The sequence below is a fragment of the Pedobacter sp. GQ55 genome, assembly GCF_059758925.1.
In genome coordinates this window covers 114,681-172,351 of record NZ_JCAXEI010000002.1, presented here as the reverse complement: position 1 = coordinate 172,351, position 57,671 = coordinate 114,681, and the positions used below count along the sequence as shown (strand labels likewise).

The 57,671-nt window shown below is 41.3% G+C and carries 52 protein-coding genes and 2 pseudogenes (1 of these 54 only partly in view); 30 read left to right on the top strand and 24 right to left on the bottom strand.

Annotated elements, in window-relative coordinates:
• Positions 1 to 198 precede the first annotated feature (198 nt).
• The 6 genes from AC6CH7_RS05405 to AC6CH7_RS05380 all read left to right on the top strand — a co-directional run bounded on the left by AC6CH7_RS05405 (position 199) and on the right by AC6CH7_RS05380 (position 4,262).
• Positions 199 to 318, top strand: a complete 120-nt coding sequence (locus AC6CH7_RS05405; RefSeq protein ID WP_498261721.1) for a hypothetical protein — start codon at positions 199 to 201, stop codon at positions 316 to 318.
• Between the two features lie 888 nt (positions 319 to 1,206).
• Complete coding sequence (locus AC6CH7_RS05400; protein ID WP_498261720.1) at positions 1,207 to 2,049, top strand: sigma-70 family RNA polymerase sigma factor; 843 nt, start codon at positions 1,207 to 1,209, stop codon at positions 2,047 to 2,049.
• A gap of 56 nt (positions 2,050 to 2,105) precedes the next feature.
• Complete coding sequence (locus tag AC6CH7_RS05395; protein ID WP_498261719.1) at positions 2,106 to 2,693, top strand: NADPH-dependent FMN reductase; 588 nt, start codon at positions 2,106 to 2,108, stop codon at positions 2,691 to 2,693.
• A gap of 30 nt (positions 2,694 to 2,723) precedes the next feature.
• Positions 2,724 to 3,047: a hypothetical protein gene (locus AC6CH7_RS05390; protein ID WP_498261718.1), complete on the top strand. Its 324-nt coding sequence runs from the start codon at positions 2,724 to 2,726 to the stop codon at positions 3,045 to 3,047.
• Between the two features lie 130 nt (positions 3,048 to 3,177).
• Complete coding sequence (locus AC6CH7_RS05385) at positions 3,178 to 3,711, top strand: NAD(P)H-dependent oxidoreductase (protein WP_498261717.1); 534 nt, start codon at positions 3,178 to 3,180, stop codon at positions 3,709 to 3,711.
• Positions 3,712 to 3,827: 116 nt separating this feature from the next.
• Positions 3,828 to 4,262 (top strand): carboxymuconolactone decarboxylase family protein, encoded by a 435-nt coding sequence (locus AC6CH7_RS05380; RefSeq protein WP_498261716.1) that lies wholly within the window; start codon positions 3,828 to 3,830, stop codon positions 4,260 to 4,262.
• Between the two features lie 436 nt (positions 4,263 to 4,698).
• Here AC6CH7_RS05380 and AC6CH7_RS05375 read toward each other — a convergent pair whose 3' ends face one another.
• The 8 genes and pseudogenes from AC6CH7_RS05375 to AC6CH7_RS05340 form a co-directional block, all read right to left on the bottom strand.
• Positions 4,699 to 4,911: a hypothetical protein gene (locus tag AC6CH7_RS05375; protein ID WP_498262343.1), complete on the bottom strand. Its 213-nt coding sequence runs from the start codon at positions 4,909 to 4,911 to the stop codon at positions 4,699 to 4,701.
• A gap of 45 nt (positions 4,912 to 4,956) precedes the next feature.
• Positions 4,957 to 5,364 (bottom strand): DoxX family protein, encoded by a 408-nt coding sequence (locus tag AC6CH7_RS05370; RefSeq protein WP_498261715.1) that lies wholly within the window; start codon positions 5,362 to 5,364, stop codon positions 4,957 to 4,959.
• Positions 5,365 to 5,370: 6 nt separating this feature from the next.
• Positions 5,371 to 5,940, bottom strand: coding sequence for a dihydrofolate reductase family protein (locus tag AC6CH7_RS05365; RefSeq protein ID WP_498261714.1), 570 nt, complete (start codon positions 5,938 to 5,940; stop codon positions 5,371 to 5,373).
• A gap of 3 nt (positions 5,941 to 5,943) precedes the next feature.
• Positions 5,944 to 6,465, bottom strand: coding sequence for an SRPBCC family protein (locus AC6CH7_RS05360; protein WP_498261713.1), 522 nt, complete (start codon positions 6,463 to 6,465; stop codon positions 5,944 to 5,946).
• Between the two features lie 5 nt (positions 6,466 to 6,470).
• On the bottom strand, positions 6,471 to 6,857 hold the full coding sequence (locus tag AC6CH7_RS05355) for an ArsR/SmtB family transcription factor (RefSeq protein ID WP_498261712.1): 387 nt from the start codon (positions 6,855 to 6,857) through the stop codon (positions 6,471 to 6,473).
• 132 nt (positions 6,858 to 6,989) lie between these two features.
• Positions 6,990 to 7,141 (bottom strand): annotated as a pseudogene (locus AC6CH7_RS05350) (transposase); the annotation flags it as partial.
• 313 nt (positions 7,142 to 7,454) lie between these two features.
• Positions 7,455 to 8,537, bottom strand: coding sequence for an AI-2E family transporter (locus AC6CH7_RS05345; protein ID WP_498261711.1), 1,083 nt, complete (start codon positions 8,535 to 8,537; stop codon positions 7,455 to 7,457).
• Between the two features lie 265 nt (positions 8,538 to 8,802).
• Complete coding sequence (locus AC6CH7_RS05340; protein ID WP_498261710.1) at positions 8,803 to 9,675, bottom strand: alpha/beta fold hydrolase; 873 nt, start codon at positions 9,673 to 9,675, stop codon at positions 8,803 to 8,805.
• Between the two features lie 236 nt (positions 9,676 to 9,911).
• Between AC6CH7_RS05340 and AC6CH7_RS05335 the strand changes: the two genes are divergently transcribed.
• Together AC6CH7_RS05335 and AC6CH7_RS05330 are read left to right on the top strand one after the other, a co-directional pair.
• Positions 9,912 to 10,082 carry a hypothetical protein gene (locus AC6CH7_RS05335; protein WP_498261709.1) on the top strand — a complete coding sequence of 57 codons (171 nt, stop codon included), beginning with the start codon at positions 9,912 to 9,914 and terminating at the stop codon, positions 10,080 to 10,082.
• Between the two features lie 36 nt (positions 10,083 to 10,118).
• On the top strand, positions 10,119 to 10,295 hold the full coding sequence (locus AC6CH7_RS05330) for a hypothetical protein (protein ID WP_498261708.1): 177 nt from the start codon (positions 10,119 to 10,121) through the stop codon (positions 10,293 to 10,295).
• Positions 10,296 to 10,780: 485 nt separating this feature from the next.
• Here AC6CH7_RS05330 and AC6CH7_RS05325 read toward each other — a convergent pair whose 3' ends face one another.
• The gene (locus AC6CH7_RS05325; RefSeq protein WP_498261707.1) at positions 10,781 to 11,194 is read right to left on the bottom strand and encodes a winged helix-turn-helix transcriptional regulator; all 414 of its coding nucleotides are present in this window, start codon (positions 11,192 to 11,194) and stop codon (positions 10,781 to 10,783) included.
• A 125-nt stretch (positions 11,195 to 11,319) separates the two neighbouring features.
• On the opposite strand from AC6CH7_RS05325, the gene AC6CH7_RS05320 reads away from it, so the two are divergent.
• On the top strand, positions 11,320 to 12,282 hold the full coding sequence (locus AC6CH7_RS05320; protein WP_498261706.1) for an NADP-dependent oxidoreductase: 963 nt from the start codon (positions 11,320 to 11,322) through the stop codon (positions 12,280 to 12,282).
• Positions 12,283 to 12,345: 63 nt separating this feature from the next.
• On the opposite strand, the gene AC6CH7_RS05315 is transcribed toward AC6CH7_RS05320, so the two are convergent.
• Positions 12,346 to 13,824: a TlpA family protein disulfide reductase gene (locus AC6CH7_RS05315; RefSeq protein ID WP_498261705.1), complete on the bottom strand. Its 1,479-nt coding sequence runs from the start codon at positions 13,822 to 13,824 to the stop codon at positions 12,346 to 12,348.
• A 538-nt stretch (positions 13,825 to 14,362) separates the two neighbouring features.
• On the opposite strand from AC6CH7_RS05315, the pseudogene AC6CH7_RS05310 reads away from it, so the two are divergent.
• The 14 genes and pseudogenes from AC6CH7_RS05310 (at position 14,363) to AC6CH7_RS05245 (ending at position 36,476) form a co-directional block, all read left to right on the top strand.
• A pseudogene (locus tag AC6CH7_RS05310) lies at positions 14,363 to 14,586 on the top strand (JAB domain-containing protein).
• Between the two features lie 358 nt (positions 14,587 to 14,944).
• Positions 14,945 to 15,160, top strand: a complete 216-nt coding sequence (locus AC6CH7_RS05305; protein WP_498261704.1) for a hypothetical protein — start codon at positions 14,945 to 14,947, stop codon at positions 15,158 to 15,160.
• Positions 15,161 to 15,968: 808 nt separating this feature from the next.
• Entirely contained in the window at positions 15,969 to 16,610 is a 642-nt protein-coding gene (locus AC6CH7_RS05300) for a DNA alkylation repair protein (protein WP_498261703.1), read from the top strand.
• 399 nt (positions 16,611 to 17,009) lie between these two features.
• Entirely contained in the window at positions 17,010 to 17,600 is a 591-nt protein-coding gene (locus AC6CH7_RS05295; RefSeq protein ID WP_498261702.1) for an RNA polymerase sigma factor, read from the top strand.
• 123 nt (positions 17,601 to 17,723) lie between these two features.
• Entirely contained in the window at positions 17,724 to 18,902 is a 1,179-nt protein-coding gene (locus tag AC6CH7_RS05290; protein WP_498261701.1) for a FecR family protein, read from the top strand.
• Positions 18,903 to 19,100: 198 nt separating this feature from the next.
• A complete protein-coding gene (locus tag AC6CH7_RS05285; RefSeq protein ID WP_498261700.1) occupies positions 19,101 to 22,487 on the top strand; it encodes a TonB-dependent receptor in 3,387 nt (1,128 codons plus the stop codon).
• Positions 22,488 to 22,500: 13 nt separating this feature from the next.
• Positions 22,501 to 24,495: a RagB/SusD family nutrient uptake outer membrane protein gene (locus AC6CH7_RS05280; RefSeq protein WP_498261699.1), complete on the top strand. Its 1,995-nt coding sequence runs from the start codon at positions 22,501 to 22,503 to the stop codon at positions 24,493 to 24,495.
• Between the two features lie 40 nt (positions 24,496 to 24,535).
• The gene (locus tag AC6CH7_RS05275) at positions 24,536 to 25,447 is read left to right on the top strand and encodes a DUF5017 domain-containing protein (protein WP_498261698.1); all 912 of its coding nucleotides are present in this window, start codon (positions 24,536 to 24,538) and stop codon (positions 25,445 to 25,447) included.
• Positions 25,448 to 25,472: 25 nt separating this feature from the next.
• The gene (locus tag AC6CH7_RS05270) at positions 25,473 to 26,636 is read left to right on the top strand and encodes a glycoside hydrolase family 88 protein (protein ID WP_498261697.1); all 1,164 of its coding nucleotides are present in this window, start codon (positions 25,473 to 25,475) and stop codon (positions 26,634 to 26,636) included.
• A gap of 35 nt (positions 26,637 to 26,671) precedes the next feature.
• The gene (locus tag AC6CH7_RS05265) at positions 26,672 to 27,964 is read left to right on the top strand and encodes a polysaccharide pyruvyl transferase family protein (protein WP_498261696.1); all 1,293 of its coding nucleotides are present in this window, start codon (positions 26,672 to 26,674) and stop codon (positions 27,962 to 27,964) included.
• A gap of 3 nt (positions 27,965 to 27,967) precedes the next feature.
• Positions 27,968 to 29,881 (top strand): hypothetical protein, encoded by a 1,914-nt coding sequence (locus tag AC6CH7_RS05260; RefSeq protein WP_498261695.1) that lies wholly within the window; start codon positions 27,968 to 27,970, stop codon positions 29,879 to 29,881.
• Positions 29,882 to 29,885: 4 nt separating this feature from the next.
• Positions 29,886 to 33,023 carry a SusC/RagA family TonB-linked outer membrane protein gene (locus tag AC6CH7_RS05255; RefSeq protein WP_498261694.1) on the top strand — a complete coding sequence of 1,046 codons (3,138 nt, stop codon included), beginning with the start codon at positions 29,886 to 29,888 and terminating at the stop codon, positions 33,021 to 33,023.
• A gap of 10 nt (positions 33,024 to 33,033) precedes the next feature.
• Entirely contained in the window at positions 33,034 to 34,488 is a 1,455-nt protein-coding gene (locus AC6CH7_RS05250; protein ID WP_498261693.1) for a RagB/SusD family nutrient uptake outer membrane protein, read from the top strand.
• 146 nt (positions 34,489 to 34,634) lie between these two features.
• The gene (locus tag AC6CH7_RS05245; RefSeq protein WP_498261692.1) at positions 34,635 to 36,476 is read left to right on the top strand and encodes a carbon starvation CstA family protein; all 1,842 of its coding nucleotides are present in this window, start codon (positions 34,635 to 34,637) and stop codon (positions 36,474 to 36,476) included.
• 481 nt (positions 36,477 to 36,957) lie between these two features.
• Here AC6CH7_RS05245 and AC6CH7_RS05240 read toward each other — a convergent pair whose 3' ends face one another.
• From AC6CH7_RS05240 to AC6CH7_RS05205, 8 genes are all read right to left on the bottom strand, one after another.
• Positions 36,958 to 38,523, bottom strand: a complete 1,566-nt coding sequence (locus AC6CH7_RS05240) for an FAD-binding oxidoreductase (RefSeq protein WP_498261691.1) — start codon at positions 38,521 to 38,523, stop codon at positions 36,958 to 36,960.
• A 2-nt stretch (positions 38,524 to 38,525) separates the two neighbouring features.
• Positions 38,526 to 38,882 (bottom strand): hypothetical protein, encoded by a 357-nt coding sequence (locus AC6CH7_RS05235; protein WP_498261690.1) that lies wholly within the window; start codon positions 38,880 to 38,882, stop codon positions 38,526 to 38,528.
• Positions 38,883 to 39,665: 783 nt separating this feature from the next.
• Entirely contained in the window at positions 39,666 to 41,603 is a 1,938-nt protein-coding gene (locus AC6CH7_RS05230; RefSeq protein ID WP_498261689.1) for a tetratricopeptide repeat-containing sensor histidine kinase, read from the bottom strand.
• 502 nt (positions 41,604 to 42,105) lie between these two features.
• The gene (locus AC6CH7_RS05225; RefSeq protein WP_498261688.1) at positions 42,106 to 42,597 is read right to left on the bottom strand and encodes a VOC family protein; all 492 of its coding nucleotides are present in this window, start codon (positions 42,595 to 42,597) and stop codon (positions 42,106 to 42,108) included.
• Positions 42,598 to 42,652: 55 nt separating this feature from the next.
• Positions 42,653 to 43,546 carry a pirin family protein gene (locus AC6CH7_RS05220; protein ID WP_498261687.1) on the bottom strand — a complete coding sequence of 298 codons (894 nt, stop codon included), beginning with the start codon at positions 43,544 to 43,546 and terminating at the stop codon, positions 42,653 to 42,655.
• A gap of 44 nt (positions 43,547 to 43,590) precedes the next feature.
• A complete protein-coding gene (locus AC6CH7_RS05215; protein ID WP_498261686.1) occupies positions 43,591 to 44,625 on the bottom strand; it encodes an Atu2307/SP_0267 family LLM class monooxygenase in 1,035 nt (344 codons plus the stop codon).
• 102 nt (positions 44,626 to 44,727) lie between these two features.
• Positions 44,728 to 45,642 carry a pirin family protein gene (locus AC6CH7_RS05210; RefSeq protein ID WP_498261685.1) on the bottom strand — a complete coding sequence of 305 codons (915 nt, stop codon included), beginning with the start codon at positions 45,640 to 45,642 and terminating at the stop codon, positions 44,728 to 44,730.
• A 99-nt stretch (positions 45,643 to 45,741) separates the two neighbouring features.
• Positions 45,742 to 46,395 (bottom strand): hydrolase, encoded by a 654-nt coding sequence (locus AC6CH7_RS05205; RefSeq protein ID WP_498261684.1) that lies wholly within the window; start codon positions 46,393 to 46,395, stop codon positions 45,742 to 45,744.
• Positions 46,396 to 46,845: 450 nt separating this feature from the next.
• Here AC6CH7_RS05205 and AC6CH7_RS05200 point away from each other — a divergent pair, with 450 nt between their 5' ends.
• From AC6CH7_RS05200 to AC6CH7_RS05185, 4 genes are all read left to right on the top strand, one after another.
• A complete protein-coding gene (locus tag AC6CH7_RS05200) occupies positions 46,846 to 47,430 on the top strand; it encodes a Crp/Fnr family transcriptional regulator (protein WP_498261683.1) in 585 nt (194 codons plus the stop codon).
• A 191-nt stretch (positions 47,431 to 47,621) separates the two neighbouring features.
• Positions 47,622 to 47,855: a (4Fe-4S)-binding protein gene (locus AC6CH7_RS05195; protein ID WP_498261682.1), complete on the top strand. Its 234-nt coding sequence runs from the start codon at positions 47,622 to 47,624 to the stop codon at positions 47,853 to 47,855.
• On the top strand, positions 47,855 to 48,157 hold the full coding sequence (locus tag AC6CH7_RS05190; RefSeq protein WP_498261681.1) for a GNAT family N-acetyltransferase: 303 nt from the start codon (positions 47,855 to 47,857) through the stop codon (positions 48,155 to 48,157). Before AC6CH7_RS05195 ends, AC6CH7_RS05190 begins: the two co-directional genes overlap by 1 nt.
• Positions 48,154 to 48,480 carry an OsmC family protein gene (locus AC6CH7_RS05185; RefSeq protein WP_498261680.1) on the top strand — a complete coding sequence of 109 codons (327 nt, stop codon included), beginning with the start codon at positions 48,154 to 48,156 and terminating at the stop codon, positions 48,478 to 48,480. The genes AC6CH7_RS05190 and AC6CH7_RS05185 overlap by 4 nt, the downstream gene beginning before the upstream one ends.
• 285 nt (positions 48,481 to 48,765) lie before the next feature.
• Here the strand turns inward: AC6CH7_RS05185 and AC6CH7_RS05180 are convergent, their stop codons facing one another.
• The gene (locus tag AC6CH7_RS05180) at positions 48,766 to 48,942 is read right to left on the bottom strand and encodes a hypothetical protein (RefSeq protein WP_498261679.1); all 177 of its coding nucleotides are present in this window, start codon (positions 48,940 to 48,942) and stop codon (positions 48,766 to 48,768) included.
• Between the two features lie 364 nt (positions 48,943 to 49,306).
• Between AC6CH7_RS05180 and AC6CH7_RS05175 the strand changes: the two genes are divergently transcribed.
• Entirely contained in the window at positions 49,307 to 50,563 is a 1,257-nt protein-coding gene (locus AC6CH7_RS05175) for a putative DNA modification/repair radical SAM protein (protein WP_498261678.1), read from the top strand.
• A gap of 13 nt (positions 50,564 to 50,576) precedes the next feature.
• Positions 50,577 to 51,341 (top strand): TIGR03915 family putative DNA repair protein, encoded by a 765-nt coding sequence (locus AC6CH7_RS05170; RefSeq protein WP_498261677.1) that lies wholly within the window; start codon positions 50,577 to 50,579, stop codon positions 51,339 to 51,341.
• 361 nt (positions 51,342 to 51,702) lie between these two features.
• On the opposite strand, the gene AC6CH7_RS05165 is transcribed toward AC6CH7_RS05170, so the two are convergent.
• On the bottom strand, positions 51,703 to 52,107 hold the full coding sequence (locus AC6CH7_RS05165) for a cupin domain-containing protein (protein ID WP_498261676.1): 405 nt from the start codon (positions 52,105 to 52,107) through the stop codon (positions 51,703 to 51,705).
• Positions 52,108 to 52,302: 195 nt separating this feature from the next.
• A complete protein-coding gene (locus AC6CH7_RS05160) occupies positions 52,303 to 52,734 on the bottom strand; it encodes an organic hydroperoxide resistance protein (protein WP_498261675.1) in 432 nt (143 codons plus the stop codon).
• 536 nt (positions 52,735 to 53,270) lie between these two features.
• On the opposite strand from AC6CH7_RS05160, the gene ligD reads away from it, so the two are divergent.
• On the top strand, positions 53,271 to 56,024 hold the full coding sequence (ligD, locus tag AC6CH7_RS05155; RefSeq protein ID WP_498261674.1) for a DNA ligase D: 2,754 nt from the start codon (positions 53,271 to 53,273) through the stop codon (positions 56,022 to 56,024).
• A 263-nt stretch (positions 56,025 to 56,287) separates the two neighbouring features.
• On the opposite strand, the gene AC6CH7_RS05150 is transcribed toward ligD, so the two are convergent.
• The 3 genes from AC6CH7_RS05150 to AC6CH7_RS05140 form a co-directional block, all read right to left on the bottom strand.
• Positions 56,288 to 56,461 (bottom strand): hypothetical protein, encoded by a 174-nt coding sequence (locus AC6CH7_RS05150; protein WP_498261673.1) that lies wholly within the window; start codon positions 56,459 to 56,461, stop codon positions 56,288 to 56,290.
• A gap of 205 nt (positions 56,462 to 56,666) precedes the next feature.
• The gene (locus tag AC6CH7_RS05145) at positions 56,667 to 57,125 is read right to left on the bottom strand and encodes a ferritin-like domain-containing protein (protein WP_498261672.1); all 459 of its coding nucleotides are present in this window, start codon (positions 57,123 to 57,125) and stop codon (positions 56,667 to 56,669) included.
• 201 nt (positions 57,126 to 57,326) lie between these two features.
• Positions 57,327 to 57,671: the 3' portion of a hypothetical protein gene (locus AC6CH7_RS05140; protein ID WP_498261671.1), read on the bottom strand. The gene runs 531 nt beyond the window's last position; 345 of the gene's 876 nt are visible here — the last part of the coding sequence; its start codon lies beyond the right edge, outside the window — the gene reads right to left on this strand; it ends in the stop codon at positions 57,327 to 57,329.

The following is a 57,671-nucleotide window of genomic DNA, read 5'->3' as shown; positions in this document are numbered from 1 at the left end:
TTCTTTTTTAACTGGCTTGGTTTATTGTCAATTTCCCTATATTTTATTTCCGCGAATTACCGCTCTTTCTAAAAATGTACATAGCTTAGCAACATGGATATGCAACCTGAACAAATTGTTATTTATCAAACACCAAGCGGTGAAACTGCAATTGATGTAAAAGTTGAGGAGAATACTGTCTGGCTGGCATAAAGTCAGATGGCTGAACTGTTTGGTAAAAATAAATCAACAATTTCAAGGCACCTTAGTAACATATACAAGGAAGAAGAATTGGATCAAGAAGCAAAACTGTTGCAAAAAAGGCAACAGTTCAAATAGAAGGCCATAACGGGTTTTTTGCAAAAAAATGCTACTAATTAGTGCTGATACTGACTGTTAGGCAAATTTTTAGAAATAACCAATTTCCTCACAATGCAAAAAATTAGCGTTAACCGTAACCAATATTAGATGTCGGACAAATTTTTAGGTGCAAAAACTAGAAATTAGCAAAAATTTAGAAATAAAAAGAGGTGGCCAAGTTTCTATATAACCAAACTTATTGGAATATGCTGCTAGAATAATTGACTTGGTTTATTCTATCTTTAACTAGTCAATCTGGACGTAACCTGGCTTTCAGCGTGGTTTTGCATTTCATGCTCATGGCGTTCGGCGACGGAGAAGGTAAATAGATCCACCAATTTAGCACTAATTCCATTTGATTCGGCTGTAGGAATGTTCGCACTGTTGATCGAAATGATTTGCGCACTTTCCTTGACTAAACTAAGTGTATGCTTTCTGCTCTGCGGTGTATTGTTCAGGTTGATGAAATTTAGTTGTGCGATGATTTTGTTGTTTAAGAATTTTCATAACACAAATTTACTGTGTGGATGAACACACATGATAGGCCTCATTTCCCTATTTGTTAGCGATTATTCCCGAATTCACCTGAGGCCGCTTAACGCGATGTTTATGACCTAACATAGCGGCGGCAGGACATAACATAAGTTGTATCCAAATGTACACCTGTCCTTAAAATGCTTCTTGATCCTCCCTTGATGTCCAACTTGAGACGATTGATCTTGAATATTGTAACTAGACTACACCAAACACGCATTAACCTCAATAGGCTAAAAACTAATTTCAACAATCCCACATCTTGAACCTTAAGATAAATGGCATTGAAAGGTAGCTCAAAATTCAAATTAACCTCTATATTCACGAATAATTATGGACAGCAACGACTATCAAAAAAAATTATTCCCATATGCCTATAACATACTGGGCACATACGATGATGCTAAAGATGCCATTCAAGATGTTATGGCAAAATATTACTCGGCCCAGGAAACAAATATTGATAACGAAAGTAATTATCTTATAAAAAGCGTAATTAACACAGCCATCAATCTTAAAAAAAGGAACAGCAAATCAACATTCTCCAAAATTATTCTTCCTGAACCTATTTCTACCGAAAATGCAGATACTAATATTATCCGAAAAGAGGTTATTTCCTATTCTTTACTCGTATTGCTGGATTCCATTAATGCAAAAGAAAGAGCTGTTTTCATTCTTAAAGAAGCTTTTAACTATTCGCATCAGGAAATTGGTGATATCCTGGATATCTCAATTGAAAGTTCTAGAAAATTGTTAAGCCGGGCAAAAATAAAGTTAGCAAAACTTCAGCCGGATAAAGTAACCGCACCGTTTAACAATACATTGCAATTAGAAGATTATATTAATGCTATAAAAAATGGTGACGTAAAAAGCCTTGAAGCTCTGCTCGTAAAAGACATAGCGGTAATGGTTGACGGCGGAAACATTAATATCGTTTCAGCATTTGAATGCGGAATTGCGGATGTTATTAGATTAATGACCTATGTATATACCACTTACCAGTACAAAATGCACGTCAGAATAACCTCAGTTAACCATCAACCGGCACTGCTCTTTTATCAGGACGGACATCTGATCAATTGCCAGGTTTTTGATATCGACGAACGAACTTCGCTCATTACAAATATATTCTCCATCGTTGATCCTGAGAAATTAAAAAACTTCGACAAAATTTAAAAAACGGTCACGTTTTAATTGAGCTGTTTGTCTTAATACTAAATAAGACAAAAGCAATGAAAGAAAATAAAAAAAATGCTAGAGCAATTATTCCACAGATTGTAAATAATAAAAGCGGCAAATTGCTTTTATTCTCTGGAAGCAACAGTGTTAACTCTATTAACCAACAGTTGGTCTCGGCCTTGGCAGGCATGTCATATAAGAGTACAGTTACGTTAATTGATTTGAAAAATTTTCCAATGCCTTTGTATTCCGATATGGAAGAAGAAAAAGGAATTCCAGTTGAAACCAACAGGTTACTGGATATCATTGGTAATCATGATTTATTGGTTATTTCTGTGCCGGAACATAACCATTCTATGCCAGCATTCTTTAAAAATATAGTTGATTGGATGTCACGGGCTCGTGAAGATTACAGGGTATTTAATGGCAAGAAAATAATCCTGTTAAGCGCATCACCTGGTGATGGTGGTAGCCATTCAGTTGCAAACACACGTATTGTTTTGGGGACTTTGGGAGCTAATATAATTGGCTCCGTAGTATTAAATAAATTTTATAGCCAAACTGCGAATGAAAACGATCAAATTCATATTACAGATCAGATCTTCTTAAAGCAGTTTAATAAGCTTGTTTCATTAGCATGATGGGAGTAGAATATCCGTCTGAAAATAAAGATGAAAGTAAATAGGCAATTTAGAATTATAACAGTAAAAGTAACCTACGGAGTAAGAATAGAATTTGTGCCAAAGAACAAAGAAAATATTGAAGTTTTTATAGCTGATTTCAAAATAATGGATGATAAGAATTTCCAATATAATGTGTATACACTTCATGACGAAAGAACATTCGTTCACATATTGCGCTATGTCAATAAAGACATTCAGCAAAATGCGTTGGCTATACCGTCATTTATTGAATTTCAAAAGCAAAGGGACGAAAGCGGGTTAATAAAACCTCATAGTATTGAGGTGCTTCATAGCTTTGCCGCATCATATTAGCAATCGATCTTTATTATTTTTTCCTGACTAGTGGAGGCTTCTTTGATCTTCCCATATATATTATCCTAGGCAATTTATATTCTATGTAATTTGCTTAACCTGAACATTTTTGCAATCGAATAATATAAAAATGACAAAAACATTAGTAATCATAATTCATCCCGATGTTAAAAATTCGGGTATCAATAAAAGATGGGTAGAAGAACTGAACAAATATCCCGAAAAGTATCATGTTCATCAGTTGTACAATGCTTACCCTGACGGAAGGATAGATGTAGTGTCAGAACAAAAACTGATAGAACAGTATGGTAAGATTGTGTTTCAGTTTCCCTTATATTGGTTCAATTGTCCTCCATTCTTTAAAACGTGGTTGGATGACGTTCTTACTTATGGATGGGCTTATGGCAGCAAAAGCGGATACAAAGTTTCGGGAAAGAAGATTGCTTTGGCGATGTCTGTGGGAATTGATGAACGTGAATATAGTCCTACCGGAAAATACAAGTATAACCTAGCTGAACTGACCAGGCCCTTTGAACTAACCTTCAAATATGTAAAGGCCGATTACATGCCATTTTTCGCATACTATGGAATTGAGATAAACAGTGAAGCGGAATGGATAGAAAGAAGCGTCCCTTTGTATATAAATTTTTTGAACGGTTTCTAATGGCTGCCAATTATATAGTTGTGGGCCGAATAAATATTTTGTCATATGTCTTGAATGCACTTTTCAATGAAATATTGATGATTATCCAATGCTAAAAAAGTATATATTATATAAACATGGACAGATTAAAAATGAACAAAGCCTTTCCTGAAGGCTATAAGCTATTGAAGGAAATTGATAACTTGATCAAAAACGCAGGCATACCTCCTCTGTATTTGGAACTTATCAAACTCAGGACATCCCAGATGAACGGGTGCGCTTATTGTTTAAACTCGCATAGCAATGATGCGATTAAACTTGGAGAAGACCCTAAACGAATTTATGTACTAAGCGCCTGGCGTGAAGCAAAGGATTGGTTTTCGGAAGAGGAACAGCTTGTCCTGCAGCTTACTGAGGAAATCACGTTTATCGGGAACCACGGTATCAGTGAGGAGGTATATCATAACGCCATTTCATTATTTGGCGAGCAAAAAACGGCCTACTTGATAATGGCTGCAATTAGTATCAATTCTTGGAACAGGATTGGAGTTGGTTTAAGAATGCATCCATAGAATACTCAGTTCCCTGGGTGAGATAACTTATGGGGTCAAGTATATGAAACTCAATCTCGTCGATCGCCTTCGCTCGCAAACTAAAGTTTCGCGCTTCGTAAATCCTGTTGTCTTTAGAAAAGGCCATAAGGATAGCGAACATTTCTCTGATCCTACGGAATTTTACATCTGCAAGATTGTGGAATAAACTGGGTTTGTTCATTGATGTTAGATGACCGGCAATAATTGTCCGGAGTAGGCTAATCATTATGAAGTTCGTAGCAAGTTTGGATTATAGCCTTGCTGCCTCGCTTTTTTGGTATTTTTTGCAGGACAGCTTCGGGGAAGTGGTTTGGACACGATGAAATGTTTTGATATAACTCTTGGATAGTTTGCAGTACATTATTCCTGCCCCAATGTTCAATGTATTTTCCATCGTGCAAGCACACAAAATCCATTACACTGAACTGAACCTGCTTGCCCATGGTTTACCCATTACTTCACCTGTGTGAATGGCATGGATAGTTTTCTGGGTGGCTGCCAGATCGTCCTCGGAAATTTGGTCATGGCTTTCAATGTTGAAATCTGAAGATCCGGTATGGAGCACTCCTATGAACTGCTTTAGTCCTTCTGTATCCTTTGGAATTAGGGTAACCGCAGTATGGTTTATAAAACCTTTAGCTACGAGTTCTGAAAGGACCTCTATATTTCCTGCCTAATCTTCATACGCGCTGTCGACGGCCATTTTCTTATCTGTATCAAGCTTGTGATAGAAAATATAGGAAATAAAAATTGCCGAAAGAAGTATTAAAGGAAAAATCAGATCCGGTCCAAAACCTTTTACAGCCCAATAGCTTATGATCGCGAATATGGTATTCAATGTTATACCGGCATATGCCCATTCCTTTACCCTTGCCGGAACCACCGGAATGGTAATGGCGAAAACACCAATCAACTTGAAGATTAACAGCGCAACCCTGAAATATTCGGGATATCCAAGGTTATAAACAATTTCCTTTGCATACTGGGCATTTGCTGTCGCAATATTTCCAATTCCCTCTACAAAAATGATAAAGCTCGCCGCTATCCAAAAGACTATTTTATTTGTACTAACTGTCTTCATCGCACTTTAGGATTTAGGTTGGTAATGGACCATGATGATACCGCTCGGAAACACAACAGACTCTTTAAGCGATAGCTGTTGGTAGCTAGCAAGCCCACGGAAAACCGGCTCGCCGCGGCCGAGGGCAACCGGGTTGATGAAAAAATGAAATTCATCAATCAGCCCTTCTTTTATCAGGTCTGTAACAAATGAGCTACCCCCATAGACAATAATATCTTTGCCTTCTTGCTGTTTCAATTTGTTTACTTCTTCTGCCAGATCGCCAGTTGCAAGCGTTGTATTGTTCCAAACCGATTCGGTAAGTGTCTTAGTGAAAACGACCTTTTTAGCGCCGGAAATAAGCTTGCCTCCCTCGTGCATAAGTTCTTCTGGTTTAGTCGCAACATCATCCCAATAGGGGATATAATCAATTGCAAGTTTACGTCCGATCAGTATGGTATCACTTGACTCCAGCAGGCCGAGCACATTGCCTTTAATTTCTTCCCATGCCCAGGTCACCCAGTGCTGCTCGTCGTTTGGCCCGGTTGATACAAAACCATCAATGGAGATCTGCATCTGTAATTTTAATTTTCTCATAAGCTATTGTAGATTTTTAGTTGAATTTTGAATGTCATCAAGGTAATTTGCCAGGCGGTCAAATGTCCCTCCAAATCCCTGCTGCATACTTTCGTTGATGGCCTGAAATCCTTCTATTTCTTCTTTGCTCGCCTCTACCGGTTTACCAGTGAGGGTAATGATGGTTTTATCTCTGAGATCGGTAAAAGTAAGTGAATAAAAAATGGCCTTTGGTAAGCTGATATTGAAAGGGGCTGCTATGACATTGGCATTTTCATCCGCAAAGGAATTGGTAAATTCAAGAAGGTGGTGCGGCAGTATCCGGCCAAACAGAAAACGGCCATAATTGGTCTGCCCATCTTTCTCCATTCTATAATGAAAAATGCCACCCTGTGTAAAATCAAGTGAGATTACCGAGTTGCTGGTTTCCGTGGGCCCCCACCATTCATTCAGTGCCTCCGCTTTAGCGAAAGCATTAAATACATCTTCGCGGGGCGCATTAAATTCCCTGACGATTTTAAAATCTTTTGTTGCTGAACTTTTCATAGGATTCATTTTTTTTCTTTTTTATTGGCTTGAACTTTCGCAAGATATTTATCAAGTGAACTGAATTTCTCCTCCCAGAACTGTTTATACTGTTCTACCCAAGCTGCCACCTCACCGAGCTGGTCGAATTTTGCTTCACAGTATCGTTCCCTCCCATACTTCTTTATGCTAATCAGTCCACATTCGTTGAGAATCTTCACATGCAGGGACACCGCCTGACGGGTAACATCAAATTTCTCTGCTATCGAATTAAGGTTAAGGGGGTTTTCTGCGAGCAGCCCGATGATCTCTCTTCTGGTAGGGTCGGCAATTGCCTGAAATACATCTCTTCTGATTTCCATTATTTGCAAGTATATGCTTGCAAATATATATGCAAGTATTTGCTTGCGCAAATGTTTTGTGATTTATTTTTCGTAACCCTGGTTGATATTCATTGGAACGATCCCGGCAATCTCTATTTTAATAGCAGAAACGACATGAAATTGTGTATTTCAGTGAAAGTGGTTCTTCCCCAGCTTTGGTGGTTAATTTGTTGTCAATATTAGTCTTTTGCGGAGTAATTCAAAGCTTGCTCTCCCGTACATTTGACGCTTATAGTTTTGAGTTTGTTTACATTTCCCTCCACAGGCCCGTTGCTCCAAGGTAAGGTAATCGCATTTTGCACTGCCTTAAGATCCGTCAATAATACTTTAGCAAAAGTCTTTCTTTTAATGTATCACTTTTGTTTATTGTATAATAACTACAATGCCGATTAGGGAATGTTTTTACATTTTTTATTTTCGAAACGGGTCCGAACATGTTCCGTCCTATGATCCAGGCGCCAATGTTCTCGAACGACTTGTCCACGAATTCATTATCTATACCTTCAGTTCCGCCATGTTTATTTTCGATCTTCCGAAAAAAAGGTCTATAGATCTATTAGAGGAAAAGCAATGACTTCTTCTTTTAATTATTCAATTGTCGACCAACTTTATATCCGATTAACTGACTTATTTATTAAAAATAGCTTTAATTTTATCCAGAACACCTGTTTTTCTACTTCTTTGTTTTTCAGTACCTATCAAAAAACCATATGGCTGCAAACCCGGTATATGGTCGCAAAAAATTTTTACCATTCCCAGTAAGGGGATCGCAAGAATCATTCCCGCTACTCCCCAAATCATCTCCCCCAATACGATCGCAAGTATCGTAAATAAGGGGTTAATGTTTACCTGTTCTCCCACAATAAGGGGTTCGAGTATATAGGTTTGAATAAACTGTACCAGGGCATAAGTGACCAACACACCGATAACCATGCGGCTATCCCCACCTTGTGCAAGTACCGAAAGTAGGGTGATTAAAGTTCCGGTTAAATTTCCGATAAATGGAATGATCTCCAGGACGCCGCACAAGACCGCGAAAAAGATAGCACTTTTCACGCCCACAATACTGAAACCTATGCTATACATGATCCACAGAACCCCAATCATCGCGGCGAGGCCACTTAAATACCGCTGAACTACTTTACCGGCCTGGTGTACCACTCCATCGGCTTTATTCTTTTCGCCTCCGGGCACAAGCTTAAGAATAAACTTTTTAATGTGGGAACGATAAAGTAAGAAGAGGAACATATAGACCAATACAAGCACAGCATTAAACAGAATGGACATAATTTTCCCAGCAAAGCCAGCCAGCATATTTCCGGATTTGCCACTCCCAGACTGTCCCTTGATCATTTCTTCTTGTTGTTTTAAGTCTATTCCGGCCTTTTCATATATCCAATGCTGAAAGTTAGAGAAAAGACCAATGACACGCTGTTTCATTTCGTCGATATTCTCTACCAGACCATTGAGCTGCCAGATCAGAAGGAAAACAATCAGAGAAATGGTTAAAACGAAACTAAATATGCAAAAAAGTGAGGCTACAGATCTGCTCATCCCTTTATGCTCGAGCCAATTACAAAACCGAATAAATAGCATGGAAAATACAGATGCCAATGTCACAGGAATAAGAAAAGGTGCTGCAAAATACAACCCGGCAAGAGATAAAATAAAAAAAAGCAATACATAGATGCAGCGTTGAAGTCTTGCCATATGTACTGTAACAAATCCCGATAAAAACTGTTTTACTGATTAATAATCTCCTCTGTTTCTATTGTGCCGGGCAATTAACAATTATGATCAATAGCACAATTCCCAGATCCGGTCTTTGGTCGCTTTTAAACTAACGGCTTCCTTGTCGGGAAGCAACAAGGGGCACTCTTAGATTTCCCCCACCGCATTTCCCGAAATCTATAGGTTCAGGGTTCGTTTTTAAGAACGTCTTGTCTTGCTTGTATCTAAGTCAATTGGCTGTGTGTCAGAAGTTTTTTGCCTGTATGAAATTTCTTATGAGCATCAACACCTCATCAAAATGAGTGTCCAGAACATCGTGCCCCCCGTCTAACACATGGATTTGTGCTTCGGGTAAGTCACGCTTAAAACAAGGAACCTCTTTCACAGAAAAAAATATTTCATGTTCCCCCCAAATGACAAGGGCTGGTGGTTGGTGGTTGCGGAAATACTCCTGGTAAACAGGAAACATTTCCAGGTGAGTTTTGAAGTCACAATTTAGTTCGAACTGCTTTTCAATATTACCCGGTCTCTTCAAAAACGCCCAATCCAGCATCCACAATTCCGGGCTTACCCTGGATAATACTTCATCGGGAAGTCCGCCGAAGTATTGATTTTTTATACCTTCTGCGCTTAAAAATTTAATCAGCTCTTTCTTTTTTTCGGTTGTCGGGTGGTACCAGTACTCAATATACTCGTCCCATTCTGGGCCCATACCTTCACGATGCGCATTGCCACTCTGAACAATTATACCGGCAATCTTTTCAGGGTAATTTATGCACAATTGAAGCCCAATGGGGGCACCATAGTCATGGAGATAGATAAAGAACTTATGTAACGTTATTGCATCAGTGAATTTGTTTATTAAAGCTGATATACCCCCAAATGTATAGTCAAAATCATCTGGTACGGGAAATTCACTGAAGCCAAAACCTGGATAGTCTGGAGCAACGAGGTGATACTCGGTGGACATCGCAATCATCAAATTCTTGAAAGCTATCGAGGAGGTTGGGAATCCATGTAAAAGCAATAGCGAGGGATTCTTTTCATCTCCGGCCTCCCGGTAGAAAACATCAATTCCATCAATTTTGATGGTTCTATTGTAGATTTGCCTAGACATGCTCTTCAAATTTACTTAAAAGTATTACAGATTCAATCGAAGTAAGTTCTTGTTATTCAGAACGATAATTCTCTTGTGAAATTATTCTGAAATGGTTTCTTTTGATTTCACAACGTTGGTCTCCTCCGTTTATGGCCTAGTGACTATTGATTTACCCAAGCTTGGAAGATTCGCAAGGAATCGCAAAAACTAAACAACTTCAGCATTTGCCGAGAACATCCTTGAGGTGACTCACCTTGGCATCTTCTAATGCAGATCAGAAATGGCTTTCGAGCTACTCGATTTTTACCATTACTTCTTTTTTCCCTTCTACTGACAATTATGAGCGCCGCCTGGGATCTGCGGTAGGTGCCGACTTGTTTATTAAAACAATTCCAAAATACGATGGTTATATAATTGAAGGCTAATGTGCTAGCTTGATTTATTAACCTAAATTCAGAACAATGAAGAACAGACAAGACGCAAGGCATACCAGTTCAGAACAGGGAAAGCCTACTTCAGATCGTATGCACCACAATGCCAAAGACGATAAAAAACAACAGGGAATTACCAATGGCGGAGGTCAGCGGTCAGACCAAACTTCAAATAAAGATAACCAGCGGAAACGTGAAGATCATTAAGGAATCTTAGTGTGATTGTGGATAATACTCTTACTTATAAAGAGGATATAACCATAATGCTGCGAAGCAAATTTATTTCAGGATGACGAAAGTACAATACCGGAACAATCAGGAAGGAATATTGAAATTAACTGATACTCCGCCATTTGGGTCAACGAATACCTGCAATGTCCCTCCAAATTGGGTTTCTATACGTCTTGCAGTATTTGGCCTTTTCCATGAAACATCGCCTCAACGGTTCCTCTGTAAGGCAGTCCGCTGTTTGTTATGAGAAGCTCGTCTTTCTTTTCAGTGTCCGACAGGTAATGGTGACATTACCGCCAGCAATCGCAGGTTCGATCGCATGCTTGATCGCGTTCTCTACTAAAGCTGTAACAACATTGGAGGAATATGCACCTGAATGGCACAGTTATCGACATCAGCTTCTTTCACGGCCAATGGGAGCAAAGAAAATGAAGCTTATGCCGAACTGGAGAAATTACGAACTAAACCTTAGCCAGGAGAGCAATGGAATGCTGCGATTCAGGAAGCAATTCCATTCTTCCTGACCTTTCCTGATGCGGTTTTAGTTTCTCTTTCAAAATTTGTTTGTCTCCCCATTTCTTCAGATGGTCAAGAAAAGGGATAAGCTCTTTTCCCACTTCGGTTAGCGAATACTCCACTTTCGGTGGTACTTCGAGATACACCTGCCTATGAATGAGTACGTCTTCTTCCAGTTCACGTAAAGATTGTGTCAGCATTTTTGGGGTAATGTCGCATAGTATTTTCCGAAGTTCCCCATAGCGCAGCACATTACGGTTATGTAGGTACCATAAAATACGTCCTTTATATTTCCCACCAATGCGCCGAAAGGCATAGTCTAATGCACAAGTTGGTTCGTTTCGATATTTCTTTTCCATTTAACAGATTTTTTATCATTGATAATCAGGTTGCTATCTTTTTGGTGCGTGGGGTACTAAAAAGTGCATACTTGTCTCGAAGATAGTAATGAAATAGATTTGTCATTCAGTAAAAATAAAATTTTATGAAAGCAATCATTTTAAAAGAAGCGGGTACCGCTGCAAACCTGGAACTTACAGAACTGCCTTTACCAAAAATCAAAGAAAACGAAGTGCTGGTAAAAGTAAGGGCCATCAGTATCAATCCCGTGGATGTAAAAGCAAGGGGAAATGAAGGTGTGCTGACCTGGCTTTTCGCTGAAGAGCGGCCGGTCATCCTGGGCTGGGATATTTCCGGTGAAGTTACGGAAACGGGCGGGGAGGTATCTGCCTTTAAAATTGGTGATGAGGTATTTGGGATGGTGAATTTTGTTGGACAGGGAAAAGCTTATGCTGAATATGTTGCTGCCCCTGCCGATCAGCTTGCTTTGAAGCCGGCTACGATCTCACACCAGGAAGCTGCAGCGGCCACCTTAGCGGCTTTGACCGCCTGGCAGGCATTGGTCAACCATGAGAAGGTAAGCAGTGGCCAGAAAGTTTTGATTCATGCTGCATCCGGTGGCGTAGGGCATTATGCGGTGCAAATCGCCAAATATCTAGGTGCATTTGTGATCGGTACTTCATCTGCTGCTAACCGTGATTTTGTGCTCAGTTTGGGTGCAGATGAACACATTGACTACACCTTGCCGCTTTTTGAAAAGGCGGTGACCGATGCAGACTTTGTACTGGATACCATTGCCGGGGATACACTGACCCGTTCGATTGACATGGTGAAACCTGGGGGCAGGCTCATCACTATTCCTTCCCCTGACTTCCCTCAGGCGGATAAGGAAAAAGCCCGTAGCAGGAACATCAATTTATCCGCCATGATGGTACAGTCAAGTGGAACAGATCTGAACTTCCTTGCTGATTTACTGGAGAAGGGCATCCTGAAATCTCATATTGCTCGAAATTTTGATTTCAAGGACATGGACAAAGCGCACCAGGCAATTGAGACCGGTAGAACAAGAGGCAAGATTGTCTTGACATTAGCGGCGGATTCAAATTAAGGTCATACAGGGATTAAACCTTTCCTGTATATCGGGAAAGGTTTTTTTAGGAAGTTGATTCTGCTATTTCAATAAGGTTTGGAGTTGCTTTTGTAGCTCCGGATTAGAGGGGCGTTTTGCGTCGTTGTCAATGACGATGCCATCAGGACCGATCAGCAAGAATCTCGGAATAGAATTTACGCCGAATTTCTGTACGAATTCTGACTTAAAATCGTTGTCTGCAATGAGCTGGATCCCATGTAAATCGTTATCCTTTACATAGGTTAACCACTTATTCTTCTCTGCAGGTGCATCCAGTGAGATACTGACGAATTTAATGTTTTTGTCCTTCAGCTTGAGTTCAAGTTTTTTGAGGTCTGGAATTTCTGCAATGCATGGTGCGCACCACGTTGCCCAGAGGTCAATGTAAACATAACTGCCCCGCATACTTTTAAGGCTTACCAGCTGGTTATCAGTATTGGTATAACTGAAATCAGGAACAATGGCGTTTTTTTCCGTTGCTTTTAAGTTTTTAAAAGCCTGTTCAATGTCTTGAAGACGGCTCGAAACTTTAGTGCTGCTTAGGTAGTCCTTATAAAAGGATTCCACTTTTGCGCTGCTTTTCGACTTCCTGATCAGCGATAGGGTAGTGGTGTACAGAAAATAGTCTTTGATATAGTCGTTGTCGATTTCTTTCCTGATGAACATGAGTTTGGCCTGATCGGGGCTTTTCAAAGAATCACTCAGCTTCTTATATTCGCCTGATCTGGTTCCGAAATTAATCCGGTTACTGATCGCATAGCTATAGGAAGAAGAGTTTTTAAACAGCAGCTCGTTGTTCATGTCCCATCCGGAAAATAACAGTTCATCCACCTGTTTCTTTTCCTCCGCTGTCATTTTCTTGCTGAATTGATACAGATAGGCGTTTTGCAGCTGCTGGGTATGGTCTTTTTTGCGTGCAGCCAAGGGGATTGAAAGCGTTTTCTTTAGCGAATCCATTCTGGTGCTGTCCAGTCCATAAAAGAGTTTCCAGTTATAGATTTTATTGAGGCGAATGTAATTGATCTCTTCCCGCATCAATGTTTTAAAGAATTTATTGTTGGATTTGTCAATCGTTTGCAATGCCAGTTCTTTGTATTTGTCCATGGTCGGGATAAATTTTTCCGGCTCGGTGAGCAGGACTGAAAATTTTACACCGTATCCACTATTCGAATTCATCCGGTTTAAGGGAGTCTGGATTTGTTGGATCAGGTTGTTTTCCAGGCTTCCGTTCCCGCTAAATTCATACCCTTCACCGGCTTTTTTAATGATTAAACTATAACTGGGTTCCAGGTAGATCTCTCCAACCTCCCCGAGATTGTACATTCCCTTTTTAAGTGCCTTGATAGGGAGTTTATAGTTTCCGTTCTGATCGGTAGTTACCGGCGTGCTCCAGCCGTCGCTGTTGCTAAGAGACCACTTTGACTTGTCTGTTCCCGGTATGACACCGGTCACCTGGGCATTTGTAATTTTTGCGCTGCCTGTAATCAGGAAGACTAACAGTAGATAGGCTGAGGTTTTCATATTTATAACTAATTATTTAGTTTAATTTACTACTAAGTTTTTAGTTATGCAAATCTTATTTGCGATTTATCCATGCGACCTCTGTTTCAGGGCGAGCGCTGATCGCATGATTTTTAAAGAATCAAATATTCAGGCGAAGGTCGCCTGCCGGACATGGGGGTAGGCTTCGCCAAAGTATTATGCAAAAAATGGCTATCCCTTCGGGAGCCTACGCATTTTTTGTATCTCCAGTTTGCCATTTATTTCCAGGTCTGTCGAATGGGACGCCATAATTAGTTTTCACTAAAATCAGCAATCATGGAGCCCTGAAAAATCAAAATGACCTGTCTATTGTATCCGAAATTAAAATTAGTTATCATCCTCAGTTTAAAGCGATGGAAAGACCTAAGTGAGTTGTTCCTAGCAAGATATCGTATCATGCTCCGTCAATGGAATAGGGATGCCATTTCTTTTCAGGAGGAATTCAAGATCTTGTTGTTAAACCGGAACAACCGGCTGCTGGGTTTTTTACCCTACTGCTACCGGTGGTCTGGCTGGAGTGATTGCGGATGCTAAACTGATCTTTGCTGCGGATTTAAAGGCTTGTGCCAGTGCGATTATGCTGTTTCATAATTATCCTTCTGGAATCCTGCTCCAAGTACAGAGGATCTGAAGATCAATAAAAGCTTGGTGGAAGTGGGGAGGTTGTTGGATTTACTGGTCTTTGATCATTTGATCCCAACTGCGGAAAATGGATACTTCTCTTTTGCGGATGAGGTGTGATGTGATCGTTTATTAGTGAATTAACTGTATATTTCAGAATAGAACCAAATAGATCAAGAATTAAAATCCCAACTTTCTCTAGCAAGTTATATACCTGCATTTTCTGACTTCTAAACCATATCTTTTTTAATCCATTGAGCCAGGAGCGGGCCGTTTAGTATTTGGGATGAGGCAAGGACTGGTTTACCTTTATGGTTCAGGTAAAGGTAAGTGGTATACCAACAACTGACGGTCCAAGGTAGCGGCCATATTTTATGAACTTAGTTTCCTGTCTATTGAAACGACAGCAGATTTAGAAGTGCCATTTTTTTCGCCATCAGACCATACACCATAATAGAAATATTTTGGATGATGCCACATGAAAAAGTTATTATTACTATCGAAATCTGATATGCTTTTTGACTCTTCCCACACTATTCCCTTTGTACAAAAGGTATATGGACAATGGCAGCAGCAGCATAACCAGCAGGCACGCCAAAGCAGGCAAAAATATAATTTTTACAGCAGCGATAACTTTATCCAGATCTACAATAGCCCTCAACATAAGAACAGCATAAAGGCAGATCAGAAATAAAAGCAAAGAGATTAGATAGTACCTTGTTCTAAGCATAGGTTTTAAGATTTTTCTGTTAGGCAATGTTTGTATCAGAGTAGGCCAAACCAGCAATACCATGAATATAACATGTATTTTAATTTCATTATGATTTCGGTCTGTTGGTATTTATACGAGTTGAGAATGCAAAACGCTACAGATGATAATACTATTAAAATAAGTGGAAAATGGACCTGCGCCTGTTGTATATATTTGCTCAGAGGAGAAGCGACACGATAAGCTTCATACCCATTTTTGTTGGTAAAGTAATTTCATGTGATAGTTTTCTCTCATAAAGATTTTCAATAACCGCTTGAGAGCCCATTTTGTTAGATTGATTAGGCAAGGATTTCAGTTCGCCCTCAAAAATGGGGAAGAACCATTTTTATTGTTTTAAATTTATACGTAATTTGATATGGAGTTTGATGCATCCTGCATTCCTTATGTGTTTAATTGGTTTATATATTGTGGTTGGCAGGTATACTACTCCGCTCTTGATCCAAAACTCCGCCACTGAATTTATTAAGAAAAATGGAAGAACTTAGCAACATTAATTTAGTATTCGTGATTAAAGATTGTAATACACTGTCTTGATGACAAGTAAAATCACAAGAGAACAAGCTATTGTTCAAATTAGAGGAGGTCTCAGAGGGCGAAACGCCTTATTCACGCTTGGCATTTCTATGGGCAAGCCGGTTGGTATGATTGCAAAAGCTTGTCAATGTCAATAACATTGCCGAACAGACAACAACAAAGTAGCAGATATTTATTTATTCCGAAAAAGATTGATATGAAACTATTTTCACAAGCAGAAAACATCCTGGCTCAAATCGATACTAAAACGAAGCTGGGAGATTTAAGGAAGATTGCTAAGGGCATCAAAAAGGATCATGAGCTGGCTATGGAACTATGGTCAACCAAGATGTTTTTGCCCAGGCAATTGGCCCTATTGATTATGGATAATAAGCTTCTTTCCCAAGATTTGATTAATAAGCTTGATAAGGATATGCAGACTCATACATTTGAGGAGAGAAATCAGCTAATGGACTGGCTAATGGCCAATCAGCTTACTAAGGACAAAAAGACAATTACACTAATTCAATCTTGGGAAAACAGTCCTTTTACTCTTCAGAGACGGGTATTCTGGTATTACCAAGGTCGTTTACGTTGGATGGGACAAACTCCTCCTTCAAACAATGACGAGTTATTACATAAAATTGAAAACCAAATCCAAAAAGAAGAACCTGAAGTTCAATGGGCAATGAATTTTACAGCAGGCTGGATTGGGGTTTATGATAAAAAGTATCGCGATCGTTGTATTTCACTTGGAGAAACAATAGGTCTTTACAAAGGTAAGATGGTATCAAAAGGATGTACTCCAGAATATTTACCCGAGTTCATTACGATTGAAAGCAACAAGCGAAATTTATAATCCAGCAAGCAACTTCAAATCTTCTATAAACTGGTTCGAGAATTGTACTGGCAGGGTCACATGCAACAATGTCAAAACACAACAAAATTCTACAAATCAAATGATTGCAGAGTTTTTCGTTTTTAGGGTACAGTTGGGTATTCTGGGGGAAATGGCCGCGGATTCCGCGTTTACTGGTCCCAATTAACAAGTTTTTACTTGGTTCGTTAGAGGAACTTGCCGAACAAACTATGTCTTGCATTTTCAATCCAACATTCTTCTATTTTTAACCGGATTAGGTTCAATCAAATCATCTCTTATTTTTAAAACTAATGAAATAGATAATTGCAGATGCTTAAATTTACACTATACTTGCTGTTTAAATAACCAATATGAAGGTATCACCCAAGGGTACAACCGATGGAGAACAGGCAACTTAAAAATGAAGAAGAACTATTGGCCAGGATTGCTATGGGCGATCAGTGTGCATTTAAGGAAATCTTTGATTTTTATCAACGGTATGTATATGATTATGGTCGAAAGCTGACTAAATCCGAAGATCAGGCCAGTGAAATCGTACAAGATGTATTCTTAAAAATATGGCTCAACAGAGAAAAACTCAATGAAGTGAAAAATTTCGGGGGATATCTAAATCGGGTAGTAAGAAACCATTCAATAAATGTGATACGCAAACTGGCACAAGATGCCAGATCGGCAACACAGCTTAAAATTAATACTCAGGAATCTGACAATTCCACAGATAAAATACTAGATTACAATGAAAGCAATAGGATACTAACCCAGGCTATCGAAAACTTAAGCACCCAGCAACGGACAGCATACACCCTTTGCCATATCGAGGGATTGAAATATGAAGAAGTTGCAAAAAAAATGAATGTTTCAAGCCGTACCGTACAGGCACATATGCATCAAGCTTTAAAACATATACGTGAGCACTTCAACAAACATGCACTTAGCTATCCGGCATTATTTGCTGTACTGTTCAAATAAATATCATTGTAAATCAGCTTGTTAGATATTTATCAGTTATTTTTTGATAAATCACTAAGCATTTTTTCCGCGTCACGTGTCAATGTAGTTAAAAGGTATTAAAACTGCCTAAATCAACAAACGATGCAAAAACCAAACGCGAGGCTTCAAGTCCTGCTACGAAACTATTTCAATAACCTGAATACCGAAACGGAAAATGAAGAGCTATGGTCGCTGATCACTGCTTCTCACAACGATGAGGAATTGATGCAGCTTTTACCCGATGCATTTAGTAACGAAATGGCCGTTCCCGAAAATGCATTGGATGCTGCAAAAAAACAGACTATCTTAAATTACATCTACAATTATCAGTTATTACAAGGAAGCCATCAGCCTAAAAAGACGAGGTTGCTGCCAAAATTAATGGCAATAGCAGCAGCTGTAGCTTTAATTATCTCAGGCGTTTGGTTTTATACCGGCAACCCAGTCGTAAATCGTAACTCAGAAATCGCTACTCAAAACGATATTAAACCCGGTAAAAACACAGCCACAATCACCTTACCTGACGGCAGTAGCGTGCAACTAAGCGATGCGAAAAGCGGAGTAGTAATTGATGCAAGTAAGATAACATATAGTGATGGAAGTACTTTGGGTTCAGAAGGTGAGTCGGATTTAGAGGATAATTCTTCGCTGCGCTTGCCGAATGGAATGACAACCATCACCACACCCCGTGGTGGAACGTATCAGGTTGTGCTTCCTGATGGTACCAAAGTGTTTTTAAATGCCGATAGTAAGCTTGAATTCCCGAGTAAGTTTTTTGGCGGCGAACGGCGGGTTAAGCTGACCGGTGAAGCTTATTTCGTTGTTGTGCATAATTCAAAAAAGCCTTTTAAAGTGGAAAGCACTGGTCAGATCGTTGAGGACATTGGCACTGAGTTTAATATCAATGCGTATGCGGACGAGCGCAGCACGAAAACTACATTGGTTGAGGGCAGTGCAAGGGTAAATGAGGTAATCCTCAAACCAAACCAGCAATCCTCCCTTATCGGCACTCGCATAAAAGTAAAAGATGTTGATACAGAATTAGTTATAGCCTGGAAAAACAATCAATTTATTTTTGAACACGATGACATCCGTTACATCATGCGCATGATCTCACGCTGGTATAATGTAGAAATAGTATATCAGGGTGAATTGCCTATCACCACATTTAGTGGCGCGGTGTCCCGTTTTGCTAATGTGTCTGAAGTATTGCGGCCACTTGAATCAACCGGACAGGTAAAATTTAAAATTGAAGGAATGAAGATTTTGGTAAGCAGATAGTACCGATATAAGAAAAACCAAATCCCTGCTGAAACCAGGGACTTGGTCAATGCTTAGTGCTTAATTTAATAAAACTAAACCCGCAGTGGCCTGACGCTTCAGAACAAAAGGCTCCTGCACAACCAAATATAATAAATGTATAGAAAAATAACCACAAACCTGGGTATAAATTCGTGTATCCGTAAAATTTGGCTAATTATGCGATTAACCACCGTAATACTAATAGCTGCCCTGATGCAGGTAAGTGCTGCCGGCCTTGCACAGAAGATTACTATTTCAAAAAAACAAGCAGACTTACGGGCCGTACTAAAAGCGTTAAGGACCCAGAGTGGCTATAATTTTGTGTATGCGGATAATGTGCTCGCTCAAGCTAAGCCCGTTGACATCTCTGTGAAAGCTGCCGACTTTAAAGATGTTTTAGCGCAAATATTTGCCAATCAGCCATTAACTTATAAGATCGATAATAACGTTATCGTTGTTCAAATAAAGCCAACTGTGGTGACGCAATCTGGTAGAAAAAATATTAGGGTTTCAGGTGCGATCACTGATGAAGAGGGGAGTCCATTGCAGGGCGCAGGCATAAGCGTGAAAGGGGGCGATAAAAAAGCTGTTGCTGATAAGGACGGGCGCTATAGTATAGAGGTTCCGGATAATGCAATACTGGTATTTACCTATCTGGGTTTTGATGATCAGGAGGTACGGGTGGAAGGAAGGCAAACCATTAATGTTACATTAAAACCGCAGATCAGCAAACTGGATGAGGTTTTAGTGGTTGGATATGGATCCGTGCGAAAAGTTGATCTTACAGGCTCTGTTGCTCAGGTAAATATTCGTGATATGACTAAAGCCCCGGTGTCTTCTATAGAACAAGCATTGGCTGGGCGTGTGGCTGGTTTAAATGTTTCTGCCAGTCAGGGACAGCCGGGAGAAGAAGGAATAAATATACGTATCAGAGGAGTGGGGTCTATCACACAGGATGCGTCTCCTTTGTATGTCATTGATGGCTTCGCAACAGAGAACTTTGATCTTTCTATGTTGAACCCTGACGATATAGAATCCATAAACGTGCTCAAAGATGCTTCCGGAACTGCGATCTACGGATCCAGGGGTGCAAATGGTGTCATTGTTGTGGAAACAAAAAAGGGGAAAGTGAGCAAACCCAACTTGAATTATTCAGGATCCTACGGTTTTCAGGATGTGACTAAAAGAGTTGAGGTATTAAGTCCTTATGAGTTTGTTAAATTGGAATTTGAGCGGGATTCGGTAACTGCCAGGACGCTGTATCTCCCAGATGGTGTAACCTATGATTCCTATAAAAATCTGGAAGGGATCAACTGGCAAGATCAGTTCTTCAGACAAGGCATAACCAATATTCACAATTTATCATTGCGGGGTGGAAATAAAGATACCAGATACGCCATTTCAGGATCCTTGTTTGAAACTGGTTCTGTGGTAGTGAATACGGGTTTGAAGAAACAGCAGGGACGTATAACTATAGATCAGAACGTGAGCAAAAAATTGAAAGCTGGTGTGAATACAAATTATACACATACGCAGACATATGGGCAGATTGCTTCTTCTATAAAAGATGGCTATGCATCGAGTGCGCTTCTTTATTCAGTATGGGGGTACAGACCAGTTAACGTCAGGTATTTAACAGGCGACATAGACCTGGAAGAAGAACTTTTTGATGAAGATGTAACCAGCACTACAGATTATCGCTTCAACCCGGTGCAGTCTGCAAAGAATGTTTACAGAAATAAAAATAACAGTAACCTGGTTGCTAATGGATATTTTACTTATGACATCACTAAAAACCTGGTCTTCAAATCTACGGGTGCCATTAACCTTAATGCCATTCAATTGGGGGCGTTCTATAATTCCGGTACGAGCGAAGGTAGCCCCGTAAGCCCTAGAAACAACTATGGGCAGTGGGGTTCAATGGCCTATAGCAGTCGCACCACCTGGTCTAACGAAAATACCCTTACCTATAGCAAGGTGAACAAGACCAATTCATTAAACGTATTGGGTGGTTTTAGTTTCCAGAAGGAGAGCAACAAAGGAAATAACTATACTGCAATTAAAGTTCCCAATGAGACTTTGGGCATAGACGGATTAGGGCAAGGTACACCGCTGGCGGTAGGCTCTTTCGGTACCTATAACACCCTGCAATCTTATTTCAGCAGAGTGAATTATGGGTATCAATCCAGATACCTGTTCACAGCAACATTCCGGGCAGACGGGTCGTCTAAATTTCCGAATAGCAAATGGGGTTACTTTCCATCAGGAGCTTTCGCCTGGAAAATGAAGGAAGAATCCTTTCTTAAGGGAATTGAAACCATCACAGAAGCCAAATTACGTTTGAGTTACGGCCTGACGGGCAACAACAGGGTAGGGGATTTTTCTGCGCTTTCACCGATCAGCGTAGAGAACTCTACTGGTTATTCTTTCGGGAATGAGGTGCCAACACCAGCAGCCATCCCTAACATTGGCAATCCCAAATTAAGATGGGAAACTACTGCACAGCTCAATTTAGGATACGATTTAGCTTTATTGAAGAATAGAATTGAGTTGGTGGTTGATGCCTATCGAAAGAAAACAGACAATTTGTTGCTGTTGGCCAATATGTCGCCCAGCACAGGTTATGCCCGGGCCTACAAAAACGTAGGTAAATTAAAGAATGAGGGATTGGAATTTACCTTGAACACGGTGAATATCGATAAGCGTGACTTTACCTGGCGGAGTAATTTCAACATCAGCTTCAACCGGAATACCATTTTACAGTTGGCTGATGAAGAAGAACGCTTATTGAATAGTATCTCACCCAGATGGCAATCCGGTTATGCTGACCCGGTATTGTATAGCGCCGCGATAGGTCATTCAGTAGGCAATTTTGTTGGGTACATCTTTGATGGGATTTATCAGTATGATGATTTTTATCAATTGCCAAATGGCGGCTATCGCCTCAAAAATGCTGTGCCGACAAACGGCATGGCCAGAGAGGTCATCAAACCAGGATATATCCGCTATAAAGATCTGAACAATGACGGAGTCATCACAGCGGCCGATCAAACCATTATCGGAAGGGGGTTACCTATTCATTCTGGTGGTTTTTCTAACAATTTTACTTATAAAAACTTAAGTCTGAACGTCTTCTTGCAATGGTCTTATGGCAATGATGTATACAATGCAAACAAACTCATTTTTGAAGCAAAAGCATACAGCATGCTGAATCAATATGCGAGCTATGTGAATCGTTGGTCGCCTACAAATCCGAGTACGACCATACCTGTTGTGGGCGGGGTCCCGGAGGGCTATTATTCGACCAGAGAATTGGAAGATGCTTCCTATTTAAGGTTGAAAACTGTGGAGCTAGCTTACAGCATACCAGCGAATTACCTGAAAAAATTAGGGCTTAAAGAGCTCATGTTGACAGCTTCCGCACAGAATCTGCTTACATGGACCAACTACTCGGGTATGGATCCGGAAGTGTCCACACGCAACTCCATCTTAACTCCAGGATTTGACTATTCCGCATTCCCTATTGCGAAAACGTTAGTTTTTGGACTAAAGGCTTCATTATAAACTAAAATATATTATGGAAAAGAAATTATATATCTGTATTGTTGTAGCCCTGGTTTGTATGGCTACATCCTGCTCTAAATTTTTAGATACCGTACCAAAGGATACGGTCACCAATTTAAATTATTACGAGACAGAACAACAGCTCAATTCAGCATTGGCTGGGGTGTTCCAGACATTAACCAAAATTTATGCACACAGCTTTCAAGGGGTGATGTCTTTGGATGGAGATGAGGGTTTTTATAACCGTTCTGCACAGAATACGGGTATTACTGTCAACCTGGTTACCACTTCTGAAAGTAACGTTACTACCGTATGGACCGCACTTTATAATGGAATAGAAAGAGCGAATCTATTGCTCGCCAACATCAATAAGCCTACAATGAGTGAAGCAAATCGGACGGTCATTAAGGGAGAAGCTTTGTTTTTAAGATCGTACTTTTACTTTTTACTGGTCAGTTACTGGGGAGATGTGCCTTTGCTGCTGGAACCTACCTCTTCTGTTACACAAACCAATAATCCCAGAACACCTTCAAAAGAAGTATACGAGCAGATCATCAAAGATATGACCGAAGCGGAAAGTTTGGTCCCTGACGTAAGGCAGCTCACCAACGCAGGTCACATCAATAAATCTGCAGTACGTGGTTTATTAGCCAGAGTATGTTTATATATGGCAGGAGATCCTGTAAAGGATGTATCTAAATACGAAATGACCAAAATTTGGGCGAAAAAGGTGATTGATGATGGATTTCATAGCCTTAATCCGGATTACAGGCAAGTATTTATCAATATGAGCCAGGATAAATATGACCTTAAAGAAAGTATTTGGGAGGTTGAGTTTTACGGTTATAGCTCAGACGGTTTCAATGCTACCGGGAAAGTTGGCATTCATTATGGCGTTTCTCACGGTGGTCAGGATCCAAACTATGGTTACTGCTACGGATATGTAGCGGCCACACCAAAGTTATATTTTTCGTATTCAAAAGGTGATCTGAGAAGGGACTGGAACATCGCTCCATACACTTTGTCTTCAACCAATCCCGCCACTAAAACGTATCTACCTACCTATCCTACAGCGATGCAGGCAAGTCAACGAAACTCAGCTAAATGGAAAAGGGAGTATGAAACCGTTTATCCAAAGGAGCAAGGAGGTAATTCGGTCAATTATCCACTGCTGCGATATGCAGATGTGTTGCTGATGTATGCAGAAGCAGTAGCAAGCCAAAATGGAACCGTACCAGATCAAGATGTACTGGACCAGACTGTGAATCAAGTGAGAAGAAGAGCTTTTGGAAACCTATTGCCAAATAGAGAACTGATTGATACCATTACGATTTCGACTGCAGGTTCAGGGTATACCTCAGCGCCGGCGGTTACAATTTCTGGTGGTGGCGGTGCAGGTGGCGCTGCTGTAGCAGCAGTTGCAACGAGCGAAGCCAGAGCGCTAACCGCGATTTATCTGGAGAATAGGGGTGGTAATTATAATTCAACACCAACCATTACTATTGGTGAATCCTGGATGCCAACGGTCTTTTATGCTGCAGGTAAACAAGTTTATAATGACAATAAGCTGTATACCGTCACTACGGGAGGTACGACAACCACCACGCCACCTACACAAACCTCCGGAGCATCTGCAGCAGCGACTACCGGTGCTGTGTTTGCCTATGCAGGGGTACAGGCAAAGGCCTCCATAACCCTAACCAATTTGTCTGAATTTAAGGGTGACGTAAAAACTACCGACTTTGCCGGCTATGCCAAATTTATGGAGTTCCTGAAAGCGGAGCGTTCAAGAGAATTGGCATTTGAGACCATGAGAAAGAGAGACTTGGTGCGCTGGGGTGATTACTACCGTGTGATGAAACAAGTCGCTCTGGATTTTGCTCCTCTGGGATCAAGGGCCTTCGGTGGGAAAGCAGGAGTAAATACCTCAGAGAGAGACGTTTTATGGCCTATTCCGGATGCTGAAACTACAGTCAATAAGGCAATCGGCCAGAATCCGGGTTGGTAATTGTTATTCATTTTTACTATTTATTGATAATCTAATGAACATGTATTTCAAATATTATTTAATGCTGATGTCTGTTGTTTTATTTTCTTGTGAGAAATATCAGCTTGATGATCCGGCATTAGAAGTTACGGCTGACAAAACCACTATTAAGGCTGGCGAGTCTGTCACTTTCAAATTGGAAGGGAACCCTCAAATGCTGTCCTTTTATTCAGGAGAATTCCTGAAGAACTATAGCTATGTCACAAGTTCCAGAGCATTAAAAAATTGCTATTTGTCCTTCTCAAGTGCTACGGTAGCCGCTATACAACAGGCCGATCAATTGGCTGTGTTGGTGTCTGCTGATTTTGATGGTAAATATACGATTGCCAACATCAAGGCTGCTACCTGGGTGGACATCACCAACCGGTTTGCCCTTGCAAAGAACGCCACAGTAACGGCCTCGACAGAAGTTGATATCATGGATCTTGCCGTTGCAGGAAAACCATTATATCTGGCCTTTAGATATATTACCAAGCCTCAGACAGAATTTTTAGCCGCCAATGATTGGAATATCACTGCTGTATTGGTGGAAACTAAATTTGACGATGCAGAGGTCACGCTAATGGACTATGGTTCAGGCAGTAATTTTTCTGTATTTTCTTATGGAAACAAACAAGCAGGCAGATCACTTGTAAACGCGACCACGATTCAGTTCAAAGGAAATGCAACTGCGGCAACTAAGGAAGAATATACCGAAGACTGGGGAATTAGCCGGGCCATCTATATCAACCCTAACGACCTGGGGAAAGATAAAGCAACCGCGCTTAAGTTGTTTAGAGAAGCAAAAAAGGAAAGTTACACCTATAGCTATAGTGAAGCCGGCACCTATACCGCCACTTTCATAGGTGAAACAAATAATGTCTATGGAAACAAAAAGGTAGTTAGGCAAATAGAAATTACCGTTACCAATTAGGATGCTTTCACAACTGACCAAAAGAATGATGAAAACTATTTTTTTAGCTATTACGCTTTTAACAACGACACTCAGTTTACAGGCCCAACGTAAGGTTGATGTACATAAAGAAATCGAATTTGCCAAAGCACAATATGAATTGATGCTGAAAGCGAATACAGACCTCACTAGATTCCCTCAATCTGTAAAGAAAGAGGGAATACTGGATACCCGAACATCAGATTGGTGGTGTAGTGGTTTCTTCGGCGGATCCTTGTGGTATCTCTATGAATATACTAAGGACGATAAATGGAAAGAAGCTGCGGACAAATGGACCATGGCTGTAGAAAAAGAAAAGTACAATAAGACCACCCACGATTTAGGGTTTATGCTGTATTGTCCTTTCGGAAATGGTTATCGTTTAACCAAAAATGAGAAATATAAGGACATTATGCTTACTGGAGCAGAATCGCTGGCTACCCGTTTCAATCCTAAAATTGGGTTGATTAAGTCCTGGGAGGAGTTTAATGGGTTTGACTATCCTGTGATTATAGATAATATGATGAATCTCGAGTTCTTATTATGGGCAGCGAAAGCATCAGGAAACGACAAATTTTATGATCTGAGTATTACACATGCTGACAATACCCTTAAAAACCATTTTAGAAAAGATTATAGCAGCTATCATGTAGTTTGTTATGATACTACAGGAAAAGTACTTGCCAGGAAAACCAATCAGGGAGCTGCGGATGAGTCTGCATGGGCCAGAGGGCAGGCATGGGCTGTTTATGGTTATACCATGATGTATAGGGAAACCGGAAATAAGAAATATCTTAACCAGGCTATAAATATTGCAAAGTTTATAGTCAATCATCCGAACCTTCCATCGGATAAAATTCCATATTGGGATTTTAACGCGCCGAATATACCGGATGAAGAAAGAGACGCCTCCGCGGCAGCGATTACTGCTTCTGCTTTATTGGAACTATACACCTATACAAAAGACAAGACACACTTCAAGTCGGCTGAGGACATGTTGAGGAGTCTTTCGGGCAAAGTATATACTGCAAATCTGGGCGAAAACAACAATTTCCTACTAAAACATTCGGTAGGTTCAAAGCCCTACAAATCAGAGGTAAATACGCCGATTATTTACGCAGATTACTATTACCTGGAGGCATTATTAAGGTATAGCCGGATTAAACTATAATTAGCGCACGCTTTTCAATAAAATAAAAATTTGATATGACACACATTTCTAGAAAGGATTTCCTTAAGCATACCCTCCTGTTTGCAGGATATTTAGCCGCTGCCCCAGCATTGGCACACGATGGCAAGACCAAAAAAAGCTTACTCTTACGTTCTTCCTGGCAAGTTGAGAATATTGGAGATATCGGTCATACACCCGGAGTTTTGGCTTTGATTGAAAAATACTTGCCGCATGTACAAGTTCGCCTTTGGCCAGATTCTGTTAAATCAGGCGTTGAAGAAATGCTTATGGCCAGGTTTCCCAAATTGAAGATCTTAAAATCAGAGGATGACAAACAAAAAGCCATATTGGAATGCGATTTCTTTCTCCACGGATCGGGACCTTCATTGGTAGGCAGAAATGAGATGCTCCGGTGGAAAAAAGAAACAGGTAAACCATACGGAGTATACGGAATTACTTTCCCAGGCAATTATGGATTTCAAGCGCAAGATGAAAATTACAATCCGTTGGATGTTGAACTGTTCAATAGTGCTGCTTTTACCTGGTTCAGGGATTCTGTATCTCTTCAGTTCGCAAAAAAAATAGGAATAAAGTGCCCCATTATGGATTTTTGTCCGGATGGTGCATTTGCCGTCGACGTTAGGAATGATCAGGCCGCAGATGTGTTTTTAAAGTCACATGCACTCGAAACTGGAAAGTTTGTATGCGTTATTCCGCAACTCCGGTTTTCTCCATGGTGGGAGATCCCATCAAAGCAATTGCCCGTCAACGAAAAGAAACATGCATGGAATGAAAAGATGAAGGAGCATGACAATCGGCCGATTCGAAATGCGATCATTGAAGTAGTGAGGCAAACGGATCTTAAAGTCCTGATTGTTCCGGAAAATGAAACCCAAATTCGTATCGGTAAAGAAATGCTATATGATCCACTCCCGGAAGATGTTAAATCGAGGGTGGTCTGGCGCGATCAATATTGGTTAACCGATGAGGCTGTGAGTACCTACGCGCGCTCCGCTGGCTTATTCGGATTGGAGATGCATTCGCCAATTATGTGTATTGCCCTGGGCGTACCCGCTATTGTTTGCCGGTTTAATGAGCAAACTTCTAAAGGGTACATGTGGGATGATATTGGCCTGGGCGAGTGGTTGTTCGATATGGATACACCTGCTGATGTGGAGCGAATCATCCCTACTGTACTGGATATGCTCAAAAATCCTGAAGCTTCAAAATCAAAAGTCAATACTGCATTAGAATTGGTCAGGAAATATCAGAACGATACGATGAAAATACTGGGGCAGTGTATGGATAATCAATTTATAAAAAAATAAAAGATGAAGAAGAATTTCGTAATCGCTATCATCGCATTGTGCGTGGTCAGCGGAGGCCTGGAACTTAGTGCGCAGACCGTTCCTTATCCAATACAACCAATTGATATGACGAGGGTTAAGGAAATTGAAAAAAGCCTTGCCAATGCACCGGCTGGTTTCGGGCATCCTTGCAACAACCGGAAGGTTTGGGACCAGTTGCTTTTATCCGGGCAGTATAATTCTTTTTTAAGGTCGATGCGCGGTTATAAAATGCCTGCATTCAGTAAGGAAGACTATTTCTCTCTATCTAAAGGAACAGAATCCTCATCGGGCAAGGGCTTGGCGATGATGCGCAAAAGGGCAGAGGGCTTGTCCAAGTTGACCTGGGCAGAATGTCTTGAAAACAAAAATCAGTACACGAAGCGTATTGAAGAGGCCCTTCGGGATTTAATTCAGCAAAAATCATGGACTTCACCACGTAGTGACCATGGTTTTAAGAATTATAACGGCATTGCCTATTCAGTTGAACTGACTTCTTCTTTATATGGGCATACGATTGCACAAACATTGTATTTGATGGGTGATAAGATTCCCCCTGATTTGAGGAAACTGGCATTGGATGCCTTATACATCAGGATCTTTAATCCGATACTGGAAAAATTCAAATCAAATAATACAGAAAGTGAGAAAGGTTTTTTGACGGATATGAACAATTGGAACCACGTGTGTTTAGCCGGACTGGTTGGGGCTGCGCTGACTACCATACAAAGTAAGGAAGAGCGGGCCAAATTTATTGCTATCGGTGAATACTATTCAAGAAATGGCTTGCTGGGTTTTGGTGATGACGGCTATTGTGGAGAAGGAGTCGTGTATTTCAGCTACGGATTTGGACATTATATCCTTTTGCGTGAGAGTATTTGGCAAGCTACAGGAGGTAAGGTAGATTTGTTTAAGGATCCCAAAGTACAGAAAATCGCACGTTACCCGGCCAATATTGAAGTCATCAATGAGGTGTATCCAGCCATATCCGATTGTAAAGAAGGTGCCAAACCCGATGCGAATGTAATGACTTATTTAAATAAGAGCCTGGGGCTTGGATTGGCAAAATACGACACACTAGGGCAACAAGCGCGTACGGGCGATAATAGAATGAGTGTGATGATGGCTTTTCCAAATTCTTTGACCAAAAGTAATTTATCTCATAGCCGCATTCAATCGGATCAATCGGACATTCGGTCTTATTTCGAACACACGGGTGTATTGGTGTGCAGGCCGATCCCTGGCTCTTCTTCCAATATAGGGGTTGCATTTAAAGGCGGCAATAATGCAGAATCTCATAATCATAATGATGTAGGATCGTTTACCATTGTGCAGGGAAACCAAATAATGGTTGGTGATCCGGGAGTAATTCCCTATGCAGCCAATATCTTCAATCCTAAATATCGTTATACTTATAAAACAATAGGATCATTTGGTCACCCGGTTCCGTTGGTTGCGGATAGTTGTCAACAACCAGGTGCCCAGGCCAGGTCAAAAACTATTCATACGGACTTTACCCGCGAAAAAGATGACCTCACATTGGACATTGCTTCAGCATACCAGGTGGCAGGGCTAAAGAAACTTAACCGTACCATGGCTTACGACAGACAAGACAATGGAGCCGTTACTTTTACAGATCTTTTTGAATATACTCAGCCAGGTAATTTTGAAACAGCTATTTCTACACGGGCTGTTTGGAAACAGGTTTCCGATAGTACATTATTGCTCACAAGACATAATGAAAAAATGTTGGTTACCTTTTCTTCTCCAGGCAATCAGTTATTGCTAAAATCCGAAAAAATATCAGAAGGTGACACGCCTTATACACGTATTGGTATTTCTGTCTCTAAGCCGGTAACCGCCGGTCAGATTATAATTATCTATAAACCGCAAAACTAACTTTATGAAAAAAACGATAGAAAAATTTCGGCTGTTTCACTCCGGAATGGTTTGTTTACTAATTCTGACTTTTTGCTGTCAGGCTATGGCAGTTTCTGGGAGAGCAATCGTTTCTCTAAATTATGAGTTTCAGAAAAGTCCGGGAACTGTTAAAGGAACAGTTACAGATAGTAAAGGTGAAGCTTTACCCGGGGTAACCGTAAGACTGGAAGGTGTAACTACTAAAAGTCAAATTACAGATATTAAAGGTGCTTTTATATTTAACAATGTTGAAGCCGGTACTTATAACCTGGTATTTAACTATGTAGGTTATAAAGCAGTAAGTAAAAAAGTTAGCCTTGCAGATGGAGCTGAAAGCTTACAAAATGTTGTTCTAACAGAAGAAAGCAGTGGCCTTAACGAAGTGGTTGTAATCGGTTATGGAACTGTAAAAAAAGCAGATCTTACCGGTTCTGTTTCACGAATATCTACTGAAGATATCAATGCTACACCGATTGTTGCACTTGATCGTGCCTTACAGGGCAGAGTAACTGGTGTAAATGTTACTACTAATTCTGGTAAGCCGGGGAGTGGAACCACTATTCGTATTCGTGGAGCCGGATCTATAAATGCCGGAAATAACCCATTATATGTAGTGGATGGTCTTCCGATTTCGGATTTGAACTCCATCAACCCAGGAGACATCGAAACAATTGATATTTTAAAAGATGCTTCTTCTACAGCTATTTATGGCTCGAGGGGGAATAACGGTGTGGTAATAGTAACCACCAAAAGAGGTAAATCAGGAAAGGCCACTTTAAGTTATGATGGATATTATGGTAGCCAAAGTGCTCTTCGAACAGTACCTATGCTCAATGCAGTGCAATTTGCAGAGATGGTAAATGAAGCAAGGGTCAATGCCAACCAACCCATTTATTTCGATGGCTCTGCTGAAGATAGGCCATTAGTATCATCGCTTTCTGAAGGAACCAACTGGCAAAACGAAGTTTTCCAAAAGGCTGCACCTATGCAAAACCATCAGTTAAGTGTTACAGGAGGCAGCGATCAGGTTCGTTATGCCATTTCAGGTGGATATTATGCTCAGGATGGAATAATAAAAGGTTCTGATTTTAATCGGTACTCATTGAAAGCGAATGTAGATGGCAACGTAAACAGCTGGTTAAAAGCAGGGGGTAATCTATACAGTGCTTATACGAATGGTAATAATGCCAGAACAGAAGTTAACGGAAATGCCGGTGGAGGTGTAGTTAGTGCAGCTTTAAATTATTCACCAACATTCCCTGTATACAATTCCGCAGGCACTTATTATACAAATATGGGATCAATAAATGGTTATGCGGTAGATAATCCTGTAGCGCTGGTAAATGAATGGACTGACAGGGATAGAGGTGTGCGTGTTTTGGCGAATACATTTTTAGAGTTTAAAATATTAAACGGCTTAACCTTTAAAACCACTTTAGGGTTGGATATTAGTTCAGTAAAATCAAACGGGTATGCTACCCGCTTCTTAACAGCTGGTACCGGAAATGGCTCCGCATCAGTGAGTAACAATCAGGTAGTTAGCTGGCTGAATGAAAATACCTTAAATTATAGCAAAACTTTTGCAGCTAAACATAGCTTCAATGTGCTTGCCGGATATACCAGTCAGGCATGGGAGCGTGAAAATTTTACGGCTAATGCCAAAGGTTTCGTTAATGATTTTGCCTTATACAACAACTTAGGGGCAGGTACAACACTAACGGCTCCAACTTCCGGTGCCTCTCAAACATCTCTGCAATCTTTTTTAGGAAGAGTGAACTATACTTACGATAACAAATATTTGCTTACTGTTTCGGCTAGAGCAGATGGATCATCCCGGTTCGGGCCTGATAGCAGATGGGGCTATTTCCCTTCTGCAGCTTTTGCCTGGAAAATAGTTGAGGAAAACTTTATGAAAGCGCAAAAAGTGCTTTCTGATGCAAAACTTCGGGTAAGCTACGGACTTGGCGGTAACCAGGATATTGGTGATTACCAATATATTGCAACGCTTACTTCTGGTGGATATATCTTAGGAAATACATTATACAGCGGTACTACGAATGCCGTTCTAACTAATTCAGATTTAAGGTGGGAAAAGAGCGCTCAGTTTGACCTTGGTGTAGACTTAGGCTTTTTCAAGAATCGGGTAAGGCTTACGGCAGATTATTATAGAAAAAAAACTTCTGATCTGTTGTTTGATGTTGGAATTAATCCAAGCTCTGGTTTTTCAACAGTATTTAAAAATATAGGTGGAGTTGAAAATAAAGGTTTTGAACTGGAGCTTAGTACCAATCTACAGAAAAGGGATTTTAATTGGGAGTCTCAATTATCTTTTTCAACAAACAAAAGCAAAGTATTGGCACTAAATAACTTAAATGAAATAGTAGTAGGCGGTGATATCAGAGATGTTGGTAATGGGCAACTAAATGCGGCCTTATTAAAGGTGGGTGAACCAATGGGCCAGTTCTATGGGCTGGTATTTGATGGAATTTTTCAAACTGCAGAGGAGATTGCAGTCTCTGCGCAGAAATCAGCTAAACCAGGAGACGTACGTTATCGTGATTTGAACGGTGATGGCCAGATAACAACTGATACCAAAGACAGAGAGGTAATTGGAAATGCAAATCCCAAATTTTTTGGCGGATTTAATAATACTTTTACCTGGAAAAATATAGATCTTAATGTATTTCTACAGGGTTCTTATGGTAATGATATCTTGAATGTTGCCCGCTTTGATTTATTCGGACTGAATGGTTTAAGTAATAATAGCGCGGAAGTATTGAATCGTTGGACACCTACAAATCCAAGTAATACCATTCCAAGAGCTAATGCATTAGGTACAAACAGAACAGTATCATCCTTCTTGGTTGAAGACGGCAGCTATTTGAGATTGAAAAATGTATCTCTTGGATATAAATTTACGTCGGATGTATTAAAAAGAGCTGGTATAGGTTTGGTAAGGGTTTATGTGTCTGCACAAAACCTAGCTACTATAACCAATTACTCAGGGTTTGATCCCGATGTAAATCGCTTAGGTAGTGGAAGTGGCTCCACACCGGGGGTGGACTATGGAGTCTATCCTTCATCCAAAACCTTCTTACTGGGTTTAAACTTTAACTTTTAAACGTGAAAAAATGAAAACTAAAATAGTTGTATACTTCTCATTGATAATAATGTTGACCAGTTGTAAAAAACTGGATCTTGTTCCTGTCAATAACTTGACACGAAATACCTATTATAAAACACCAGAGGATGCGAAGGCTGCTATAGGATCCGCTTATGCACAAATAAGTGCTATTTATAGAGGTGCCGATCTTATGTTTATAGATTTGGCAACTACGGACGATGGTGCAACTTTTGCAGGTATTGGAGACCGCGTGCCGCTTTGGAATTATAAAATTACTCCTGAAAATCAATTTATCAATCAATATAATAATTCATACCAAGCTATTCAAAGAAGTAATATTGTGATTGAGCATATTCCGCTTATTCCTTTGAGTGATGCACTAAAGGCACAATATATAGCTGAAGCAAAATTTATTCGCGCACTTAGTTATTTTAATTTGGTTCGCCTGTATGGAGGTGTCCCATTGGTAACAACAGAAACTAAATCACTGGATATAGATGTACCAAGAGTAAGTGTTGATGAGGTATATGCCCTTATTGAACAAGACCTTAAGGATGCAGAGGTAGTATTGCCGGTTTCTTTTCCTGCTGCAGACCAGGGTCGTGCTACAAGAGGTGCCGCCAAAGGCTTGCTAGCCAAGGTCTATTTAACTCGCGCAGGAACAACTGCCGGTTCACCTTATTGGGCATTGGCAGCTTCGAAAGCTAAAGAAGTGATGGATTTAAATATCTATGATCTCTGGGCAAATTATGCGGATGCATTTTCTTTAACCAATAAGGGTGGCAAAGAATTTGTTTTTGAGATTCAAAGTAAAACGGACGTATTAGGTTCTGCTATGGGGAGATTATACGGAGTTCGCTCACTTCCCTACGCAGGTGGCGCCGGAGCTGGAACTTGCCGGGTGACTCCTAGTTTGTTTAATTCATATGAAAGTGCTGATACAAGAAGGGCTGTAAATGCCCCAACTACTTATACTTACGGCGGCACTACATATACTCTTTCAGCTACAACTACTGATGTAACTAGAGCAGTTCCTTTTGCTAAATACTTGGATCTAACATCAACTACAGGAGTAGGGGGCAAAAGTTTTCCGTATATGCGATATTCGGAAATTTTGCTGATCTATGCAGAAGCGTTGAATGAAGTAAATACAGGTCCAAATACAGAAGCATATAATGTTTATAAAAAAGTGCATGACCGTGCGGGTCTAACTACACCTTTACTGAACACTTTTGCTTATCAAACTTTTAAAAATGCTGTTTGGCTGGAAAGAAGGCTTGAATTTCCTGCCGAGATTCAAAGAAGGTTTGACCTTGTAAGAACAGGTCGCCTGATTAGTGCCGTGCAATCCGAGATTTCATTCGGTCGTGTTCTCGAGATTCAGCCTTTTCACTATCTATTACCAATACCACAAGCTGTAATTAATTCAAGCCCTTCTGTAACACAGAATCCTGGATATTAATTAATAAATTATAATAAATATATTAGAGCGTTAAGCGGGAAGCACTTTACAGAGCAAAATATCTAAAGGATATATGTGGCAGGACATTGGGTTTAACAACTGCCAATAATATTTAGCAGCAGATCAATTATAAAAAAAATTAAGACATGGATTTTTTAAATGGGGTTAACGCCCTCACTTTAGTTTTTATCGCCTTATTGGTATTTGCTATTGCTTATAGATTTTACGGGATTTTTCTGGCCAATAAAGTATTAAAGCTCAATGCTGCAAACGTAACCCCTGCAATAGAATTTTCAGATGGAAAAGATTATGTGGCCACCAACAGGAATGTACTGTTTGGCCATCATTTTGCAGCCATTGCAGCCGCCGGACCTTTGGTTGGCCCGGTGCTGGCAGCCCAGTTTGGTTACCTGCCGGGAACATTATGGATTTTGATAGGCTGCGTATTGGGAGGCGGGGTGCATGATATGGTGGTACTCTTTGCATCAGTAAGACATAAGGGAGAAAGCCTGGCTACCATAGCAGGAAAAGAGATCGGTACAGGTACCGGTTTAATCGCAGGAATAGCCATCCTTTTTATCCTTATCCTTACCCTGGCGGGCCTTTCTTTAGCTTGTATCAGCGCGATGCATGAAGCTTCCTGGTCTTTGTTTACCGTAATTGCAACCATGCCCATCGCCGTGATCATGGGATTGATCATGCGCTACCGGAAAGACAGCATTACCCTGGCAAGTATTTTCGGGGGGATCATGCTGATCGCCTCTATAGTGGGAGGTCATGAGCTGATGCAGATCCCTGCCATTAGCAATATTTTTCACTGGAAGATAGAAACCATATCCATAGCGATAACAGCATATGGCTTTTTAGCATCTGTATTGCCTGTTTGGTTATTATTAGTTCCAAGAGATTACCTGTCTACCTATTTAAAGATAGGAACTATCCTTATGCTGACCATAGGGGTAATATGTGTACATCCAACACTGCAAATGCCTGCACTTACCCAATTCGTGGGCGGTGGCGGTCCGGTTATTGGCGGTCCTGTATTGCCTTTTATTTTTATCGTAATTGCCTGCGGGGCGATCTCTGGTTTTCATGCCATTATTGCCACAGGAACGACTCCAAAAATGCTGACCAACGAAAAGGAAATCCTATTTGTAGGCTACGGAGCCATGCTGGTGGAAGGCTTTGTAGCATTGATGGCCTTGATAGCTGCCTGTACTTTGGTTCCTGGAGATTATTTCGCCATCAATACCCCAAAAGAAATGTACGAAAGCTTTATAGCGCAAAATCCACATTTAAAGGCAGTAGACTTAGCCTATTTTAGTGAAAAGATCGGGGTAGAGCTACAGGGAAGGACCGGAGGGGCGGTATCCCTTGCAGTGGGTATGGCGCATATATTTAATAAAATACCTTATATGGATGATGTGATGGCCTATTGGTATAATTTCGCCATCATGTTTGAAGCGGTATTTATATTGACAGCAATTGATGCAGGCACACGGGTAGGCAGGTTCTTCTTACAGGAGATGATAGGAAGAGTAATTCCCAGATTCAAAGACAAGAACTGGATACCGGGGATCATCATCAGCAGTTTGCTGTTCACCTTTTCCTGGGGCTACCTGGTGTATACAGGGAACGTAAGCAGTATCTGGCCATTGTTTGGGATCAGCAATCAATTGCTGGCAGCCTGCGGCCTGATTGTTTGCACCACCATGCTCATCCGTATGAATAGGAAGAAGTACGCCCTTTGTGCCGCTATACCCGGGGTGTTCATGGCGCTCATTACATTCTGGGCAGGTTACGAGCAGGTGGTGAATATGTACATGCCCAAAGGCCAATATTTACTGGCTTTCCTGGCCTGCATAGCCATGGTGCTGATGTTTATCGTGTTTGTGAACACTTTTAAAAGATGGTATCAATTGTCGAAAATGAAAGCAGATAAGGTGGATTATTATGGAGATACGGTAAAGGAATTGGTGGAAAGGTAAAGCTCGCTAATAATAGCTAAAATCACTTCCAAATATTCTAACGGATTTCCAGATACCCGCCAGAGGGGACGCCTAAGGAAAAATCAAAGGATTGCTTCAAAAAGGGTAATTATTTTTATTTGAGTATCAGTAAGTCGGGCTCGAGTACCGTGTCTTTTCGGCTCCCCTATAGTGATTTCTTATCGTTAAAGTGCTAAGAAATATCTTTCTACACCATCAAGCGGTTTTACAGATATTCCTTCCGCTTTACAAAAGTAGCTCCATATGGTATTGTTGTAGGCAGAATGATATTTGGGGAATATAAGTTTCCTGCTTCGTTTATGGAAAAATACAACCCTGAAACGTCATCTGCAATTAACAGTGATAACTACTGGGAGTTTCTATAAACGAACCTGATGGAATCCTGAATACTACGTGATTTCGGCCTAGCGCCGGAGGCGGTACTGGCTGAAACCATGGGCGGGGCGCCGAGAGGAGTACTTCATTGATCAAGACCCGTAAGGTGTAGAAAATCATTGGAAAAAAGTACCTTGGTCTGCGGGCTTAACAACTGATTTCTATAGGTTTTCCATTCCTTTATGCGGTCTCCATACATATATGCTGTCAATCCGGGAAAGGACCAGTCTGCATTTTTCCCCCAGTGCAATGTAAAATCGATATTGTTTTCCTGCAATACTTCTATAATCCGGGTACAGAATTTTTCTAAAGTGATCATGCCGTGTGGTTTCCCATCCCAGGTAATGCCGTCTATTTCCAGCATGCATGTAACCGGGAACCTGGTAAAGGCCAAAGTTGCTTCAGATTGCTTCACAAAGCGCATTGCATAAATGCCTGGGACTGGGCCTTCCTGTTTTGCCAGGTTAACCAGCAGTTGCAGTGCTTTTGAAGAATCTCGATGATCAACCCCCACAGAACAAGCAAAAGCGGGACCTTGGTAGCCCGCATCATAAAACATCTCGCTAAGCATACCAGTTGTTTCTATATCAACAGGTGGCAGGATAGAACTTTCCAGTATGTGGATCAGTTTAGGGATGCTGTTTTGCCATGCCTGAGCGATTTGAATGAACAGGTAGATGAGATCTTTATACAATGCTGTTTTAATTGCAGGAATAGGATCAGGGTAGCCACCTTGATAGGCTTTTTTGTACATGAGCTCTATCACATATTCGTTATCATTTACATATGGATTGATAAATATTTTGTAGTGATACGGGCGAAGTGCTTTCCCCGATGCATCTGTTTCGGATGGGATTTTAACAGGGGAGTTCTCAAAATCCAGCGAAGTGGCAAGATCGAGTGCAAGTGCTTTGCTGATCTTTTTTACATACCTTTTGAGCAGGAACCGGTCTTCAGCTTCAATGACTACACCATGAATAAAGCCGAATGAGCCCAAGGATACCAGTGCGGCATTGAACATCCCGTCGTCGCGGATAACCCTGGACAGGATGGTTTCGGCAAAGGCATCTGATAGGCCGGGTTTTGAAGCCCGTTCCAGGTATATACGATCCTGGGGATCTGGCCCGGTAATGAGGTTCAGCCCGACCACGCAATCCTGGACGGAGCCGGTATCTAGCGCCGAGCCATGTACACCTGTGGAAATGCAGCCAGCTATGGTTTGTCCGTTACTGGCCCCTGTGGTTTTCATGGACTTGCCTGTGGCATTTAAAAAGTTATGAACTTCCTTGATCACATTTCCACATTGGATAAAAAAGAGATTTTCGGCAAGGAAAACTGTATCAGGATGAAGTTGACCAGTTTCGGTCTTCATTTTCAAGTTCATCATTGCGTTGACCTGGATGTTGTCTTTTTGATGTGCTACCTGGGACATAGACCATCTGGATCCTATAGCACGGAAGCCTTCTCCCTTGCTGATGGCATCAGCAAGCAGTTGCTGCATCTCTGTAGCCACATCATTGTAGCGTTCGATCTGTGAAGGCATATCTGCTTTTTTGGCAAGTTCGGTACTGTGCAGAAAGCGGGTAGGCCAGGGGCCATTTTCATGCAGTGTATTCCAGGAACTGATTGCGGATGTAGTGGTTTTGGCCATAACTAATTGTCTTCTTTTAAACGAACATATGTTACTTTAACTTTTCTTACCCGGCCCAAAGTGATGCCACTCAGCAGAACATGCCCCAGGGTAACTCTGTATTCAAGGGCATAAAAACCGGTTTGCCCACAATCCCTTCTCAGCTCAAAAGAGCCCTGACTGAGCTTGAGGTTAATTGTGGTGTCGATTGTATTTACTTTCTGGTTTTTGTAGAAGTCCTGTGAATCGTTACTGTAGTCAGGTTCAGGTACACCAGCCCTGCTAACCAGGCGTACCGAATAACAGGAGCTTAAGACTATTGTGATTGTACTGATAAGCAATAGCGACCTTAAATGGCAGGAGCGATCTGTAGTTTTCATAGCGTTATGTTATATATCAGCGTCGTATATTTAATTTGAATAAAATTTCAGTAAGAAAAAACTTTTAAAACCAGAGAAACTTAAATCCTATCGATAAGCTTATCTTTTACCCGTGGAATTACTGATGAACTATATTATGTCTTTTCTTGGTTGACTTTTATAAACTGGGCATTTGAATAAATAAACAAATAAGGGTTACCGCCAATGTTCGAATATGAGGTTAACTTATTGAAGTTAAATATTTAAGAGACTTGTCACAATAGTTATTTATCGCTATTGTGACAGCGTAAACAAAAAGGTAGAACTTACATCGATTTCTACCGAATGCATTAGATTCTCACCTTAAGACAATTAATAACGACTCCCAGTCTTTGCTTGACATCGCGTTTCGCATCAGCCTGATTACCTTATTTCGGTGAGAAATGATCGTTTTTTATATCGCAGATAAATACAGGATTTGTTAATAGGTGTGACTGGCTTAGAATGTCTTGGCCTGGTATAGCTTGTCATTTGGTTAAAGTTAAGTGGCTAGTGTTGGTCCTTTCACTGTTTACCATTAAGCGCTCTAATGATAGCTAAAATCACTTCTAAATGTTCTAATGGACTCCCTATTCCCCCGCTCAGGGAAATAATCATAATTGGTTATTTCCTTTTTTTTTGCCATTAAAATGCTGATTTGCAGGTATTTATACACGAGTTTAGGTCCGGAAAAGCAAAAATTTGTTCAAAGGAATAGATTTTCACTTTGAAGGTACATGATATTTCAATGATATATTGGGTCAATTATTTTGTAACATTCAGTTCGATATTCACCGCACTCCCTTTTTCTTGCTTGTTAGATACAATTTCCATTTTGCCATTTAAGTAATTTACCCTGCTTTGTATGTTCTTTAAACCCATACCATTTTTAGCAACTAAAGAATTCTGCGCAAACCCTATTCCATCATCTTCTACAGTTATAAAAAAAGACCCTTCGTTTTGGCTGCATTGGACGATAATATTCTGTGCGTTAGCGTGACGCTTGGCATTATATAACAATTCTTGCACAATACGGTAAATTGTCGGTTGTATCTTTGTCGGAATATCTGCATCGCTGAGAAAAGACTGAAATACTACATAATTATTGTTTACAGACATCGAATCACATAAATCTTTTAGTGCGGTTTCTAAACCAAATTTCACCAAACTTTCAGGCATCATATTATGCGCTATATAGCGGAGTTCATTTAGTGAATCGTCAAGCTGACAAATAATCTGGTCTAATTCCACATCAGTCTTTAAGTTATGCTTATTTGCCGCCCAACTGGATAGTTTAATTTTAACGCCAGCAAGCATTCCACCTAATCCATCATGAAGATCTCTCGCTATTCTTTTCCGCTCTTGCTCTTCTCCTTCAAGCATGGCAGTTGTGCTATCCAATTTACTCTTACCCCGGTAATAATTTAAGGTAAAAATAGTAACTGCCAGGAACAGTACCGCGGCCGTCCCAAACAGCCAGATCATTAATCTGCTATTTTTTGATGATAAGACTACCTTCTCTTTTTCCGCTTCCAGAGTAGCAATCTTTTTCTGATTCTCTAAATTCCTGAATTTAATTTCAAGTTTATTAATGTCATTCTTAAGCTGGCTATCATTTATACTATCGTTTAATAGGCTGTACCGTCTTAGCCAGGTATAAGCCAAGGCATCATTGCCAAGATGATTGTAGGTTTTTGCCAATTCATTAAAAATGGATTTTCTATTGTTCGTTGTACTCATATAGGCCGTATCTCGGGCCACCTTTACAATTAATGGAAGGGCCTCGCTGTATCTCTTTAACTTTGTCAATACAGAATATTTCTGCATCTCAAGCGCCTGTACAATATAATCCTGGCCCTGTTCGGTTGCCATTGCCATTCCAATATTATAGCTTTTCAAAGCCTGCGAATATTGCCCAATTTCTTCATAATAATTGCCTTCGGCCCAATAATAATCAGACTGTGAAATGGATTTAGGAAATTTAGACAGCATATTTTTCGCCTTGTCAAGCATTATTTTTGCTTTTGAATGTTTTTTTAAAAAAATGTAGTTTGATGAAGCAATAATGTATGTATTAAGTAGTATGGTGGATTTTGTTGGTTTATTTTTTATGAGGTCAATTGTTCTATTATAATATTCTTCCGCCTTTTCGAGTTGATCATTGTTCATGAATATTTTTCCGGCTTGTGAATAATATTTGGCCAGCATTAATGTATCCTGACTTTTTTTTGCAAATGGTATAACCTTATTTAAAATAATGTCTAAGGTGGCTTTTTGGTCGTCTTTTCCTTGCGCCAGGATCGCTAAATTATACCATAATTTGGACCTAAATGTATAGGATTCTTTAGTTTTAAATTTCAAAAGCTGACGTTCGCCTTCTAAAATTGCATTGGTACTTTTCTTCGGATCTTCATACAAGTACAGATTTGATTCGAAAAAATAATATATCGCCTGTAGATAAGGATATCTCTTTGAATATGCCTTTCCACGTTGCAGATATTGATTGCCTTTTCGTGTGTCGTGATGTATGCTCCAGTAATGTGATAATTGATAATTTGCTCTGGCTTTTAAGCTGTCCGATTTCTTACCAGTAAGAACCTTTTCCAAACTGTCGGCATATTCCTTTTCATTTAAAGGTAATTGTGCATTACACCATAAGACAGAAAATGTCAAAACCGCAAAAATTAATAAGAATCTATTCATAATATTTAAAGTCTAAACCAGCAATAGGCAAGATAAAGTGAGCATGCTTATTTATTGAAATATCGTTGTAAAAATACTGGCATCCCCATAGAAAAGTACAACTTTTCATGGATTGTTTGAAACGATAGGATGTATATTTCAAAGATGTGCTTGGTAGCCAATTCGATGGCCACTTTGTCCCGAAACGAAGGAGGATACTACCTTGCCCTGGTATTGCCATTGATTAAAGTTAAGTGATTGGTGTTGGTTCTTTCACTTTTACCATACATCTCTCTAATAATAGCCAAAATCACTACTAAATGTTCTAACGGACTCCCAGATACCCCGCTGGAACTGATATCAAAACTAAAATCCTGCAGTCATTTGATCTGCAGGATTTTAGTTTTTAGGTCAATCGACCATTTTATGCGCCAACTCACCGAATTTGATACTCCTAATTGATTATCACTCAGTTCAATCACGAAACATCTTGACCATTATTAATTGCAAGCCTAATTTTGTTTCACTTTTTAACACCGTTGGTATAAAAACTTTCTATGTCCAATCGTTTGTTGTACATGGTTAGTTTGCCGTCGTTATCGAACCATTCCTCCCGGGGGCGGTCCCAGTATAGTTCAACTCCGTTCTTGTCGGGGTCGTCAAGGTAAATGGCTTCTGATACACCGTGGTCTGAAGCCCCTGTTATGGGATATTTAGCCTGTATCAATCTGCTTAAAATGGCTGCGAGATCTTTTCTCTCGGGATAAAGAATGGCTGTGTGGTACAACCCCGGAGCGCGTTCGGGCGCCGGGCCGCTATCTTTACTGTGCCAGGTATTTAATCCTATATGATGATGATATCCTCCTGCTGATATGAATGCAGCCTGGTCGCCATATGTGTTTGTGAGTTCAAAGCCTAATAAACCGCAGTAAAAGTCAAGTGAGCGTTGCAAATTGCTTACTTTTAAATGTACGTGGCCTATGCGGGTTTGAGCGGGTATGGTGTAGTTGTCCATAAGTCAGAATATAAGTAGTGAATTGATTGCCGGTTTGATCAAATTGATGGACGGATCATCCTTGCCTTGCTGTTTTCGACCTTTGTTTTTCGTAATCGATCTTTCCGTAATCACCATTATAAAAATCCCGGTAGGCATTGGCAATATCCAGCTTGGAATTCATGACGAAAGGGCCCTCCGCAAATATTGGTTCCCGGTAAGTTTCGCCACCGAATAATATAAAATCACAAGCTTCCTGGTTCTCATTGCTCAGTTCAATTGTTCCGGCATTCCTGTCATATTCGATAAAATCGCCGGCATTGAACCTTTCATCATTGATGATGGCCCGCAGTTCAGGCAAATAGACAGCTATTTCCAGTTTATCGGCAAAATCGATAGTGAAAACTGTACCCGGCTCTAAATGGATATGATACAGAAACTGTTCCGAATAATTTGGTATCGGAGAGGTCAGATTTTCAAACGCACCGGCGATCACTTTAATCCATCCTTTTGCATCCGGTAAGGTTTTGTATGGCACTTCATTGCCTTCAATAGCTAAATATTCAGGCGTTTCGGCTTTGATCTTTGCCGGCAGATTGATCCAGAACTGGAATGCGTGGACGAGTTTGGAATCTGTTTGGGAGTCATAATTCAGCGTTTCATCATGGATGATACCGTCACCTGCCTTCATCCATTGGACCCCTCCCGAATGTACCATGGCGTAGTTTCCGGCACTGTCGAAGTGTTCGTCCTCGCCATTCATAATGTAAGTTAACGTGGCGATGCCCCGGTGCGGATGAGCACCGGTTCCTTCCTTGCTGATCTTAGTTTGAATAGTAGGAACGACATGATCCAGGAATACGAACGGGCCGACTGCGTCGGCATATCTGTTAGCCAATAAACGGTATATTTTCAGCTCACCTATATCTGCCCTCTGTCCCTGGGTAGAAAAACTGCTTTTCTTTTTCATAATAAATATTGATCGTGAAAGGTTTAAATTTCTGTTGTATTAAATTAGTAGGTGGCTATCACTCTTTTTTTGATCTGTGGGATAACCTTCGAACCGATCAGTTCAATAGCCCGCATTGACTGCTGGTGAGTAAGACCGGCAATATCCATCTGGAACATAAAACGGTCTACACCGCCAAGAGCTTCGCCATGTCGCAGTAGCTTTTCAGTGACCGTTTCCGGCCCACCAACGACAAGGGCACCTTTTTCAGATACCAGATCGTTGAACTGGTTTCTTGTAACAGGTGGCCAGCCGCGTTCGCGGCCTATTTTAGTCCATGATTCTTTATAGCCCGGATAATAATCATCGATCGCTGTCTGATCGTCAACACCGACATAGCCCGGTGAATGCAGTCCTACCTTCAATTCCTCCGGTTTAAAACCAGCCTCTTCACCAGACTTTCTGTAAAGGTCGACCAGCGGCCGGAACCGCTCTGTCTCGCCACCAATGACCGCCACCATTAAAGGAAGCCCCAGCATACCGGCACGAACAAATGATTGAGATGTACCACCCACGCCAACCCAGACAGGTAACTGCTCCTGAAGCGGTCGCGGGTAAACGGGCTGATCTTTAAGCTCCGGTCTGAATTTACCCTTCCAGGTGACGAACTCCTCGTCTCTGATCTGCAAAAGCAGTTTTAATTTTTCTTTGAACAAGGCGTCATAATCATTCAGGTTATACCCAAACAGTGGAAACGCTTCTATCGAGGAACCCCGGCCGGCCACGATCTCCGCACGTCCTTTGGAAATGATATCCAGTGTGGCGAATTGCTGAAACACGTGCACAGGATCAGAAGCGCTCAGTACCGTCACCGCACTCATCAACCGGATCCTTTTGGTGCGGGCAGCAGCAGCTGCCAGTATTACCGCAGGAGCAGAGTCCAGAAACTCTTTTTTATGATGTTCGCCGATGCCAAAAACATCCAGTCCGGCGACATCTGCTGCAACTATCCTGTCCAGCAACTGCTCCATCGTATCAACACTGCTCAGCTCATTGCTGCTGTACATTGCCGAGGCAAAACTATCTATACCTATTTCCATGCTATTCTCTTTTCATCTTTTAATTACTGATTTTCGGTGTTCGTTTTTATTGCCGCGTTATTAGGGTCTTTTTTACCGTATTGCTGATCCGTCATGAGTGACTCAGGACAAGGTATTAGGTGGTGGTCCTCCCGCAGGCTTTGAATGGTCCGCTGGTAAAGGGATAAATGCCTCATTATCTGTTGGCGGTAAGAGTATCCGTCCCTGCATCCAGTCTTCTTTCGCCTGTTCAATTCTTTCCTTGCGGCTTGATACGAAGTTCCACCAGATATACCTTTCACCGAGATGTTCGCCGCCCAGCATCATTAATGTCGTATGTTCAGCAGCGATAATCACTGGGTCCACGCCGGAGCTGAACACCAGCAACTGACCTTCCTGGTACCGTGTTCCATTCACCATAATACTCCCGTGCACAATATAAACCCCTCTTTCACTATAACCTCCGGGTATGCCGAACCGGGCACCTTCATCAAGTACCACGTGCAGATAAAACAATGGTGAGGTGGTTTGCACCTCGCTTTTCAGGCCGAACGCATCCCCGGCAATCAGCCGCATCCAGACGCCGGTATCCGTAAATACCGGCAACCGATCTGGTTTATAGTTTTTGAAGGTCGGATCCGCTTCTTCATCCTTTTCGGGTAAAGCGACCCATGTCTGTATCATTTCCAGTTTCCCGCCGGATCTTAATGACGGATCTTCGAAACGTTCGCTATGGGCTATTCCTTTTCCCGCGGTCATCCAGTTCACCTCGCCAGGTTTGATCGCCTGCTCGATACCAAGAGAATCCCTGTGCATGATCTCTCCGCTGAACAGATAGCTTACTGTGGACAAGCCGATATGGGGATGCGGCAGAACATCCAGGTCACTGTGGATGGCGGTCGGTATACTGATAGGTCCCCCATGGTCCATAAAAATAAAAGGCCCGACCATCCGCCGGAGCTGGTAGGGTAAAAGCCGTTTGACAGCAAAACCCGGAATGATCTCCGCCATACGTGATGAAATAACAATGTCCAGCATAATTAGAATTTTATGTTAATATAGTAGAGGTGATCTTGGTGGCAGGATAAACGAAAGCAACATCCTGATCGGTCAGGATGTTGCCTTGTCAGAGAATCGTTATTGTGCCGGTACTTGCGTATCCAACAACTGTTGTTCCCAAAGAAATGCTACGCCGCTGGCGCCGCCATGTTCTACAAGAATATTTGCAAATCCAAGTCCCGTTTCGGTGCGGGCATGGTCACGCTGCCATTCAGAAGCTACAGCTATCCAGTTAATCGGTGTAATACCATGTGCTTCCATACGACGTACGGCCATATCATGTGCTTCCACAGAAACCGCTCCGCATGCATCTGTGACAACATATACATCATATCCTTCTCCTGCAGCCTGGATCGCCGGCATAGCCACACAGATCTCTGTGTAGAGGCCCGCTATGATCAGTTGCTTGCGGCCGGTTTTGGCTACTACATCGGTAACGTTCGGGTCCTGCCAGGTGTTGATAAAGGTACGGTTAATTGGCTTTTGCTCCGGGAATACATCCTGGATCTGCTTAAGGAGTAATCCTCCGCGTTCTTCGATAACCGTAGTAAGAATGGTTGGTACATTGAACAATTTAGCCGCTTTAGAAAGTCCGGCGGCGGCATTGATGATTGCCTGCGGATCATGGCTGTTTAGGTTCGTGAACTGGAAAGGCTGGTGATCGATCAGCACGACGATACTGTCTTCCGGACGAAGGAGGGCCTCAAGGCCTGTTTTTACATTTTTTGACATTTTTTGATGGTTGTATAATTAATGAATTGGAAAATTGCGATGTGCTTGAGTGGCAGGTCCTTCAAACCGGCGCTGTTGTTTCGAATGTCTTTTGCCTGTCCTTCTTTTGCAGCTGGCCATGTGTCATGGCCAAAAGGATTTTTTTGGTTTGGATCATGGAAAGAAAAGCTAAGCATGGATCTCATGATAATTTTTATTTGCTTGTGATAATGCAAATTTCATGATCCTGACAGATCAGAACGATGATGTATGTAGTAAAAGTCCGTAGATAATTGTCTACGAAATTCTTAGGAAAACCTTGGCGAACGCGAGTATTCCATCTGATAAAAATCAAGTTATCAGTTAGTTAAATCGGCTCTATAGCGCCCCTGCCGGAAAGAATATGCATTTAATCGTATATTTGTCTGACAACAAATAGTAATTAATATTTAAAAGATACGAGGGGCTTATATGTACGACGCTTTTTTTGACTATCTGAAGAAATTCAGTCCTAAACCGCTTTCAGACGAGGAAAAGGCATTGATCAGACGGACATTTACGCCGTTCAGATTAAGGAAAAGACAATTTTTGCTCCAGGCCGGGGACCAGTGTAAGTATTTTGCATTTATCGTAAAAGGTGCGATGAGAATGTATTCAGTGGATGACAGAGGCATTGAACACATCGTACGGCTGGGTGTTGAACAATGGTGGATGGGTGATCGGGAAAGTTTTGCGGAGTTCACGCCAAGCCGCTATCATATCGATGCCTGGGAGCACTGCGAACTGCTTTATGTCACCAGGGAAGGTACAATAGAACTGCAGAATAAGGTGCCTGCATTCTGTGAAATGAAAATGAAACTGGACGAGCGCAATATGATGGCCAACAACAGGCGTCTCACTTCCACCATAAGTTCTTTGGCAGATAAGCGTTATACAGATTTTGTAGAATGCTATCCTGAACTTACTCAACGTTTTCCGCAACATATCATTGCATCCTATCTAGGTATCAATAAGGATACGCTAAGTCGTGTCAAACGCCAGCACAATCTGAAATAAATCCTTTTCTTTTTACGCCCCTGGGGGAAGTAGACTTTTATCTACTATTTTTTGCGATAAATATCATCTTTCTTTTTAGCCCGGTTACAGAGATTTGCGTGTCAGCTTATATCGATTGTCACGCATGGCGAGCCAGGTTCGCTATCTGTGCAATTTCATAGGTTTCAACATCGATCTGTAAAAAGCACGCTATGGAAACACTTAAATATCAGAACGGGGAAATAACGATCCTCTGGAAACCAAAAACATGTATTCATGCCGGCATCTGTGTCAGGATGCTGCCTCAGGTCTATGACCCGAAGGCACGCCCCTGGGTACGGCCGGAAAATGCGACGACCCAGGAACTGGTCAACCAGGTCGCCAGCTGCCCTTCCGGGGCATTGACCATTAAAATTGATGATACCGAAAACGAAACTAAAGCATAATGGAAAGTACAACAGTAGTTTTTAAAGGCCGTGCTTATGGCGAGGTACAACTCTTCACAGATGAGATCAAAGCCGGCAAAATGGACATTGCCATCACTGATGGAAGGCTGACAGTATTCCACACAGAAGTGGCTCCTGAGTTCGAAGGGCGGGGTTTCGCAAAATTGCTGCTCGAAAAGCTTGTCAGCTATGCAAAGGAGAAAGATCTGAAGATCGTGCCACTTTGCCCGTATGTGAATATACAGTTCAGACGCCACCCCGCGGAATATGAGGAGGTGTGGGAAAAAGACGGGCATCGATGAAATATATCTTGGAAACGCCAGTCAGAGGCGAGATCGGGAGCGAAAAATTCAAAACAGCTATTCACCGGAGGAATGGCATACTGATCACGCACGATCCTGAAAAACTAGGTGGTAAAGATGTCGGTCCGGACCCCTATACGCTCTTATTATCATCTCTTGTTTCCTGCACACTAGCGACACTCCGGTTGTATATCGATCATAAAGGTCTGGAGATCCCGGAGATCAAGGTCGAGGCCAATATGTTCCACCGGATCGAGAAAAACGATGCGTTCCTGCACATCGATCGCAAGATCGTTTTTAAACATGTAGCTGATCCAGAGTGACAGCAAAGGCTGATCTGGGTTGCGGAGAACTGTCCGGTTTCCAAGATCCTGAGAGGGAACATCAACATCCAAACAGAATTTAAGTGAGAGCAAGGTAAATGAACTTAAAGATATTGGTATGGGCAGGCCTGTTGTCCTCCGTACAGTATTCCCGCGCACAGCAATTCGATGTTTCCGCAAAAATTGTCCTTGACATCACTGGGGTGCTCAAAAATCACTATTATTTCAAGGTGAATAACGGCCCAATCCGCTGAAGATAGCGTTTCTATAAAATTACATTTGAACCTATTGTTCCTTCATTATCGATAAATATTTCTTCCTGATCATTGCCCATTTCTCCTCATCGTCTTCGTAAGTTTTCAATAATGCCCTAATTTCCCTATCATCCAAAGATTCTACTATTTTTTGCTGAATATCAAGCACTACCAAAAGGTGCTTTGCTTTGTCCAGGTCACACAGCAAACTTATATTTATACCATTTCGGTAAATTCCTAGCCGCCATCGCGGGATCTTCCTTTGAATTCACTATATCGTACAACGCCGTGAAGAGTTTTGCATATTGCTCATGCTCCAGGCACCGGAGAAAAACAACTGTATAATTAATTCAGACCAGCGTGCTGTTTGAAATCAGCCGCCGCTATATAGCGTTTAAAGTTTGGATGTCTTCACGGATCATGCGTTCAAAGGGTCCATCGAATATTGTGGTGATCTCCCTGCCCAGATCCTGAATACATAGAAGAAAGTCGGCGGGATTTACTCTAAATACTATTAAAATAACTAATATTATTAGTAATTTTAACTACTTTTGTTAGTAAACTATAGAGAGATGTCTGAGCGAATTAGAGAAAAACTAAATATCCTGGCTGACGCAGCGAAATATGACGTTTCCTGCTCTTCCAGCGGGGGAACGAGAAAAAACGACAATAAAGGACTCGGTGATAGCCATGCTTCCGGAATTTGTCATACTTATACAGAAGATGGACGCTGTGTTTCTCTTTTAAAAATTCTCCTGACCAATCATTGCATTTATGATTGTGCTTTCTGTGTTTCAAGAAAAAGTAACGATATTGAACGTGCCGCTTTTACTGTAGAGGAAGTTGTTTCCCTAACCATCAATTTTTACAGACGAAACTTTATTGAAGGACTTTTTTTAAGCTCTGGAATTTTTAAAAACGCCGATTTTACGATGGAGCGCTTACTGAAAGTCGTCAAAAAATTAAGATTGGAAGAACGCTTCAATGGATATATTCATTTGAAAACGATTCCCGGTGCAAGCGAAGAGCTGATCCGGGAGGCCGGTCTTTATGCAGACAGAATGAGTATCAATCTGGAGATGCCAACGGAAAAGGGCCTAAAATTACTTGCCCCAGAAAAGAGCCATGACGATGTAAAGCGTCCACTTGGATTTGTACAAAATCAAATCGTACAATTCAACGACGAAAAAAAGCTGATTAAAAGTACTCCTAAATTTGTACCTGCTGGGCAAAGCACCCAAATGGTAATCGGTGCAACACCGGAAACAGATAAAGACATTATGCATACCGCAGACGCATTTTATAAAAGCTTCTCTCTGAAAAGGGTTTATTATTCAGGTTATATTCCGATTAGCCATGACAATCGTCTGCCGCTTATTGGTACTCAACCCCCGCTAATTCGCGAGAACAGATTATACCAGACGGACTGGCTCATGCGCTTTTATGGTTTTCACGTGAACGAACTACTAAATGATGCTAACCCTCACCTTGATGTTGATATAGATCCAAAACTGAGCTGGGCACTCAGAAATCTTCAGTTTTTCCCTATAGACATCAATGTGGCCGCCTATAAAATGATTCTGCGCGTCCCTGGAGTTGGGCTGGGTTCAGCAAAAAAAATTATACAGGCCAGAAAATTTGGGAAATTACGGATCGACCAGCTTAAGAAAATAGGGATTGCCTATAACAGGGCAAAACATTTTATCAAATGCGCAGATACTCCCTATCAGATTAAAGATTACCAGGGTACGCAGATCAAGTCATTTATATTCGCGGAAAGCCAGAGTAAATATTTAAAGAATGATGTTCAACAGTTGATTTTATTTTAATCCTGCAACTTTAATGATATACGTGATCGATGGTAGTTTAGAAAGTTTGCTGTGTGCAGTTTTTGAATGGTTTGAAAGAAAACCAGGAAAGATAATTCTGAAATTGGAAAAATACCACCAACCGGAAGCCTTCACTGCGGAATTCCATGTGTATAAGGATCAGAAAAATGCTGACCGGGTATGGACAGGATTAAAAAAAAAATTAGACAAAAGTTGGATGAGAAGATTTTACTGCACCTTCCTCTCAGAATCAGCTCAGGCTTACAGTAGTCTCTTTGAGTTCACTTGTTATATATTTTCAAACCCAGCCGGAGCAGAAGCAAATTATGGTAATGCCCACGTACTTGCGGTAGCACAAACAGCAAGGAAGGTTGAAAGAGAGAAACACAGGATGGAAGCTTTCATACGATTTCAACATTCGGCAGATGAGATTTTTTATTGCGCTATAGACCCGGACTTCAACGTACTCCCTTTGATTATGAACCATTTTAAAAACCGTTATTCGGATCAGCGGTGGGTTATTTACGATGTGAATAGACATTATGGATTATATTATAACCTGGAAAAAGCAGAAGAAGTGAACTTCACTCCAGAAGAAGAAAAGAACCTGCAAAAGACAACCGGGGAGCTGCATGCGGTCAAAGAAAATCTCTATGCCACATTATGGAAAGATTATTTTAAAAGCACCAATATCGTGGCCAGGAAAAACACCAAATTACATGCACAGCATGTCCCAAAAAGATATTGGAAATATCTTACTGAAAAAATGGACACTTAAAGACGGTTTTAGGATTCGAGCCAACTTAGGCTTTGTCCATTTGCTGATGTAGGTTATCTGCACTTCTTTACCGAAACTTGCCATGCTAAAGGAATAAGTAATATTCAAATATAAATTACTTCTTGTTTCAAAAATAATCCGTTGGTATCATCTTTTAGCAAACAAATCTGCGATTAAATGCAAATCAGATAGGAGATGGTCAGTTCGACCATCTCCTGTTTTTTAATAACTATTTAAAAATCATTTATTTTATGTCTTTTTAGTGGCCAATAAGCGGTTCGAGAATTTTTACTATTTATTCTCCCCTCGACTTTTAAGATTAGCCCCTCTTATGAGATAGCTGCTAACATATAAGCGTCGCTTATTTTTTCACCAAAATTGGCTTTCCTTTTTCAACAATATATGTGGCTAACTCTACTGCCTTTGTTTTTCCTATATTTTTTGCAGCATGAGCCACCCCGGCTGGAATAAAAAGGGTATCACCTTTTTTAAGTGTTACTTGCCTCTTTCCGGCAACCTCATAAATAAACGTCCCGTTGAGTACATAGATAACTTCTTCGCCTGGGTGGGTATGCATACCAAAAGCTGTTCCTTTGTCAAAATCTATTCTGACTTGTATGGTCTCCCAACCGGGGGTGCTGATATCATGTCGCTGTAACTCTGTGCGGGTAACGCCTTGCTGTTGTGCAAAGGCAGGGGCTGGTTTAAAAAATGCAGATAGGGTTAGTATCAAGGCTATTGCAAGTATGCTGAAATTTGTTTTCATCTTGTTTTTGTTTAAAAAATGTTTAATGCAGCCTTCTAAAGGCTGAACGGATCTCTTCCGAGAAAATTTGAGGTTGTTCCCATGCTGCGAAATGGCCACCTTTATCAGATTTTTTGAATAGCCTGTTTTCAGCCATTTGTTGGGTAATAAATGTTCATTCGATCAGCTACTTTGCTGACCACTCAGCTTACTTTTTTACAGGATATTGGTCTCCACCTTGATATTGCCTTTAACCGCTTTTGAATAGGGACATAATGTGTGAGCATGCTCAGCGATTGCCAATGCATCTTCTCGGTCGATGCCTGGAAGACTGATATTGAGACGTACCTGTAACGAATATCCTTCTGTATCTGATAATACCAGATCGACTTCTGCATCAACGCTAGAGTCGGCCGGAAGCTTAATGCTTTTGCTTGCTGCAGATTTGCCCATCGCTCCTAAAAAACAAGCTGACCACCCTGCTGCAAATAATTGCTCGGGGTTAGTGCCTTCACCTTTTCCTCCCGGAGGGGTAAGGGTAATGTCCAGGTGCCCATCTGAACTTTTTGATGCACCCTGGCGGCCACCAGTGGTAATTGTTGCTGCTGTGTACACCACTTTGGATGTACCGTTGTTTAAACTTTCCATTTTTATTATTTTTAATCGTTTATTGATCTGTTGTAAACTTTTTGTATAGCAAAGGTATTGCGCTGATTTGCGGAGAACGATGATAGAGTGGTTGAACTGGACAAAGTAGGGGGTAGAATAGGCAGAATCCATAACCGGACTTTTATTTACCTGAGTGGGTGGGAGCAAACTCCTTTTAAGAAACAATATGAAGATTTGAAAGATTCAGGAGATTGGCATATTGAAACAGTTGATTGCGCGCACAATATAATGAGAAAGGAGCCCGGGAGATTAACGGAGATCTTAACGGGGCAGAAAGAATGCGGTAAGGAATGAAAATTTGATTCATGGTAGAGAAAAACTATTCGATCCAGGGGGGCAGCTGACGGTGATGAGCTGAAGATTAAGAATACCTGATTAACAATCGGGGGGTAGATTTTCAGCTTTTTGTACCTGCTGGTTAGTTCTGCTAATCACAAAGCCGCTTCGAAGATACTGTGCCCAAATGACCTAAACATTTAACCTCCGCGGTTGTTATTTGCTAAAAACCAAAGGTCATGAGCTTAACCCAATACAATAAAAAACGCGATTTCGACAGGACCGCCGAACCCAAATCAGGACACTCTACAGACAAGGACAAACTTCAGTTTGTCATTCAGAAACACGATGCCAGCAGGTTGCATTACGATTTCAGATTGGAAATGGAAGGCGTGCTGAAAAGCTGGGCGGTACCCAAAGGACCATCTACTGATCCCAAGACCAAAAGACTGGCCATGATGGTCGAGGACCATCCATTTGACTACAAGGATTTTGAGGGAATTATACCAAAAGGAGAATACGGCGGGGGAACAGTAATCGTATGGGACCAGGGAACTTATGAGCCTATAGAAAAGATAAAAGGAAAAAAGGCACAGGAAAAACACCTGCTCGAGCAGCTCAAAGTGGGTTCAGTAAAGATCATCCTACATGGGGAGAAGCTCAAAGGAGAATTCGCATTGGTAAAAACCCATGGAATGGGAGAGAATGGATGGTTGCTGATCAAGCACAAAGATGAGTTTGCTAAAACCAGTGACATTACGAATAAAGACAAGTCAGTACGGTCGGGGAAAACGATTGCCGGGATGGAAAAGACCGGTGATAAAGTTTGGCAGAACGGTCATCAAGAGAAAATAAAGGAGCCTACTAAACCCGCTAAGAAATCGGCAGGTAAGGTGTCAAACAAAGCAGCGGAAATCATTGAAGGCGATCTCCCTGGGAAACTGACAGCGGAAGTAAGAGCACTCATAAAGAAAGGCAAAAAGGCAAAAATTCCCATCGGTATGAAGCCTATGCTTGCAACGCTGGTAGATGAACCTTTTGACGATAAGGACTGGATATATGAAGTAAAATGGGACGGTTACCGCGCGCTTGGGTTTAGCCTGAAAAATGGAGATGTACAGTTGCTATCCCGAAACAATAAGCAGTTCAATGAAAAGTTCTATCCTATTTTCCAGATCATGCAAGGCTGGAAGAAAGATATGGTAGTTGACGGAGAGATCCTGGTGCTGAATGAAAAAGGGATTTCCAATTTCGGGAACCTGCAGAACTGGCGTAGTGAAGCAGACGGGGAACTGGTGTACTATGTTTTTGATGTGATCTGGTATGAGGGGATGGACCTGACTGAGCTGCCCCTGGAAGAGCGTCAGCAAATCCTGGCAGCGATACTTCCCCAGGAAGATGACAGTATCCGGCTCAGTAAAATCTTTAAAGCAGGGGGCAAGGATTTTTTTGCTGCCGCCCAAAAAATAGGCCTGGAAGGTATCATCGCTAAAAAAGCAAATAGCCAGTACGGTGCCGGCGCACGCTCCAAAGAATGGCTCAAGATCAAAGTACACAAAAGGCAGGAAGTGGTTATTGCCGGGTTCACTAAAAACGAGGACACGCCCAAACCGTTCAGCTCGCTGCTGCTTGGTGTTTATGAAAACGGAAAGCTGGAATACGTAGGAAAAGTGGGTACTGGGTTTAACGACAAAAATCAAAAGGAAATGATGGCCCATTTCAAACCGCTCATCATCCATGAGACTCCTTTTTCCGAAGTACCGGATGTAAACAAGCCCTCTCGCTTCCGCCCCAATCCTCCAAAAGCAAAAGCAACCTGGTTGAAACCAGAGCTGGTTTGTGAAGTTGCTTTTACTGAGGTCACCAGTGACGGGGTATTTCGCCATCCTTCCTTCCAGGGGATGCGTGTTGATAAAAAAGCAAGAGAAGTAACGCGGGAATCCGAAGTGGCAACCAAGGCGATAGTGGCGCTGGATATGCCTGAGGAGGAGGAGACCAAGCCTGATCAGAAGGATAAGCATCCCCAGATCGTTTCACCTCCTAAAAATAAAAGCCGTAAGACCTTGCTCAATCCAAAAGAGGAAACACAGGTACGCAAGATCAAAGGCCGCGAGCTGAAGTTTACCCATCTGAGTAAGCTCTACTGGCCGGAAGACAAGGTGTCTAAGCGTGATATGTTTAATTATTACTACCAGGTGGCGGATTATATATTGCCGTATCTGAAAGACCGGCCGATGTCATTAAATCGTTTCCCCGGGGGCATCCACTCCAAAAGCTTTTACCAAAAGGATGTGAAAGGAAAGGCGCCGGACTGGGCGGAGACCTTTCCTTATACTACCAGCGATGGCGAACACAAGGAATATTTGCTGGGGAACGATGAAGCTGCACTGTTGTGGATGGCTTCCCTAGGCTGCATCGAGATGAATCCATGGTTCTCCAGGTCGGCATCGCCAGACCATCCCGATTATTGTGTGATTGATTTGGATCCTGACAAGAACACCTTTGACCAGGTGATCGAGATTGCACGGATGACAAAAGATATACTCGATCAAATCGAAGTCCCTTGCTATCCAAAAACATCAGGTTCAACCGGAATCCATATTTACATTCCGCTGGGCGCTAAGTACACTTATGATCAGAGTCAGATGTTTGCCAAGATCATTGTCAGTTTGCTGCATCAGCGGGCTCCGGAATATACCAGCCTGGAACGGATGATCTCCAGTCGCAAGGGGAAAATGTACCTGGACTTTCTGCAAAATAGGCCTGGTGCTACCATTGCCGGACCATATTCGCTTCGGCCTAAACCCGGTGCGACAGTATCCATGCCTTTGGACTGGGTGGAGCTAAAGCCGGGTTTGACCATGAAAGATTTTACTATTTTTAATACGCTGGACCGGCTTAAAGAAACTGGAGACCTCTTCAAGGGCGTACTTGGAAAAGGTATTGATTTGGCTAAAGCGGTAAAAAAAGCCAAGGAAATATTTGGTACATAGGCAGACGTAAACTTTTTTCGCTGATGGAAGAACAATTTGCTTCATTGATTGACCGATTAAGGGCTAATCTGTGGGTTTGTTTTGGGGTCAGTCTTCAACGCCTGATCCGGCGGTAAATTGTCCAGTTAATCCAGGTTATTAAATGTTCAAGCATGGGTCATTAAACGGCCCTAGATCCCCGATATTTAGAATATTCGTTCGCTGAATGGTCTAGCAATGCCGGACATATTGGTTGTATGAAAGTAATTGCTGATTCACTAGCATCAGTTATTTTTTACGAGTTCGTAATCAATTGCTTTTTCCCGAATCAGCCGGCCTGCCAACTCTAAGCCCTGGCATTTCGCGCGGAAATCTGCTTCTTCCCAGGAAATAGCTGAAATTCTTTTTCCCGAAAACTTTATTCCATTAATATCAATATAGGTGGTGAAAATAGACATATCTAAGTTTTTTAACCAGTTTGAAAGTTACAGTCAGGAAGCCCATATATTCCTATGCCCTCAATTATTCGCATTAACTACATTTGGATACTAATTCCCCTTAGTTGTAACGCTAAGGGGAAGTGCAAAAGCCTTTAATTAGGCTGCTGTTTGTTCGCTGATGGAGTTGATGATCCAGCTTTCGTCGTCCGCTTCATTTCAGATGCTATAAAGCAACATGATCTCTCAGGGCTTTGATTTGGTCATGTGAGGATCTTAAATCTGCTTTTTGATCAGAGATAATGCTCCTGAGATTTGCGGACAGACCATCTGTTTCTAACGCCATTTTATAGGCGTTTTGAGCGGCGTCCTCGCCAAATTCGCAGTTATTCAAAACAGTTTTGCGGTCATGTCCCGTAAATACTGCTTTTACATCCATCCATGCCCGATATATTTTTCCTGATGTTGTGGTACCAGTTTCAACTGTAGCGCCCAATACCTGAACTTCCTGGGTCAGCGTAGCTTTATGTTGGTTGCTTTGTCTGATCATTTGAGGGAACAGAGATTTTAGATCGCTATCTTCCACTGCCAATTCGTCTATCGCTTTTTCATAACCGCTGACCCTGTCATTGTTGATTTGGATCAGATCGTTCAAAATTTCTGTGTTTACTGTTGTATTTTCCATAATTATTTGGTGTTGATGTTCGTTTCTAACACCAATGTTTAGGAAAGGTTTAGATTTTTCTGGAATGTGACAATTGTTTTTCGTATTGAACCCCGCTATCTCCATACATGTGTGATTCGATTGATGATATAAAGCGATCCACGGCGACAAGATGTTTTTATCTGTCAGCGGAAAAGACAGCATTTGGATGTCTGGAGGCTGCTAATGGTTTATTTGTTCAGTGGTGTCATTTATCACTTGCAATTTAATGCCGGTTTTTTTTTCCAAGTTAGCAATGGAATCTAAATTTGCAGACAGAAGCTTTGCAAGTTCACCCAAGGATTTCCTGGCATAACGAATTGCAAAAAAAGCATAGATTTTATTTCTTATTCGCTCGGCTAAAAATAATTCCATTAATATGAGTGAGCCAAAAAACAGGTAATGTGCGGGGGCGCTATGGTAAATCGTATCGGATGCGATTATTGGAATTTTGACGCTGACGGCAACGAATTCCAAAAGCAGCGGGATACCAATGATAGGAACCAGCCCAAAAATGCCGGTCTTCCA

Bases quoted from the DNA above. Each gene is read 5' to 3' on its own strand.
- AC6CH7_RS05160 (WP_498261675.1), bottom strand. From the start codon at position 52,734: ATGGAAAGTTTAAACAACGGTACATCCAAAGTGGTGTACACAGCAGCA.
- AC6CH7_RS05225 (WP_498261688.1), bottom strand. From the start codon at position 42,597: ATGGACAACTACACCATACCCGCTCAAACCCGCATAGGCCACGTACAT.
- AC6CH7_RS05170 (WP_498261677.1), top strand. From the start codon at position 50,577: ATGATATACGTGATCGATGGTAGTTTAGAAAGTTTGCTGTGTGCAGTT.
- AC6CH7_RS05290 (WP_498261701.1), top strand. From the start codon at position 17,724: ATGCAAAAACCAAACGCGAGGCTTCAAGTCCTGCTACGAAACTATTTC.
- AC6CH7_RS05385 (WP_498261717.1), top strand. From the start codon at position 3,178: ATGACAAAAACATTAGTAATCATAATTCATCCCGATGTTAAAAATTCG.
- AC6CH7_RS05285 (WP_498261700.1), top strand. From the start codon at position 19,101: ATGCGATTAACCACCGTAATACTAATAGCTGCCCTGATGCAGGTAAGT.
- AC6CH7_RS05230 (WP_498261689.1), bottom strand. From the start codon at position 41,603: ATGAATAGATTCTTATTAATTTTTGCGGTTTTGACATTTTCTGTCTTA.
- AC6CH7_RS05305 (WP_498261704.1), top strand. From the start codon at position 14,945: ATGAAAAAGTTATTATTACTATCGAAATCTGATATGCTTTTTGACTCT.
- AC6CH7_RS05365 (WP_498261714.1), bottom strand. From the start codon at position 5,940: ATGAGAAAATTAAAATTACAGATGCAGATCTCCATTGATGGTTTTGTA.
- AC6CH7_RS05315 (WP_498261705.1), bottom strand. From the start codon at position 13,824: ATGAAAACCTCAGCCTATCTACTGTTAGTCTTCCTGATTACAGGCAGC.
- AC6CH7_RS05270 (WP_498261697.1), top strand. From the start codon at position 25,473: ATGATGAAAACTATTTTTTTAGCTATTACGCTTTTAACAACGACACTC.
- AC6CH7_RS05190 (WP_498261681.1), top strand. From the start codon at position 47,855: ATGGAAAGTACAACAGTAGTTTTTAAAGGCCGTGCTTATGGCGAGGTA.
- AC6CH7_RS05280 (WP_498261699.1), top strand. From the start codon at position 22,501: ATGGAAAAGAAATTATATATCTGTATTGTTGTAGCCCTGGTTTGTATG.
- AC6CH7_RS05390 (WP_498261718.1), top strand. From the start codon at position 2,724: ATGAAAGTAAATAGGCAATTTAGAATTATAACAGTAAAAGTAACCTAC.
- AC6CH7_RS05265 (WP_498261696.1), top strand. From the start codon at position 26,672: ATGACACACATTTCTAGAAAGGATTTCCTTAAGCATACCCTCCTGTTT.
- AC6CH7_RS05405 (WP_498261721.1), top strand. From the start codon at position 199: ATGGCTGAACTGTTTGGTAAAAATAAATCAACAATTTCAAGGCACCTT.
- AC6CH7_RS05215 (WP_498261686.1), bottom strand. From the start codon at position 44,625: ATGGAAATAGGTATAGATAGTTTTGCCTCGGCAATGTACAGCAGCAAT.
- AC6CH7_RS05395 (WP_498261719.1), top strand. From the start codon at position 2,106: ATGAAAGAAAATAAAAAAAATGCTAGAGCAATTATTCCACAGATTGTA.
- AC6CH7_RS05220 (WP_498261687.1), bottom strand. From the start codon at position 43,546: ATGAAAAAGAAAAGCAGTTTTTCTACCCAGGGACAGAGGGCAGATATA.
- AC6CH7_RS05295 (WP_498261702.1), top strand. From the start codon at position 17,010: ATGGAGAACAGGCAACTTAAAAATGAAGAAGAACTATTGGCCAGGATT.
- AC6CH7_RS05255 (WP_498261694.1), top strand. From the start codon at position 29,886: ATGAAAAAAACGATAGAAAAATTTCGGCTGTTTCACTCCGGAATGGTT.
- AC6CH7_RS05380 (WP_498261716.1), top strand. From the start codon at position 3,828: ATGGACAGATTAAAAATGAACAAAGCCTTTCCTGAAGGCTATAAGCTA.
- AC6CH7_RS05320 (WP_498261706.1), top strand. From the start codon at position 11,320: ATGAAAGCAATCATTTTAAAAGAAGCGGGTACCGCTGCAAACCTGGAA.
- AC6CH7_RS05165 (WP_498261676.1), bottom strand. From the start codon at position 52,107: ATGAAAACAAATTTCAGCATACTTGCAATAGCCTTGATACTAACCCTA.
- AC6CH7_RS05240 (WP_498261691.1), bottom strand. From the start codon at position 38,523: ATGGCCAAAACCACTACATCCGCAATCAGTTCCTGGAATACACTGCAT.
- ligD (WP_498261674.1), top strand. From the start codon at position 53,271: ATGAGCTTAACCCAATACAATAAAAAACGCGATTTCGACAGGACCGCC.
- AC6CH7_RS05245 (WP_498261692.1), top strand. From the start codon at position 34,635: ATGGATTTTTTAAATGGGGTTAACGCCCTCACTTTAGTTTTTATCGCC.
- AC6CH7_RS05250 (WP_498261693.1), top strand. From the start codon at position 33,034: ATGAAAACTAAAATAGTTGTATACTTCTCATTGATAATAATGTTGACC.
- AC6CH7_RS05185 (WP_498261680.1), top strand. From the start codon at position 48,154: ATGAAATATATCTTGGAAACGCCAGTCAGAGGCGAGATCGGGAGCGAA.
- AC6CH7_RS05175 (WP_498261678.1), top strand. From the start codon at position 49,307: ATGTCTGAGCGAATTAGAGAAAAACTAAATATCCTGGCTGACGCAGCG.
- AC6CH7_RS05260 (WP_498261695.1), top strand. From the start codon at position 27,968: ATGAAGAAGAATTTCGTAATCGCTATCATCGCATTGTGCGTGGTCAGC.
- AC6CH7_RS05330 (WP_498261708.1), top strand. From the start codon at position 10,119: ATGAAGAACAGACAAGACGCAAGGCATACCAGTTCAGAACAGGGAAAG.
- AC6CH7_RS05275 (WP_498261698.1), top strand. From the start codon at position 24,536: ATGTATTTCAAATATTATTTAATGCTGATGTCTGTTGTTTTATTTTCT.
- AC6CH7_RS05150 (WP_498261673.1), bottom strand. From the start codon at position 56,461: ATGTCTATTTTCACCACCTATATTGATATTAATGGAATAAAGTTTTCG.
- AC6CH7_RS05340 (WP_498261710.1), bottom strand. From the start codon at position 9,675: ATGTCTAGGCAAATCTACAATAGAACCATCAAAATTGATGGAATTGAT.
- AC6CH7_RS05205 (WP_498261684.1), bottom strand. From the start codon at position 46,395: ATGTCAAAAAATGTAAAAACAGGCCTTGAGGCCCTCCTTCGTCCGGAA.
- AC6CH7_RS05400 (WP_498261720.1), top strand. From the start codon at position 1,207: ATGGACAGCAACGACTATCAAAAAAAATTATTCCCATATGCCTATAAC.
- AC6CH7_RS05145 (WP_498261672.1), bottom strand. From the start codon at position 57,125: ATGGAAAATACAACAGTAAACACAGAAATTTTGAACGATCTGATCCAA.
- AC6CH7_RS05195 (WP_498261682.1), top strand. From the start codon at position 47,622: ATGGAAACACTTAAATATCAGAACGGGGAAATAACGATCCTCTGGAAA.
- AC6CH7_RS05325 (WP_498261707.1), bottom strand. From the start codon at position 11,194: ATGGAAAAGAAATATCGAAACGAACCAACTTGTGCATTAGACTATGCC.
- AC6CH7_RS05370 (WP_498261715.1), bottom strand. From the start codon at position 5,364: ATGAAGACAGTTAGTACAAATAAAATAGTCTTTTGGATAGCGGCGAGC.
- AC6CH7_RS05345 (WP_498261711.1), bottom strand. From the start codon at position 8,537: ATGGCAAGACTTCAACGCTGCATCTATGTATTGCTTTTTTTTATTTTA.
- AC6CH7_RS05300 (WP_498261703.1), top strand. From the start codon at position 15,969: ATGAAACTATTTTCACAAGCAGAAAACATCCTGGCTCAAATCGATACT.
- AC6CH7_RS05200 (WP_498261683.1), top strand. From the start codon at position 46,846: ATGTACGACGCTTTTTTTGACTATCTGAAGAAATTCAGTCCTAAACCG.
- AC6CH7_RS05235 (WP_498261690.1), bottom strand. From the start codon at position 38,882: ATGAAAACTACAGATCGCTCCTGCCATTTAAGGTCGCTATTGCTTATC.
- AC6CH7_RS05210 (WP_498261685.1), bottom strand. From the start codon at position 45,642: ATGCTGGACATTGTTATTTCATCACGTATGGCGGAGATCATTCCGGGT.
- AC6CH7_RS05360 (WP_498261713.1), bottom strand. From the start codon at position 6,465: ATGAAAAGTTCAGCAACAAAAGATTTTAAAATCGTCAGGGAATTTAAT.